We start from the raw sequence: 54,731 nt of genomic DNA, 5'->3' as shown, positions 1-54,731 counted from the left end.
TTGACGCCAATAAATATGGCAGCGAGAAGAAAGAATGCCTCGCGCCGAGTGACGGTCATTCCGAGAAGAGAGATTGTTTCAGTTCGTTGAAGACCGGCCCAGCCAGATAACAATGCCAAACCGACGGTTGAGCCGACAAGTCCCGACAGAATATCAAGGTGGTCTTTTAGGCTGGATATCAGCGAAATCTGATCCATGACGATTTTCTCCGACAGGCCGCAGGGAGATTACGTTACGGAATCATGCTTTTAAAGGGCGATTAGGTCTTCAGCGACATGATCGTCACGGATGTCGAGAGCCCAGACGCCATGGCGCGGCGGATCAGGATGAAAGTCATGCCTCCAGACGCTGCATGAAGGCGTCGAGATGCTTGCGCCACAGGAGTGGCTTGAAGAGAAGGCTGTGACCCATCGGCGCGGCGTTGAAGGTGCCCTTCCCGCCCGCCGCCACAAACCCATCGAAATTCCGGCGGCAGTGGGCGATGCGGTAATATTGATCGTAGCTGCCATGCAGCCAGATCGTTGGCGCTTTGTTGGCGGCGCCCCGTTTGAAGATCAGCGGATTGACGGTCTCATGCGAGGGGCAGGCTCTTCCGAGCCAGCCGCCATTGAAATTGACGGCGCCGACTAAGCTTTCCGGTCGCATGCCCGCATAGGCGATCGACAAGATGCCGCCACGCGAGGCGCCGCCGATGGCGATGCGCCCGAAATCGACATCTTTGCGGGTCTTGAGATGGGCCATGACGGCATCGATATCGGCGACGGCTCTCTCGAAACCCGCCAGCGCGATATCGGGCTGGCAAGAATAGCCGCTGCCATCGGCGGCCAGGCCTTCGCCATAGACACCTTCCGACCCGCCACGGCCGCGGCGTTGCGGGAACACGACCATCCAGCCGCGCTGCGTGAAATAATCCTGCATGTGGGACGGACACCATCGCCGCGAATACACGGCCTTGTTGACGCCCCTGCCGGTCGAGCCGTGATTGAAGATGATGGTGGGGACGGGATCATCGGTCGGCGGGCGCGCCACAAAGAGCTTCAATCTCACGTTCGGTTCAGGCGAGGGAATGAAAATGGACGATGCGGGCATGCGCGCAGTATAGGCATTTCATTCCTAAAGATAAGCAGGAGATGCCGCTATGCCAGCTTCACCCACAGGCTTTTCCCGACCGCTGTCGCGGCCTTGACCAGAGTGTCCAGCTGCACGCGGTCATTGTCGGGATCGAGCAGCCTTCCAAGCTGAGTGGCGCTCGTTTTCATGCGTCGCGCCATTTCGGATTTGGATATCTTCTGCGCGGTCATCTCATGAGCGATCTGGAGCGCGATGGTCCGCTTGATGGCGGTCGCGGTGACCTCTTCGTAAATGCCTTCATCCTGCAGGAAGCTCTCGAAGCTTTCACCAGTATGCGGGTTCCTAATCTTTTTCATAGTGCCGCACTTCCTTCAGGCGAGCTGATGCCAATTTGAGTTCTCTGTCCGGCGTCTTCTGCGTTTTCTTCGCGAAGCCATGCAGAAGCACCGTTTGATTGCCGGTCAAGACGAAAAATATGCGGGCGATCCGTCCCGATGAGATGTTGGATCGAATTTCATAGAGACCTTTCACATTCTTCATCGGGGAGCATTTGGGCATCCCGACCGGCCAGCAGAATTCCAATGTCGCTATGTCCTCGCCAATGCTCTTCCGGTCCTCTGGCGCCAGCTCCATGAGCCATTCGCGCACCGGCCGCTTTCCGGTGCTTGAAGCATAAAAGGCCGCCTGCAGGATTTTCGTGGGCCGGCTCAATTCTATTACCTTTTAAGGTATACCTTATGAGGTAATAACGCAAGTCTGATCGAGGCGACAAGTATGTTCTCTTAATGTTCTTGAACTTTGTAGCAGGCCGGTTTACGTTGTGAAAGTGCAATAGAGGGGCCTTCATGACGGCGCATGCAACAACGGTCGCCTTTCAGGGCATCGAGGCGGTGCCGGTCGATGTCCAGGCCCAGTTTCTGTCGGGCCAGGTGCAGTTCAATATCGTTGGGCTCGCCGACAAGGCAGTGGTGGAAAGCCGCGAAAGGGTGCGGGCGGCGTTGTTCGCTGTCGGCCTGGCGCTGCCGGGCAAGCGGCTGGCGGTCAATCTCTCGCCCGCCGATCTCCCCAAGGAGGGCAGCCATTACGACCTGCCCATCGCTTTGGCGGTGCTGTCGGCTCTGGGCGTGCTGCCCCAGGATTTCCTCAACCGCTATATGGTGATCGGCGAGATGGGCCTCGATGGGGCCCTGGGCGCCGTCACCGGTGCGCTGCCCGCCGCGATCGCCGCCAATGCCCGGGGTCTCGGCCTCATCTGCCCCCGAGCCTGCGGCCCGGAAGCCGCCTGGGCGGGTGACGAGGTCGATATCATCAGCCCACAGACGATCATCCAGATCCTCAATCATGTGAAGGGCACGCAGGTCCTGTCCAGGCCGGCGCCCGGCATCGCCGAGGATCATGGCCGCTTGCCCGATCTGAAAGACATCAAAGGCCAGGAGGCCGGCAAACGCGCCCTCGAAGTGGCGGCGGCTGGATCCCACCATTTGCTGATGGTCGGGCCGCCGGGCGCCGGCAAATCCATGCTGGCGCAGCGCCTGCCGTCGATCCTGCCGCCGATGGATGCACGCGAGATGCTGGAAGCGAGCATGATCGCTTCCCTCGCCGGTGAATTGGCGGAAGGCAAGGTGACGCGCAAGCGGCCTTTCCGGTCGCCACATCATTCGGCCAGCATGCCGGCGCTGGTCGGCGGCGGCTTGCGCGCCAAGCCGGGTGAGATTTCCTTGAGCCATCATGGCGTGCTGTTCCTCGATGAATTGCCGGAATTCCAGCCGCGCGTGCTTGAAGCACTGCGCCAGCCGCTGGAGACGGGTGAGACGCAAGTGGCGCGGGCTAATTATCACGTGACTTATCCCGCGCGTTTCCAGCTCGTCGCGGCGATGAACCCGTGCAAATGCGGCATGGCCGGCGAGCCCGGTCATGTCTGCGCCAAGGGCCAGCGCTGTGCCGGTGACTATCAGGCGCGTTTGTCGGGCCCGCTGATCGATCGCCTCGATATTCAGATCGAGCTCGGCGCCGTGCGCGCCGCCGATCTGGCCAGGTCCGCGCCTTCGGAAGGGAGCGCCGAAGTGGCGGCGCGGGTGGCGCAGGCGCGCGACCGCCAGCGTGCACGCTTCGCGAGATTGGGGGTGCGCCATCTGACGACGAATGCCCAGGCCGATGGCCAGGTTCTCGATCAGATCGCCACGCCCGACGATCCGGGCCTGCGCATCCTGCAGGAGGCTTCCGATCAGATGATGCTGTCGGCGCGCGGCTATCACCGCGTGCTGCGCGTCGCCCGTACGCTCGCCGATCTCGACGGTCAGGACCGGGTCGGCCGCATCCACATCGTCGAGGCGCTGAGCTACCGCCAGAAGCTCGCCGCCTTCCGCCAGGCGGCGTGATCCGCTGGAACAGGCGTGCATCATGATCCCCGCCGGCTATATGGCAAAGTTTGTGGCCGATCGCCCTGATTGGCTTGGCGCTGCTCGCGTGAAAGACGTCTATTCCGTCAGCGCCTGCGTATCGAGCTGGTTTGTCGACGACTGTCACACCGAGTGGAAACACAACGGGTTCTGGCTCTTCGATTCCATCGACGTCATTCGGGAGATTGCGGCAAAGAAATCGGTCGACCTCAAGGATACGCGCTTCTTCTATTATGAGATTTATGAGCGGCAATTCGATGATGAAGGCCGTGAAGGACCATTGCAGGCACCTCATCACACCGCTGCCGCCAATGTCACTGTACCGGGGATCAAGACACTCGAGGGATTTGATGCCGTCACATTCTATGCGGGTGCGGGGCCGGAATGCTCTCCACTTTCATGCAACAGCATGGCCCTGAAGCTCAGCGTCAATCAGCATTGCCTCCTCCCATCGCTGGAGGAGGCGATTGCTCATCTGAAGAGGGGAGCCTTCAAGGACTGCGAGCCAGGCCCTTATCGAATATTCTCTGTCTTCTCCGTGTAGGCAGAACTTCCCGCTTATCACGCTGCGTGAAGTGCACACCAAGCGTCGGGAACGGGGCAATTCTCCAGCAACGGAAAATCCGCTATCATCTGATTCTGGCACGGCCCATGCCTCCCCCCTCCAACGGGAAAGCACATTTCATGCGGGGCTAATTTGATTTCGGACCGACTGTTCGGGCACCCAGCATGCGGAGGGATTGCGAAAGAGGCTCGCATAGGAGGTTTGAGATGAAACTGTCCGCTCCCGTCTATCATTTGAAACGCAGCGCCAAGCGTCTGTCGCGCGAGAAGGGCATTCCCCTTCATGATGCGCTCGACCGCATCGCCGCCGGCGAAGGCTTCGCCCGCTGGAGCCTGCTCGCCGCGAAAAGCACCGCGACCCTGTCGCCGCGTGATCTCTTCACCCAGCTGAAGCCCGGCGATCTGGTGCTGATCGGCGCGCGTCCAGGTCACGGCAAGACCTTGCTCAGCCTTGAGCTGACCGTCGAAGCTATGAACGCCGGCGGGCGTGGCGCCTTTTTCAGCCTGGAGGCGGCGCAAGGGGATATCGAGAAAAGCTTCCGGACCATCGGCGTCGACTGGACGGATTTCCGTCCGCTCTTCGATTTCGACAGTTCCGATGCCATCAGCGCCGATTACATCATGTCGAAGCTGGCATCGGCGCAGCGCGGCACGTTCGTCGTCGTGGACTACCTCCAGCTGCTCGACCAGAAGCGCGAGAAGCCGGCGCTGATGATCCAGGTCCAGGCGCTCAGATCCTTCGCGCAAGCCCGCGGCCTGATCATCGCCTTTCTCTCGCAGATCGATCGCTCGTTTGATCCGGCGAAAAAGCCGCTTCCCGATCTCGACGATGTGCGATTGCCCAATCCGCTGGATCTGAGGCTCTTCGACAAGACCTGCTTCATTCATGATGGTGATGTCCGGCTGCGCTAAGCGCGCTAACGATCTGAGCGAGCGCATGCAAGTCTCGTCCGGCAGTGCTAATCTCGCTCCATGAGCAGGATGCGCGACAGCCACGATTCATTCGACGAGCTTCCCGGCACGCCGATCAGCGATGTCGCGGCGGTGAGGGCACTGCTGATCAAGGCGGCGCGGGAGCGGCGCGACGTGAGCTATGCGGAATTGCTGATGGAGCTCGGTCATCGCTTCACGCGGCCCAAGATGCGGGCGTTGTGCCGAACGCTCACCGCGATCGACGAGGCCGGCCACACCGCCCGCGAACCGGAGCTCGCGGCCCTGGTGGTTCGAGAATCCGACCGGCTGCCCGGTCAGGGTTGGTGGATCGATAAGCTCCATCGCCTGGGTTACGAGGGGCCGTGGACCGGCAAGGAGGCGCAGACTTTCGTGCGGCGCCGGCAGAAGCTCGCTTTTGACTATTGGGGCAAGCGTTCAGCCGGCTGATGCAGGCCGACTCCCAGAACGACCAGGAGAATGCCCAGGAGATCGGCGGGCCCGGGTATCTGCCGGAGCACGACGGCGCCGGTCACTGCGGCGATGGCGGGGAGCAGGCTCAGCATGAGCGCGAAGCTCGCCCGCGGCAGCCGCGCCATCGCCAGCTGGTCGCAGATATAGGGAATGACGGAGGAAGAGAGGCCGACACCGATGCCGGCCAGGATCAGAAGCGGATGCGCCAGCACGGTGGCGACATCGCCGATGCCGAAGGGTGACGCCAGGATGAAGGCGACCGTCATGGCGGCGGCGAGCCGCATTACGCCGGAGGCGCCGCCTTCTTCGGCGAGCGCGTGGCCGACAATGATGTAGAGGGCGAAGAGGACCGCATTGGCGAAGGCGAAGATGAGGCCCAAGGGATCGCCCGCGGCGGTGAAGCCGATGAGCAGGAAGACACCCGCGACCGCGAAGGCAAGAGCGGTCAGGTTGCGCAAGTTCCGCAGCCCGAAAAGCGCCACCGCGATGGTGGCGGCGAATTCGATCCCGGCGACCGTGGCGAGCGGCAAACGGGCGATCGCCAGATAGAAGCAGATATTCATGGCGGCCAGAATGAGGCCGAGCAGCAGGATGAGGCGGCGGGACCGGGACGTCGCTTCGCCGAGTGTCCGCAGCGGGCTGCGCCAGAGGGCGAACAAAGCGGCGGCGGCGGCGATCCGGAGCCAGGCGACGCCCTCAGGCGACAGATGGGCGAACAGCAGCACGGCGAAGGACGGCCCCAGATAATGGAAGACGGCGCTGATCAGGAAATAGACATGTGGCGGCAGCCGCTCTGCGAACCCGTTCATACCTTCAGAATGAAGGAAATTTCGCCCGAAGCGACTTAAGAATAGTAGTATAAACGGACAATATCCAGGCATTCGGAGGTCAATGTGAAAAATAATCGTAGAATCTCAGGCGTTGCTCTCGACGCCGCCGACCATCAGATTCTGACCGCGCTCGCCGGCAATGCCCGCATTTCCATGGCCGATCTCGGCCGCCTCATCGGCATGTCGGCGCAAAGTGCCGCCGACCGGGCGCGCCGCCTCGAGGATCTGGGTGTCATTTCAGGCTATACGGTGAAGCTCGATCATGTGGCGCTCGGCCTCGCCCTCGGCGCCTATATAAGGGTGCGCCCGGCGATGGGGGAATTGCCGCGGGTCGCGGCCCTTCTCGCCGACATTCCCGAAATCGTCGAATGTGACCGCGTCACCGGGGATGATTGTTTCATCGCTAAGGTCTTCGTCGCCCGCATCGAGGATCTCGAGCGTGTCATCGACCGATTATTGCCCTATGCGCAGACCAACACCTCGATCATCCAGTCCTCGCCGGTCTGGCGACGGACGCCGAGATTGGGCTGAGTTTACTCTTTATTGACGCTCATCTTACGCGGTAGGCTTTTGCTAATCCGGCTGTGCGAGTTTGCCGGACAACAGGCGTCAAAAAAACGAAGTGGCAGGCCCTTATGGAGTCTTCCCGCAAACAGGATGGTCTGGCCGACCGCACCGCAGCGCTCACCCAAGCGCTCGGTGTGTTGGCCAGACCCGGTATTCGCTTCAGCCCGCTGCAATTCGCGGGCGGCACGCTGCTGCTCGCGGCGGGCCTCGCTCTGTGCGTGCATTTCATCTTCGGCGGCGACGGTCTGAACCGGGCCTGGGCGCCGATCGGCGTCTTCCTCACCTGCGTCGTGGCGCTCGCCGTCTATTTCGGCCGGCGCGCTTCCGACATGCGCCGCGAAAGCATCGAGACGGTGCTTACCACCTTGCAGCAGGCGCGCGAGGAGGCCGAGGCCGCGAGCCAGGCCAAGAGCCGCTTCCTCGCCGCGACCAGCCATGAGATCCGCACCCCGATGAACGGCATCATCGGCATGAACGGACTTCTGCTCGACACCGATCTCAATCCCGAGCAGCGCAATTATGCCGGCGCGGTCGATGCCTCGGCGCGTTCGCTGCTCTCGATCATCGACGAGATCCTCGACATCTCGAAGATCGAATCGGGCCGCGTCGCGCTCGCCCCCGATTGGATCGATCCGTTGATCCTGGCCGAAAGTGTCACCGAACTTCTGGCGCCCCGCGCGCATGCCAAGGGTATCGAGATCACCTGCTCGGGCGCCGTCTCGCTGCCGCCGCGCATCCTCGTCGACGAATTGCGCCTGCGTCAGATTTTCCTCAATCTCGCCGGCAACGCGATCAAATTCACCGATCATGGCGGCGTGGCGATCACGCTTTCATCGACATCCTGTGACGGCGATCCCGAGAAGATCACCTTCATCGCCGAGATCGCCGATACCGGCATCGGCATGACGGCCGAGGAGCAGGCGCGCATCTTCGAGGAATTCGCGCAAGCGGGCGAGGATACGCAGCGCCGTTATGGCGGCACCGGCCTTGGTCTGTCGATCTCGCGCAATCTCGCCCAGAGCATGGGCGGCGGCGTCACGGTGGATAGCGAGCGCGGCAAGGGATCGCGCTTCCGCGTCAGCCTGCCTTGCGTCAGCGTGCGCAACGAGAAGCCCAACGAGCCTTTGAAGGGCCGTATCTATGAGCTCGCCGTGCCGGCGGGACCGACCTTGGCGAGCCTCGAGGCGACGCTCAAAGGGCTCGGCGCCGAGACGCGCCCCGTCGCCGGCGATACGGCGTTGCGCCAGGCCCTGCGCAAGCCGCATTCCGCCAATGGCCTCATTTGCGATTCGAGTTTCGCCGCGACACTCGCGGTCTGGCGCGCCGCGCATGACGGCAAGCGCCCGCCTGGAAAACCCATCTTCACGCTGCTTCAAGCCGAGGAGCGCCGGGCATTGCGCGATTTTCTCGGCAGTCCCTTCGCCGGCTATCTGCTGAAGCCGTTGCGACGCACCACCTTGCTGCGTCAGCTGCTGCAGAGCGACGATCACACCATCGCCAGCGCCGTCAGCGATCTGCGCCGCGTGGCGTCGGTCAAGAAGAAGACGGCGCATCTCAATGTGCTGCTCGCCGAGGACAATCCGGTCAATGCGCTCCTGACCCGCACCTTGCTGGAGAAATCCGATCACGCCGTCCATCACGTGACCAACGGCAAGGCGGTGCTCGATTATATCGAGAACGGCGGCCGTCCCGATCTCATCATCATGGATGTCCAGATGCCGGAGCTCGACGGTCTCGAAACCGCGCGTCGGCTCAGGGCCGGCCAATTCATGCCGGATGTTCCCATTCTCGCTTTGACCGCCAATGCCAGTTCCGCCGATCAGGCCGCCTGCCTGGCCGCCGGTATGAACGGTCATATGGCGAAGCCCTTCGATCGCCAGGATCTCGACGAGGCGATTACCGCGCTGACCGCCCGGCGTCCGGCGGCTTGACGAATGGGAAGGTGGAGTGCCGTCACCGGTCTGTGAACTTTCTTTGTTCTTCGGTCTGTGGCACTGTGCGGCGGCCGGCAGCAGGCCGGTTTGCGGAGGCAGGGCTTGATGGCCGTACATTCTCTAGCACCACGCCCCCGCGGCGGGGCGCCCGGGCGCGATGGGATTGATCCGGGCTTCGTGCTCGGCACCAAGGCTGACTTGACCGTCAGGCTGGCCGACGGTGCGGCCGACATCGATGCCGCTCAGCATCTGCGCTACCGCGTCTTCTACGAAGAACTCGAGGCCAAGCCCGATGCGAAAGCGTTGGCGAGCCGGCGCGACGCCGATCGTTACGACGCGATCTGCGATCATCTGCTCGTCGTGCGCAAGGGCGCGGCGGTGGGACCCGATGAGATCAGGGTCGAGGATGGCGAGCTCGTCGGTACCTACCGGCTTCTGCGCCAGTCGGTCGCCGAGCATTCGGGCGGCTTCTATACCCAAGACGAATTCGATATCGCGCCGCTGATCAAGCGCCATAGCGGGCTCAAATTCCTCGAGCTCGGCCGGTCCTGTGTATTGAAGCCCTATCGCACCAAGCCGGTGGTCGAGCTGCTCTGGCAGGGCATCTGGAATTATGTCCGCCTCTATGATCTCGACGTGATGCTGGGCTGCGCCAGTCTCGAAGGCACCGATCCCGCGCATCACGCGATGGCGCTGAGCTTCATGGCGCAGAACAGTGCGCCGCCGCCCGAATGGCAAGTGAGCGCGCTGCCCGGCCGCAAGGTGGAGATGAATGTCCTGCCGCCCGCCAAGGTCGACGCCAAACGCGCCTTGCGCATCTTGCCGCCGCTCATCAAGGGCTATCTGCGGCTCGGCTGCTATATCGGCGATGGCGCGGTGGTCGATCACCAGTTCAATACGATCGACGTGCTGATCATCCTGCCGATCTCGGCGATCAATCCGCGCTACTTCTCCTATTTCGGACAGCCCGGCGAGAATCCCCTCACGCAATCGTGACCGCATCGGCCCGAAAAGTGCGAAGCGGTTTTCGGGCTAAGCCGATGCGGAAAAAGAGACCGGACGACGGTGAGACCGCCGCCCGGGAGCATTGTGATCAACGATTGATGTCGTAAGCTGCGATCGCCGCCAGATTGACGATGTCGGTCGCCGTCGCAGACATCGAGGCGATCTGCACCGGCTTGTCGAGGCCGGTGAGAAGCGGTCCCACCACCGTGACGCCGCCCAGCTGTTGCAGCATCTTGGTCGAGATCGAAGCCGAATGCGCCGCCGGCATGACCAGCACATTGGCGGGTCCGGTGAGGCGGCAGAACGGATAAAGCGCCATCGCCTCGCGTGACAGCGCGACGTCGGCGCCCATCTCACCGTCATATTCGAAATCGACATTGCGCTTGTCGAGGATGGTCACCGCCTTGCGTACATATTCGGAGCGCTCGCCCTTCGGATAACCGAAGGTCGAATAGGACAGGAACGCCACCTTGGGCTCGTAGCCGAAGCGGCGCGCCACGCCCGCGGCCTCCTGCGCGATATCGGCGAGTTCCTCGGCCGACGGCAGCTCGTGGATCGAGGTGTCGGCGATGAACACGGTGCGCCCGCGCACCAGCGCCATGGAGACGCCGATCGGCTTGTGGCCCGGCCGGTTGTCGATGGCGCGCCTCACATTGTCGAGGGCGACGGAGAAGTTGCGCGTGAGGCCGGTCACCACCGCATCGGCGTCGTTGAGCGCCAGCATGCAGGCGGCGAAGACGTTGCGGTCGTTGTTGACGAGGCGCTGGCAGTCGCGGAACAGGAAGCCGTTGCGCTGCAGCCTTTCATAGAGGTAGTTGGCATAATCGACATTGCGCGCCGAGAGCTTGGCATTGGTGATCTCGACATTGTCGGCCAGCTCGACGGCGCTGATCTTCAACGCCTCCTCGATCTGCGCCTCGCGTCCGACGAGGATCGCCTTGCCGAGGCCGTTATTGGCGAAGCTGTTGGCGGCGCGGATCATCCGGTCTTCCTCGCCTTCGGCGAAGACGACGCGCTTCGGGTTGGACTTGACGCTTTCGTAGATGTTCTGCAGCGTGCCGGCGATCGGGTTGAGGCGGGCGGAGAGCTCGCCCGCATAGGCATCGAGATCGGCGATGGCTTTACGGGCCACACCCGATTCCATCGCGGCCCGGGCAACCGCCACCGGAATGCGCGAAATGAGACGCGGGTCGAAAGGCACCGGGATGAGATAGCCGGGGCCGAATTGCATCCGCGAACCGTGATAGGCGGCGGCGACTTCGTCCGGCACTTCTTCACGCGCCAATGCCGCCAGCGCCTCGGCGGCGGCGATCTTCATCTGATCGTTGATGGTGCGGGCGCGCACATCGAGGGCGCCGCGGAAGATATAGGGGAAGCCCAAGACATTGTTGACCTGGTTGGGATAGTCGGAACGCCCTGTCGCCATGATGGCGTCATCCCTCACCTTGGAAACTTCTTCCGGGGTGATTTCGGGATCGGGATTGGCCATGGCGAAGATGATCGGGTTCTTCGCCATGCTCTTGACCATCGCGGGCGTCAGCGCGCCGGCGGCGGAGAGGCCGAAGAACACATCCGCCCCTTCCATCGCCTCGGCGAGGGTGCGCGCCTTGGTCTCGATCGCATGCGCCGATTTCCACTGGTTCATGCCTTCGGTGCGGCCCTTGTAGACCACGCCCTTCGAGTCCGCGAGAATGACGTTCTGCGGCGGCACGCCCATGGATTTGATGAGCTCGATGCAGGCGATGGCGGCGGCGCCGGCGCCATTGCAGACGAGCTTGAATTTCTTGATGTCGCGCTTGGTGATGGCGAGCGCATTGATGAGGGCCGCGGCCGAGATGATGGCCGTGCCATGCTGGTCGTCATGGAATACCGGGATGTCCATGAGTTCGCGCAGCCGCTGCTCGATGATGAAGCACTCCGGCGCCTTGATGTCCTCGAGATTGATGCCGCCGAAAGTGGGGCCGAGATAACGCACCGCGCCGATGAATTCGTCGACATCCTTGGTGTCGACCTCGAGATCGATCGAATCGACATCGGCGAAGCGCTTGAACAGCACCGCCTTGCCTTCCATGACCGGCTTCGCGGCCAAGGCGCCCAGATCACCCAGGCCCAGAATGGCGGTGCCGTTGGTGATGACGGCGACGAAATTGCCTTTCGCCGTGTAGTCATAGGCGGTGTCGGGGTCTTCGGCGATCTTACGGACGGGTACAGCGACGCCGGGGCTGTAAGCCAGCGACAGATCACGCTGCGTCGCCATCGGCTTGGTCGGATTGATTTCCAGTTTTCCCGGTTTGCCGCGCTGGTGGAAGAGCAGCGCCTCCTGTTCGGTAAAGCTCGGCCGGGCCGCCCGTTTATCAGTACTCATAATTTCCCCATGGAGCCCTACCCATAGCGGTCGGAATAACCCTGGGGATCAAAGGCTCAGCTAGACTGTTCTTAATCTTCAGCGCGTGATCGGACGGAAAGCCGGTATCCGCTTTTCCTGATCCCGCACTGGTGCCGGAAAGCGTCTCCCCAGCATCCGGGCAGACAGTAAAGGCAGCTTTGCCCGATCTCAAGGTCATTGATTCCGCCGCGATCTGTCGTATCAAGACGCGATGAACGACATGAACGCGCCCAGGGATGCTGTCGCTGCCACCCCGATGATGGCCCAGTATCTCGAGATCAAGGCCGCCAATCCCGGCTGCCTGCTTTTCTATCGCATGGGTGATTTCTACGAATTGTTCTTTACCGACGCGGAAGCCGCTTCGCAGACCCTAGGGATTGCGCTGACCAAGCGCGGCCGCCATCAGGGCGAGGAAATCCCGATGTGCGGCGTGCCGGTGCATTCGGCCGACCAGTATCTGGAGCGCCTGATCCGCGCCGGCCACCGCGTTGCCATCTGCGAACAGATGGAAGACCCGGCCGAAGCCAAGAAGCGCGGCTCGAAATCGGTCGTCCGCCGCGACGTCATCCGCCTGATCACCCCCGGCACCTTGACCGAGGATTCGCTCCTCAAAAGCGCCAAGAATAACTTCATCGCCGCCTTGGCGCGCATCAAGGCCGATGAGAGCCTGGCGCTCGCTTATGCCGATATTTCATCGGGCGAATTCGTCGTTTTGCCGGTTTCGGCCGATCGCCTCGCCGCCGATCTCGCCGGTCTCGAGCCGGGCGAGATCATTCATCCCGACACGGTCGGCGAAGCCGGCCTCGACGCTCAGCTCGAGGCGACGGGCGCCGCCCTTACTCCGCTGCCGGCCAGCCGTTTCGACAGCACCGAAGCCGAGCGGCGCCTCAAGACGCATTTCGGCGTTTCGGCCCTTGACGGCTTCGGCGCCTTTACGCGCGCGGAAGTCTCGGCTCTCGGCACGCTTCTCGATTATGTGCTCCTCACCCAGGTCGGCCGCGCGCCGGCTCTGCGCCCGCCAAGGCGCGAGGAGCCCGCGGGCCAGATGATCATTGATCAAGCCACCCGCAGCAATCTGGAGCTGACGAAGAGCCAGAGCGGCGAGACGGGCACGAGCCTGCTGGCGATATTGGACCGTACCGTCACCGCGGCGGGGGCGCGGCTTCTGGCGCGCCGGCTGGCGTCGCCGCTGACCGATCCCGACATGATCGCGCGGCGGCTCGATTCGGTCGGTTATTTCGTCGAGGCGCGTGACCTGCGCGAGCAACTGCGCAAGAGCTTGCGCCAGTTTCCCGATATCGAGCGCGCTATGTCGCGTCTCTTCCTTGGCCGTGGCGGTCCGCGCGATCTGGCGGCGATCTGTGACGGCCTCATGGCCGGGGCGGAACTGAACGAGGCTTTGGGCCACCCGCAAGGCCTCGCCTCGCTCTCGGCCGAGCTCGCTGAGGCGCAGGCCGTCCTCGCCGATCCGCCGGCTTTACTCCTTGCCGATCTCGCCGCCGTTTTGGGCGACGAGCTGCCGCTCAATGCGCGTGACGGCGGCTTTGTCCGCCAGGGCTTCTCCAAGGAGCTCGACGATCACCGCCAGCTGCGCGACGACACCAAGAAGGTCATCGCGCAATTGCAGGCCGACTATGCCGCGGAGACCGGCGTCAAGTCGCTGAAGATCCGGCATAACAATGTGCTGGGCTACTTCATCGAGGTCACCGCGCAGAATGCAGCCCAGCTGCAAGCCGCACCTCACAATGCGAAATTCTTCCACCGCCAGACGATCGCCAGCGCGGTGCGTTTCGTTACCCAGGAATTGTCCTCGCTCGAGGAGCGCATAGCGTCCGCCGCCAATCGCGCTCTGGCGCTGGAGCTCGAGATTTTCGAGCGGCTCAACGAGGCGACCAAGGATGAGGCGCGCCGGCTCGCCGCCATCGCCGAGGCCGTGGCACGCGTCGATGTCGCGGCAGGTCTCGCCGAATTGAGCGCCAGGCGTAATTATGTTCGGCCCGTCGTCGACCGTTCCTTGCGCGTCGAGATCGAGCAGGGCCGTCACCCGGTGGTCGAGGCGATGCTGGCCCAGAAGGACGCCGCGGCTTTCGTCGCCAATGATTGCCGCCTCGCCGGCGACGACAAACGCATCTGGCTGCTCACCGGTCCGAACATGGCCGGTAAGTCGACCTTCCTGCGCCAGAATGCGCTGATCGTGATCATGGCGCAGATGGGCTCCTTCGTGCCGGCCAAAGCGGCGCATCTCGGCATCGTCGATCGTCTGTTCAGCCGCGTTGGTGCGGCGGATGACCTGGCGCGCGGCCGCTCGACCTTCATGGTCGAGATGGTCGAGACGGCAGCGATCCTCAACCAGGCGACCGAACGCTCCTTCGTCATCCTCGACGAGATCGGGCGCGGTACCGCGACCTTCGACGGCCTTTCCATCGCCTGGGCGGCGGTCGAGCATCTGCATGAGATCAATCGGGCGCGCGCCTTGTTCGCCACGCATTATCACGAGCTCACCGCTCTGGCGGGCCGGCTCGGCGGCGTCGCCAATGCCACCGTCAAGGTGCGCGAATGGCAGGGCGACGTCGTCTTCCTGCATGAGGTGACGCCCGGCGTCGCCGACCGTTCCTATGGCATTCAAGTGGCGAAGCTCGCCGGGCTTCCTCCGGCGGTCATCGCGCGCGCATCGGAAGTGTTGACGCTCCTCGAAAAAAAAGACGAGCCCGGCGCCCATGCCGACTCGCTCTTCGCCGATCTGCCGCTGTTCTCCGCCGCGCGCCCGAAGGGAACGGCGGCGGCGCCCGCCGGGCCGAGCGATGTCGAGAAGCGGCTTGCCGACATCTCGCCCGACGAGTTGGCGCCGCGCCAGGCGCTCGATCTGCTTTATGAGCTGCGTGCTCTGCTCGCGGCCAAACGGCCGGGGTCATGACCTCAATCAAAAAGTCAGTCCCTCTCATCGATGGTCCGGCTCTGCGGGCGAGGCTTGCGGAGCTTCAGCCCGGCAAGGATCTCAGGCCGCGTATCGTCGCCATCCTGAAGGAGACATTGGCCACAGCGCGCGCCGAGGCCGAGCGCCAGCTGATGGAAGACGGCCGCGGCACGCTCTGCGCCATGCATCTGGCGCAAGCGCAGGACGAAATCATCCATGCGCTTCATGATTTCGCGGTGCGCAAGCTCTATCGCGCCTCGACCCCGTCGGGGGCGGAGAAGCTCGCCATCGTCGCGGTCGGCGGCTATGGCCGCGGCACGCTGGCGCCCGGCTCCGACATCGATCTGCTTTTTCTGCTGCCCTATAAGCAGACCGGCTGGAGCGAGAGCGTCATCGAGTTCATTCTTTATGCGTTGTGGGACACGCGCCTCAAGGTCGGCCACGCCACCCGCAGCGTCGATGACTGCATCAGGCTGGCGCAGTCGGATTCGACCATACTCACCTCCATTCTCGAGGCGCGCTACATTTGCGGTGAGGAGTCGCTGTTCGACACGCTGAACCAGCGCTTCCGCAAGGAGATCGCGGCGAAAGGCGCCAAGGCCTTCGTCGCCAGCAAGCTCACCGAGCGTGACGAGCGTCATTTCAAGGCGGGCGAGAGCCGCTATCTGGTCGAGCCCGATGTGAAGAACGGCAAAGGCGGGCTGCGCGATCTCCATACTCTGTTCTGGATCGCGAAATTCCTGTCGGGCGCCAATTCGACCAAGGAGCTCGCCGAGAAGGGCGTCTTCACCCGCGAGGAGCTGGCGCTGTTCGAGAAGAGCGAGGACTTCCTCTGGGCCGTGCGCTGCCATCTGCATTTCGTGGCCAAGCGCGCCGAGGACCGCCTGAGCTTCGACCGCCAGCCCGATCTCGCCGAGCGTTTGGGCTACAAGGCACATGGCGGGTTGAAGCATGTCGAGCGCTTCATGAAGCACTATTTTCTCGTCGCCAAGGATGTCGGCGACCTGACCCGCATCTTTTCGGCCTCGCTCGAAGCGCGCCAGATGAAAGCGACGCCGGTCTTCGGCCGCGTGCTTGGCCGCTTCAGCGCGAGGCGTTCGGGCGCCATTGCCGGGGCACCCGATTTCCGCATCGAGGCCAACCGCCTGACCGTCGTCGACGAAGAGGTGCTGATCTCGGCGCCGGTCAATATGATCCGGCTTTTCGCGCTCGCCGCCGAGAAGGATCTCGAGATCCATCCCGACGCCTTGAAAGCGGTCAGGCGCAATCTGGCGCGCATCAACAAGGAGGTCTGCGCCGACCCGGAAGCCAATGCGCTGTTTCTCAAGCTCCTGACGGAGTCTCGCGATCCCGAGACGGCTTTGCGGCGCATGAACGAGGCGGGCGTGCTCGGCCGCTTCATTCCCGAATTCGGCAAGATCGTCGCGATGATGCAGTTCAACATGTATCATCACTATACGGTCGACGAGCATCTGATCCGTTCGGTCGGCATCCTGGCGGCGATCGAGCGCGGCCGCTTCTCCAACGACCATCCGCTGTCGACCGAGATTTTCCCCACCGTGTCGAGCAGGCGGGTGCTTTATGTCGCGGTGCTGCTGCATGACATCGCCAAGGGCCGCAAGGAAAGCCATTCGATCGCCGGCGAGCGCGTGGCCAAGACCTTGTGCCCGCGTCTGGGGCTCACGGCGCCCGAAACCGAGACCGTCGCCTGGCTCATCCGCTATCATTTGCTGATGAGCGAGACGGCGCAGATGCGCGATCTCAACGACTTCAAGACCATTCTCGATTTCGCCAATGTGGTGCAATCGCCGGAGCGCCTGAAGCTTCTGCTCATCCTCACCGTCGCCGATATCCGCGCCGTCGGGCCATCGGCCTGGAACGGCTGGAAAGGCCAGCTTCTGCGCACGCTTTATTTCGAGACCGAGCCGGTTCTGTCGGGTGGCCATACCAGCATCTCGCGGAAAGAGCGTGTCGCCGAGGCGCAGGCGAAATTCTTCGCCCACTATCCGGACTGGACGCCTGAGCAGAAGACGGCTTATGCGGCGCGCCACTACGACAATTACTGGCTCAATGTCGACACCGACAAGCAAGTGGCGCATGAGCGGCTGATGGCGCGCGCCAAGGCCGAGGGCGAGCCGGTCGCCACCGAAGTCCGGACCGATGAATTCACCGCCATCACCGAGCTCACCATTCATGCGCCTGATCATCCGCGTTTCCTGGCGCTGATCACCGGCGCCTGCGCCGCCGCCAATGCCAATATCGCCGGCGCCCAGATCTTCACCACCGCCGACAGCCTGGCGCTCGACACGATCCTGATCCAGCGGCAATTCGCCAATAGCGAGGATGAGGGCCGGCGCGCCGAGCGCGTCGCCACTCTGGTGCGCCAGGTCCTGAAAGGCGAGGTCCGGATCAAGGACCTCATCGCCAAGGTCCAGCATCCGGAAACGCGGCTCCAGGCCTTCAAGGTGGCGCCCCGGGTCATCATCGACAACGACTCGTCGAACCGCTTCACCGTCATCGAGGTCAACGGCCTCGACCGTGTCGGTTTCCTCTACGACCTGACGGAAGCTCTCTACCGCCTCAATCTCAATATCGGCTCGGCCCATATCACCACCTATGGCGAGCGCGTCATCGACGTCTTCTATGTGACCGATCTCACCGGCGCCAAGATCGTGAGCGCCACCCGCCATGCCCAGATCGAACGCCAGCTTTTGGCCGTACTTGCCGACCAGAAGGGGTGACCTTGTGGGAATCCGCTTAGCCAAATAGAACCATTTCATGTCCCTCTTCAAATCGGCAGCGACCGTAGGCGGGCTCACTCTGGTGAGCCGCGCGGCGGGTTTCATCCGCGATATGCTGACCGCTTCCGTGCTCGGCACCGGGCCGGTGGCGCAGGCTTTCGTCGTCGCCTTCCGCTTCCCCAATCTGTTCCGCTCGCTTTTCGCCGAGGGCGCTTTCAATTCGGCTTTCGTGCCGATGTTCGCCAAGAAGCTCGAAGGCGGCGGTGAGGCCGAGGCGCGCGGCTTCGCCGAGGACATCTTCGCGGTGATGTTCGTCTGGCTTTTGTTCTTCACGGCGGTGGCCCAGATCGCCATGCCGCTGCTGATGTATGTGATCGCCCCCGGCTTCACCGGCGATCAGGACAAGTTCGACCTGTCGGTGGATCTCACCCGCATCGCCTTTCCTTATCTGCTCTTCATGTCGCTGACCGCGCTGCAGTCGGGCGTGCTCAACAGCCTGCGCCGTTTCGTGGCGGCGGCCTGCGCGCCGATCCTGCTCAATCTGGTGATGATCGCGACCTTATTGTTCGTGCACTACATGGGCTGGGGCGACAGTGCCATGACGGGATACGCGCTGGTCTGGGGCGTATGCGCCGCCGGCGTCGCGCAATTCATCCTGCTCTGTGTCGCCTGCAGCCGCGCCAATATGCGCATGCGCCTCAAATGGCCGAAGCTCACGCCCGATGCGAAACGGCTGATCCGGCTCGGCATACCGGGTGTCATCGCCGGCGGCATCACGCAGGTGAATATCCTGATCGCCACGATGATCGCGACGACCATCGACCGCGCCGTTACCTATCTCTATTACGCCGACCGCGTCTATCAATTGCCGCTGGGGGTCGTCGGCGTCGCCATCGGCGTCGTGCTTCTGCCGGAAATGTCGCGCAAATTGCGCGCCGGCGACGAGGCCGGCGCGGTTCTGAGCCAGAACCGCTCACTCGAATTCGCATTGTTCCTGACGCTGCCGGCGACCATCGCGCTGATCGCCATTCCCTTCGCCATCGTCAATGTCTGCTTCGAGCATGGCGTCTTCACCAGGAGCGACTCGGTTGCCACGGCTTACGCGCTCGCCGCTTTCGCCATGGGGTTGCCGGCCTTCGTCATCAACAAGGTGTTCTCGCCGGGCTTCTTCGCGCGTGAAGACACCAAGCGGCCGATGATGTTCGCCATCACCTCGGTGGTGATCAATGTGGTGTCGAGCTTCGTTCTGTCGCGTTACATCGGCCATGTCGGCATCGCGGTGTCGACGGCGCTCGCCGCCTGGGTCAATGCGACCTTGCTGGGCGTCACGCTGGCGCGCCATGGCCATTTCACCGCCGATGAGCGCCTGCGCCGCCGTCTGCCGCGCATCATCGCCGCGAGCCTCGCAATGGGTGCCGTCCTTCTGGGCGCGTTCTATTTCACCGCACCTATCTTCACCGATGGCCATCCGCTCTGGCTGCGGGCTCTCGTGCTCATGGGTCTCGTCGGTTTGGGCGTCGTCGTTTATTTCATCTGCGCCCATGTTTTCGGCGCGATGAAGTTCGACGAGCTCCGCAAGATGACGCGCCGTGGTCCGGCGCCCAATTCTAACGGTTGAGCCCCAGCGCCCGTTGCATCAGCACCGTGTCGACCCACTGATCGTGCTTGAAGCCGACCTCGCGCAGGACGCCGACGAGGCGGAAGCCGAGGCTTTCATGGAGCGCGATCGAGGCGTTGTTGCCGCTATTGCCGATAATGGCGATCATCTGGCGCCACGATCCTTTCTCGCAAAGGACGATGAGCTCCGTCAGAAGGGCGCGGCCGATGCCCTGGCCGGCGCATTGGCGATCGACATAGACCGAGTTCTCGATGGTGAAGCGATAGGCTGAGCGGGTGCGATAAGGCCCGGCATAGCTGTAGCCCAGGACCCGGCCTTCTCTTTCGGCGACGATATAGGGGAAGGACTGGTTCTTGAGCGTGCGGAATCGGCTGCGCATCTCCTCGATGCCGGGCGGCGTCTCCTCGAAGGAGGCAAGGCCATGGGCGACGTGATCGGCATAGATGCGCTGGATGGACTCCAAGTCGGCTTCGGTCGCGGGGCGCAAGGCGGGCGGGGAGGTGAGCGGCTTCATGGTGAAAGGGTCTATACCGATATCGATCAGATGGTGAGGCTCGATCTCGCGGAGCAGGGCCTTTTGCCGCCAGCGCGAGCGGGCCGAACCCGTGAGATAGCGCCAGGCTTCGGCACGAAATTCCCTGATCTCCCGCGCGACGTCCATGGGCCGGACGATTGCGCTCGCTTACATCGAAAGTAAAATTTATACTATTTATACGAAGCATAAGGAAATATTTGAATGCAGAGGCCGAGTCTCAGCCAGCTGCAGACCCTGGCCGAGGTGGCTGGATCGGGGAGCTTCCTTGCCGCCGCCCGCAAGCTCGGCCTCACCCAGCCGGCAGTCAGCCTGCGTATCCGCGAGCTCGAGCAGACGGTCGGGCTGAGGCTCATCGAGCGGGTCGGCAAGAAGGCCACGCTCACCAGGGCGGGGACGACGCTTCTGGGCTTCGTGCGCGAGATCGAGGCGACCCTCGATGAGGCGTTGCGTGTGCTGGCGGACCAGGCCGGCAGCGTGTCGGGCCAGGTGCGTCTCGGCACCGGCGCCACCGCCTGCATCCACCTGCTGCCGCCGGTCCTGCGCCGCCTGAAGGAGCGCTATCCTGAGATCGAAATCACCGTCCGCACCGGCAATTCGGCCGAGATCCTCGCGGCGCTGGGCGACAATATACTCGATGCCGCCGTCGTCACCTTGCCGGCGCAGGGCCGCAGCTTCGCGGTGACGCCGCTCGTCACCGACGAGTTGGTGGCGATCTTCGCGGCCGCCGACGCGCCGTCCGAAGACGTAACGCCGCAATTCTTCGCCGGCCGGAAGGCGCTTCTGCTCTACGAGACGGCCGGCAATTCGCGGGGGCTCATCGATCAATGGTTCCGCCAGGGCGGCGAATTGGCGAAACCCGGCATGGAGCTCGGCAATATCGAGGCGATCAAGAAAATGGTAGGAGCCGGGCTTGGCCCCAGCATCGTTCCCGCCATGGCGGTGGCTGATGACCATGAAGGGCTCGCGGTCAGAAGCCTCGTTCCCCGGCTCGAACGCCGCCTCGGCCTGGTCCTGCGCCGCGACAAGGTGCCGGACCGGGCGCTCAAGGCGGTCATTGCAGCGCTGGAAGGCCTGTCGGGGAGCCCGCTCGACGGCCCTTCACTTGACCGGATTTTGCGGGCATAAGCAGCCCCGCTTTCAAGGGAATCCACGAATGACCGCTCCGACACTTCGCGTCTTTTCCGGCATGCAGCCGACCCATAATCTGCATCTCGGTAATTATCTTGGCGCCATGGTCAACTGGATCAAGATGCAGGACACGCATGAATGCATCTATTGCGTGGTCGACCTGCATGCCATCACTCTGTGGCAGGAGCCCAAGGATCTGCGCCGGCATATCCGCGACGTGACCGCGTCCTATCTCGCTTGCGGCCTCGATCCCAAGCGCTCGATCATCTTCAACCAGAGCCAGGTCGCCCATCATGCCGAGCTCGCCTGGATCTTGAATTGCGTGGCCCGCTTGGGCTGGCTCAACCGCATGACCCAGTTCAAGGAGAAGGCCGGCAAGGACAAGGAAGCGGCCTCGATCGGCCTCTATGACTACCCGGTGCTGATGGCCGCCGACATCCTGCTCTATCGCGCCACCCATGTGCCGGTGGGCGACGATCAGAAGCAGCATCTCGAGCTCGCCCGCGATATCGCGCAGAAATTCAATGTCGATTACGCCGGCGAGATCGAAGCGGCCGGCTACAAGGACGGCTTCTTCCCGCTGCCCGAGCCTTTCATCACCGGCCCCGCGACCCGCGTGATGAGCCTGCGCGACGGCACCAAGAAGATGTCGAAGTCGGATCCTTCCGATCTGGCCCGCATCAATCTCGTCGACGATGCCGACACCATCGCCAAGAAGTTCCGGAAAGCCAAGACCGATCCCGACGCCTTGCCGAGCGAGGTCGAAGGACTGAAGGGCCGGCCCGAGGCCGACAATCTGGTCGGCATCTATGCGGCGCTGGCCGGCAAGACGGCGGCCGATGTGCTGAAGGAATTCGGCGGATCGCAATTCTCGGCCTTCAAGCCGGCGCTGATCGACCTGGCGGTCGCGAAATTGAGCCCGATCGCTGCCGAAAAACGTAGGCTTGAGGAAGATCCCACCTATATTGATGGGGTCCTGGCCGATGGCGCGGCGCGGGCGCGGGCGATCGCGTCCCCGATCTTTCGGCAGGTGAAGGAGATTGTCGGCTTCGTGTCGGCCTGAGGGGTTTACCCCCAAGGGATTTGACACAGCTTAAAATCATTCTAAATTAGCCCGGTGAGCGGCTTTCAAGCCCTCGAAAGGATTTGCCCATGTTCATCCAGACCGAAGCCACCCCCAATCCGGCCACTTTGAAATTCATTCCCGGCAAGCCTGTGCTTCCGGGCGGCACGCGGGATTACCGCTCGGCCGGCGAAGCAGTGGAATCGCCTTTGGCCGAACGCCTGTTCTCGGTCCAGGGCGTATCCGGCGTGTTCCTCGGCCAGGATTTCGTCACCGTCACCAAGAAGGACGGCGAGTGGCAGCATCTGAAGCCGGCGATCCTCGGCCTCATCATGGAGCATTACCTGGCCGACGCGCCGATGCTCGCCAAGCCGGCCGCCGGTGACTTGCCGTCGGATGAAGATTTCGATGAAGCCGACAAGGAGATCGTCACCACCATCAAGGAGCTGCTCGACACGCGCGTGCGTCCGGCAGTGGCCCAGGATGGCGGCGACATCACCTTCCAGGGCTATCATGACGGCGTCGTGTTCCTGAACATGAAGGGATCGTGCTCGGGTTGCCCGAGTTCGACCGCCACGCTGAAACACGGCATCGAAAACCTGCTGCGCCACTTCATTCCGGAAGTGACCGAGGTCCGCCCGGTCTGATCCGGCGCACGGGCGTTTCGCGAAACCCGCTTTCTTCTGTTGCGGATCATGCGATAAGTCGCCCGCATGCTGTTGGTCTTCGATACATCCCTGGCCGCCTGCTCGGCCGCGGCCTATGACATGGCCGCGGGCCGTGTGCTGGCGTCGCGCTTCGTGATGATGGAGCGCGGCCATGCCGATGCTTTGGCGCCGATGATCAAGCAAGTCATGGACGAGGCGGGGATCGCCTTCCGCGATCTCACTCGCATCGGCGTGACGCTCGGACCCGGCACTTTCACCGGTGTGCGCACCGGCATCGCCATGGCGCGGGGCCTCGCTCTGGCGCTCGATGTGAGGATCGCGAGCCTCGACACGCTCACCGCCATCGCCGCCAATGCAGGCTCCGACAAGACGCCGTTGGTGATCGCCGCCGATGCGCGCCGCGACGAGATCTATTTTCTGCGCGCAACCGGCGAGGCCCCGATGGTGCTGCCGGTCGCCGAAGCGGCGCGCCGGCTGCCGGAAGGCCGGAGCTTCGTACTCGGCACCGGCGCCGAGGCGCTGATCGCGGCAGCGCCGGAAGGGCGGCTGATCCGGCTGAGCCAAGGTGAGATGCCGGACGCGAAGAATTTCGCGAGGCTCTGTGCAACACGCCCTCTGTCCGAGCTTGCCCCCGAGCCGCTTTATCTGCGTCCGCCCGACGCCAAGCCGCAACATCAGGTGGCCGCCGACACGGCTGCCGTGACCTTGCGTCCCGCATCGGTCAATGAGGCCCCGGTCCTCGCGGCGATGCATGCCGAATGTTTCGACAATGCCTGGAGCGCCACCGAATTCGCCAAGCTGATGGCAATGCCGGGCGCGCTCAGCTTTGTCGCCATTGACGGCGGCGAGCCCGTGGCGTTTCTTCTGGCGCGCCAGGCGGCCGGTGAGGCGGAAATCCTCTCCATCGGCACAAGGCCATTCGCCCGCCGTCGCGGGATCGCCAAAAAACTCATGTCTCATCTGGCCGCTGAGTTACGCCAGGCGGGTCTGGCGCAGCTCTTCATCGAGGTGGCGGCGGGCAATGACGCGGCGCGCGCGCTCTATGCCGAGCAGAAATTCGCTGTGACGGGACGGCGCAAGGCTTATTATGAGAAGCCCGGTGGCAAGCGCGAGGATGCGATCGTGATGATGAAGGCGCTTGACGCATGACGACCCTCCGCGCCGCGGTGAAGCTTGCGGGCTTTGTCGCCATGACGCTTCCGGGCTTGCCGGTTCAGCGCGCGCTGATTGCGCTGTCGGCGCGAGGAGCCCGGCGCTTCCCGCATGTCTATCATCGCGCCGTCACCCGCTGGCTCGGCGTCAAGATCAACATCATCGGCGAACCGGTGCGCGACAAAGCCTGCCTCATTGCCGCCAATCACGTCTCGTGGATCGACATCACGGTCTTGAGCGCGGTGACGCCGCTCTCCTTCATCGCCAAGAAGGAAGTCAATAACTGGCCGGGCTTTGGCACGCTGGCGCGCCTGCAGCGCACCGTCTTCATCGATCGCGACCGCCGTCACACGACCGGCGCCTCGCGCGACGAGATGCAGGAAAGGCTCGCCGCCAAGGAGACGCTCGTCCTTTTCGCCGAAGGCACATCGAGCGACGGCTATCGCGTGCTGCCGTTCAAGAGCGCCTATTTCGCCGCCGCCGAACGGCCCGATGTGGTGGTGCAGCCGGTGACGCTCGCTTATCGCGGCCATTGGGGCGCCCCCATGCTGCGCCGCCGCCGGCCCTATTTCGCCTGGTATGGCGACATGGAGATGGGCCCGCATCTCTGGCAGGCGCTGGCGCTCGGCCCCATCGAGGTCGACGTCATCTGCCACAAGCCTCTCACCATCGCCGAGGCCGGCAACCGCAAGCTTCTGGCGAAGCAGGCGGAGGATATGGTGCGCAAGGGCCTCATCGAGTCCTTGTCGGGCGTCCGCGCCTGATCGTCACGCGGCCCCTTTGCAATGGCGCAGGATGGCTTCCGCCAGAAGCCGCGCGGCGCGATTGGCGCGCTCGCGGCTGAACACGATCTGGAATGTGTCGTCATAGGTCATCCGGTCGGGCGCCAGCGCGCGCAACGCACCGGCACGGACCGAAGCCTCGGCATAGTGGCCCGGCAGGAAGCCGATATAGGCGCCCGACAGAAGCATCAGCAGCGTTCCCTCCATATGGGCGGTGACGGCATGCCAGTGGAAGTCGACGCCGCAGATCGGCGCCTCCTGCATATAGGAACGCCCGGCAAAAGGCTGGCCGGCGAGCAATTCGGGCGTCAGCTCCGCGTCGGCGACGGAAAAGAGTGAATTGCCGCGCCCGCAATAAAGATTCTGCCGCTCGGCGAAGACGTCGATCGCCTGCATGGTCTGGGCGCGCGGCTGCGCCGGCACCAGCACGATCTGATAGCGGCCGCTGAGCAGGCCCTGCATCAAGGCCTGCGGCGTGGCGATGTCGATATCGAGCAGCACCTTGGGCGCCGCTTTGGCGAAATCCCCGATCGCCTGATCGAGGCCGAGCGTCCGATTGCTCTCCATCGCATCGACCGTGCCGAAAGCCAGCCGACCGACAAGCTCGCCCTGGATGTCGCTGACGGCGGTTAGGAAATGTTCGATCGAGCCGAAAAGATCGCGCACCGCCTCATGCAATTGCTTGCCCTCGGCGGTGAGGAAGAAGCCGCTGCGGCCACGCTCGCACAGCCTCAGTCCCAGCCGCTCCTCGAGATTTCGCATATGGAGCGAGATCGTCGCCTGGGTCATGCCGAGGCTGTCCTGGGCGGCCGAGAAGCCATTATGGCGCACGATCTCGGCAAAGACCCGCAGCAGCCGGAGATCCGTGTCGCTGAGGGTGCGGCGGCTTCTGGGCAGGGCGGCGGACATTCATAGATAATCTGATATGTAAACGTAGAAAGATATATCTTTTTCAACGCAACGACCTTTGCTGTCCTTCTCTGACCCAAAAGACAGGGCTTAAGCCTCAAATCAGGGAAGGAAATCGCAATGCTGGACCCCGCCAGTGCCTGGTCGCATGAGCTCGACCGCCGGATCGCCCTTTACGAAGACCTGGAAGCCGCGGGAAAGCTCCCCGGCCGTCTGACCGCCCTGGATTATTGGGCGATGACTCTCCTGAGCGTCGCTCTGGTCGCCGGCTTCTGGCTCTGGGGGCGCTGACATGGCGAGCGTCGAGACGGACGAGTTCCAGCTGGCCGCCGAGCGCGGCGATGCGCCCTTGCTGCCCTCTGAAAGACTCTGGGGCTTCTGGGAATTCACCTATGCGAATTCGGCCCTGGCGATCGCCACCTGGGCCTTTCTGATCGGCGGCGCCGTCGGGCTGTTTGTCGGCCCGAAAGAGGGCATCGCCGCCATCGTGATCGGCAACATCATCGGCGTCGTCCTGACCGCGCTCGCCACCTGTGTGGCGACCGGGCGTTACGGCATCGAGCAATTCGTCTTCCTGCGCAGCATGTTCGGCGCCAATGGCAGCCGCGTCGTCTATTTCCTCGCCGTGGTCTTCCTCACCATGGGCTGGCTCGCGGTGCTGGGACTTATGTTCGGCCGCTCGATCGAGGGCCTCAAAGGGCTGGCGGCCGGCGCCGCGGCGACGCCGCAAAGCGGCTCAGGCCTTTCGGTGCTCGTCGCCGCGGTCGGCGCCATCCTGCTCACCTGGTTCATCGTCGCCAAGGGGCCGACCTCGATCAAGTTCTTCAACATGGTCGTGGCGCCGGCGCTGCTCGCGCTGATGGTCGTGATGATGGTGCTGATCCTGTCGAAGCACTCCTTCGCCGATCTGATGGCGATGAAGGCGCTTGATCCGCCTTTCGAGGACAACACGGTCAACTTCATCATCGCGATCGAGGTCAATATCGCCGCCGGCATGTCCTGGTGGCCTTATGTCGGCAATCTCGCGCGCCTCACCAAGACCGAGCGCACGGCGATGTGGCCCAATCTCATCGGCATCTTCGGCGCCGCCGCCTTGGGCGAAACCGTCGGCCTTCTCGCCGCGGTGGCGCTCGGCAACAGTGATCCCACCATCTGGATGGCACAGATCGGCGGCATCACCATCGGCATCATCGCGCTGGCCTTCGTCGCCTTCGCCAACATCACCAGCATGACCAACATCCTCTACACATCGGTCATCGGCCTGCGTCAGGTCGGCACTGGGTCTTTACGCGCCATGCGCTGGGAAGTGCTGGCGCTGCTCTTCTGCCTGGTGCCGCTGTTCCTCGTCCTGTTCATGCCCGGAATCTATGACGGCTTCTTCAAGTTCCTGGTCTGGACATCGGCCTTGAACAGCGCCTTGACCGGCATCGGCATCGCCGACTTCTTCCTCCTGCGCAAGCAGAGGCTCAATCTGAGAGCGCTCTTCGCCAGCCCGCATGATCCGGCCTATCGCTTCTGGCAGGGCTTCAATCCGGCCGGGCTGATCGCACTCGCCGTCGGCTTCATCGTTTATGTCTGGGTGTTCAACCCGCAGACGCTGAGCCATGCCCCGGTCTTCGTCTATCTCACCGCCTCGATCCCGTCCTGCGTGGCGGCGGGCCTCGTGCATGTGCTCCTGACCTGGGCCTGGGTGCGCCGGCGCGGCTGGGGCGACTATCCGCAATCATAGAAAGTGAAGCGAGGCCATGTCCGACATCTATGATTACATCATCATCGGCGCCGGTTCGGCGGGCTGCGTCCTCGCAAACCGGCTGACCGAAGACGCGGCGACGAGCGTGCTGGTGCTCGAATTCGGCGGCAATGACCGCAGCATCTTCATCCAGATGCCGAGCGCCTTTTCGATCCCGATGAATGGCAGCAAATACAACTGGCGTTATTACACCGAGCCCGAGCCCGGCCTTAACGGGCGGCGCATCCATTGTCCGCGCGGCAAGGTGCTGGGCGGCTCGTCGTCGATCAACGGCCTCGTTTATATGCGCGGGCATGCTCACGACTATGACGAATGGGAGAAGCTCGGCGCCCGCAACTGGGGTTATAGAAACTGCCTGCCTTATTTCCGCAAGGCCGAGACCTTCGCCGGCGGCGGTGACGATTATCGCGGTCAAGACGGGCCGCTCCATGTCAACAGCGGCAACGACATGGCCAACCCGCTCTGCAAGGCCTTCGTGGCGGCGGGGCAGGAGGCCGGCTATTCGATGACCACCGATCCGAACGGTTATATGCAGGAGGGCTTCGGCCCGATGCATATGACGGTCAAGAACGGCGTGCGCTGGTCGACGGCCAATGCCTATTTGCGTCCCGCGATGGCGCGGCCAAATCTGCGTGTCGTCACCCATGCCCTGACGCACAGAGTGATCATCGGCGAGGGCCGTGCCGAGAGCGTCGAATACTCCGTCAACGGATCACTTCGTCAGGCCCGCTGCCGGCGCGAGGTCATCGTGGCGGCGGGAGCGATCGGCTCGCCGCATCTCCTGCAGCGCTCGGGCATCGGCCCGGCCCAGGTGCTCAATGCCGCCGGCATCGAGATCGTGCACGAACTGCCGGGCGTCGGCGAGAATCTGCAGGATCATTCCGAGATCTACATCCAATATGCCTGCAAGCAGCCGATCACGCTCAACGGCCATATGGGGCCCTTGGGCCGGTTGCGCATCGGGCTCGAATGGCTGTTGTTCAAGCGCGGCCTCGGCGTCACCAATCATTTCGAGGCGGGTGGCTTCATCCGCTCGGACGTGTCCGTCGCCTGGCCCGACATCCAGTATCACTTCCTGCCCGCCGCCATGCGCTATGACGGCAAGCAGCCGCTCGACGGCCATGGCTTCATGGTGCTGACCGGCCCCAATAAGCCGAAGAGCCGCGGCCATGTGCGGGTGCGCTCGGCCGATCCGAATGAGCACCCGGCCATTCTCTTCAATTATCTCGATCGCGAGGAGGACCGCGAGGGCTTCCGGCGTTGTGTGCGGCTCACCCGCGAGATCATCGCGCAGCCCGCTTTCGATCCCTATCGGGGTGACGAGGTGGCGCCCGGTCCCGATGTCCAGAGCGATGATGAGATCGATGACTTCGTGCGCCGGACGATGGAGACCACCTATCATCCTTGTGGCAGCTGCCGCATGGGCGAAGACGGAATGGCGGTGGTCGACAGCGAGCTCAGGGTGCGTGGGCTTTCCGGTCTCCGGGTCATCGACTCCTCGGTTTTCCCAAGCGAGCCCAATGCCAATCTGAACGCGCCGACCATCATGCTGGCCGAGCGCGCCGCCGATCTTCTGCGCGGCCGCCCGCTGCTCCCGGCCTCCAATGCGCCGGTCGGGTTGGCGGAGGGCTGGCAGAGCCGCCAGCGCCCGGGCCTGCCCCTGCGTCCGCTGTCGCCGGCCTGATCCGGCCGGGCCGGTTCACAGACGGGGGGAAATGGTCTAGATCACGCGCGGCTTCCGGAGATGGAAAAGAGGCGCGTGAAGAAGGTCCACATCAAATCCTATGGCTGTCAGATGAATGTCTATGACAGCCAGCGCATGGGCGATCTCCTGGGTCCGCTCGGCTACGAAGCCGTGGCGGGGCCGGAAGAGGCCGATTTGATCATCCTCAACACCTGCCATATCCGCGAAAAAGCGGCCGACAAGGTCTATTCGGAACTCGGCAAATTGCGCCTGCTCAAGCAGGAACGGGCGAAGCAGGGCGGCGAAACGGTCATCGCGGTGGCGGGCTGCGTCGCCCAGGCCGAGGGCGAGGAGATCGTGCGCCGCGAAAAGTCGGTCGATCTGGTCTTCGGTCCGCAGACCTATCACCGTCTGCCCGATCTCCTCAAGGCGCGTGTGGCGACGGGCAAAGCCGTCGTCGAGACCGAGTTTCCGGCCGAGGACAAGTTTGCGCATCTGGCGCGAACGCTGCCCAAACGCGGCGTCACCGCCTTCCTCACCGTGCAGGAGGGCTGCGACAAGTTCTGCAGCTTCTGCGTGGTGCCTTATACGCGCGGCAGCGAATTCTCCCGCCCCGTGACGCAGATCGAGGCCGAGGCACGTGCCCTTGTCGATGCGGGCGTGCGCGAGATCACCTTACTCGGCCAGAATGTGAATGCCTATCATGGCGCCGGACCGGACGGTGAGATCTCCTCGCTCGCCGGGCTCATCACACATCTGTCACGCATCGATGGCATTGAACGTTTGCGTTTCACAACTTCGCATCCGCGTGACATGTCGGACGATCTCATCGAGGCCCATGCCGAGAATCCCAAATTGATGCCCTATCTGCATCTGCCCATCCAGGCCGGCAGCGACCGGGTGCTGAAGGAGATGAACAGGGGCCATCGCGCCGAGGAGTATCTGAAGCTCATCGCCCGCATCCGCAAAGCCAGGCCCGATATCGCCGTGTCGGGCGACTTCATCGTCGGCTTCCCGGGCGAGACCGAGGCCGATTTCGAGGCAACCCTGGCGGTTACCCGGGAGGTCCGTTACGCCGGTGCCTTCTCCTTCAAATATTCGCCGCGGCCAGGGACACCGGCCGCCGACCGGGCCGATCAGGTTCCTGAGGAGGTCAAGTCCGATCGCCTGGCCAGGCTCCAGGCGCTGCTCGGAACCCAGCAGAAGGACTTCAACCAGGCCTGTCTCGGCCGCCAGATGCCGGTTCTCCTGGAAAAGCCGGGCCGTCATCCGGGCCAGCTGATCGGTCGTTCACCCTATCTGCAGGGCGTCTATCTTGACGCTAAGGGACATGCTATTGGGGACATGGTGAACGTGACCATCGACGCAGTTGGATCGAACGCCCTTTCGGCCCATATTCATCCCTGAATGTCAGTGATTCTCCAGTCCAGAACCCCAGCCGAAGGAGCAGCTTCTCATTGAGTGCGCGCGCCAATGCCCGTGACGCGGCCGGCCAGAAATCCGGCCCCATGACAGAAGATCGTGACATCACCACGCTGGTTTTCGACGACAATCGCCTGTTGGCGCCCCTTTTCGGCGAGCATGACCAGCATCTGGCCCTCATCGAGCACCGCCTGGGCGTCGACATCACGCCGCGCGGCAACCGCATCTCGGTGAAGGGACCGCAAAATGCCCGCGACAATGCCCAGATGGTCCTGACCTCGCTTTATGAGCGGGTGCGGCGTGGGCTCGAGGTCGCGCGCGGCGATGTCGAAGGTGCCATCCGGATGAATCTCACGACCAACGGCGATGTGGCGGCGGACGAATCGGCGGTGCGGACCAAGCGCAAGCTGGTGACGCCCAGGACGCCGATGCAGAAGGCCTATGTCACGGCCATCCGCGCCCATGAGCTCGTCTTCGGCACCGGCCCCGCCGGCACCGGCAAGACCTATCTGGCGGTGGCCTGCGCCGCCGCAGCCTTGATGAACGGTGAAGTGGACCGCATCGTGCTGTCGCGCCCCGCGGTCGAGGCGGGTGAGCGTCTGGGCTTCCTGCCCGGCGACATGAAGGAGAAGGTCGACCCCTATCTGCGCCCGCTCTATGACGCGCTTTATGATGTGATGCCGGCGCCGCTGGTGCAGAAGGGCCTTGCCGAGAATTTGATCGAGATCGCGCCGCTCGCTTTCATGCGCGGCCGCACGCTCGCTTCCGCCTTCATCATTCTCGACGAGGCGCAGAACACCACGCCGCAGCAGATGAAGATGTTCCTCACCCGGCTTGGCGAGGGCAGCCGCATGGTGGTGACGGGCGATCCCTCGCAGATCGACCTGCCGTCCGGCGTCCATTCCGGTCTCGACGACGCGCTCGCCATTCTCCAATCGGTGGAAGGCATTTCGCATGTCGCCTTCACCGCCGCTGATATCGTGCGCCACGCGCTGGTCGGCCGCATCGTCACCGCCTATGACAAGCACGGCCAGAAGGCGCAGGGCTCCCGCGGCACAAAATGATCGCCGCCATCGATATTGCCGACGACGCGTGGGCGCGTGTCGCGGATCTTGGATCCCTCACCGAACGCGCCATCCAGGCCACTCTGGCCCATATCGGCAGGGACAAAAATGTCGAAATAAGCGTGCTCTTTGCGGGCGACGCAGAGGCGGCTACAATGAACGCACAATGGCGCGGGAAGGGCTATGCGCCCAATATCCTGTCATTTCCCGCGCCGGCCGTGCATGATCTCCCTGAGGGAGAGGCGAGGCCGCTCGGCGATCTGATCTTGGCCGCCGGAACCGTGGCCCGCGAAGCGGAGGAACAAGGAAAGACATTGACGTCACATTTAACCCATCTCATCGTCCACGGAACCCTGCATCTCCTGGGGTTCGACCATATTGAGGATCAGGACGCCAGCCGCATGGAGGCGACGGAGATCGCCATCCTGAAAGGTCTCGGCGTGCCGGACCCGTACAACTCATGAGCGACATAGGCCCCTCTCCCAAGCCCGACAGCCTGTTTTCCAGGCTGAAGGGCCTCTTCTCGCCCGACCGCGACGCCACGCTGAGGCAGAGCCTCGAAGGCGTCATCGCCAGCCACGACGCGCAGAATCCGGCCGACATGATGCGCGCCGAGGCGAAGTCGATGATGCTCAACCTCATCAAATTCGCCGATCTGCGCGTCGATGACGTGATGGTGCCGCGCGCCGACATCGTGGCGATAGAGAGCAGCGCCACCATCAAGGACCTGCTCGAGCGTTTCATCGACGCCAATCATTCGCGCATGCCGGTCTATCGCGAAACGCTCGACGATCTTTCCGGCATGATCCACATCAAGGATCTGGTGCGCTGGCTGGCCCAGAAGGGCGCCAAGACGCGCCGCCGCAAGGGCGCCAAGGACGGCAAGGACACGGTGCTCGCCGGCCTGTCGCTGTCGGCGACCGATCTCGCCATCGAGGTGAACGCAATCGGCATCGTGCGCGAGGTGTTGTTCGTGCCGCCCTCGATGCCGACCGCCGATCTTCTCATCAAGATGCAGTCGACGCATATCCATATCGCCATCGTGGTCGATGAATATGGCGGCACCGACGGGCTGGTCTCGATCGAGGACCTGGTCGAAGAGATCGTCGGCGATATCTCCGACGAACATGACTCGGATGAGGAACTGGTCGTCAGCAATGGCGACGGCACCTTCACCGCCAGCGCCCGCGCCGATCTCCAGGAACTCGAGCAGCTTTTAGGCGTCGACTTCCTCCCCGAGGAGCGCGACGAGGAGACCGACACGTTGGGCGGCCTCATCTTCTCGATGTTCGGCCGCGTGCCGGTGCGCGGCGAGTTGCTGCGTCACAACAGCGGTGTCGAATTCGAAGTCCTCGACGCCGATCCGCGTCGCGTCAAGCGGGTGAAGATCCGTCCCGCGCGGCCGGAGCCCGAGCCGCAGGCGGCCGTGGAGCCGGTCCCGACAGAGAAGGACACGACGGGATAGCCGTCAGAGCCAGATCTGCAGTCCGTTCGCCAGTAGCTGCAGGCCGAAGAAGGCGAAGATCGCGCCGGCGCCGCCGGTGATGGCGCGTTCCGAGCGCGCATAGGCGGCGAGCGCACCGGGCCTCGTGAAGAGCCACAGGCAGGCGAGATAGTAGCTGAGCGACATGGCGATCATGAGCGCGACGCTGATGAATCCCAGCCACAGCGGCCCGTGGATGACCGAGGTGGTGGCGAACAGGCTCGCCACGAAAGCCAGCGTCTTGGGGTTCGACATGTTGGTGAGGAAGCCGGCGCGATAGGCGCTTTGCGGCGTGAAGTCCTGGGCCGGGCGCAAGGTTCTGAGCGCCCCGGGCCCGCCAGTCCAGGCTGAGCGCACGAGTGCCAAACCGCGCCAGATGAGATAGAGCCCGCCCACCACCTGGACGGCGCGGAAGGCGCCGGGAAACCGCTCGATGAACCAGGCGAGGCCGAACAGCCCGGCAAAGGCCCAGATCAGCATGGCGCTCTGGATGCCGGCGACGGCCGCCACCGCCACCTTGCGTGGCGCGCTCACCGCGAGCCAGGTGAAGAGCAGCATATTGGGGCCGGGCGTCAGCACCGCCACCAGCCAGAAGGCGGCGAATGGTAGAAGGCTTTCGAGGCCGGGGGTCACATTACAGCATGGAAGGAAGAACGCGATCAGGCGGCTTGTGTCCGTCGACCCAGGTCTTGATGTTGATGATGACCTTCTCGCCCATGTCGACACGGCCCTCGATCGTCGCCGAGCCCATATGCGGCAGGAGCACGGCGCGTTTGGCCCGGAGCAGGCGCGGATTGACCGCCGGCTCGTGTTCGAACACGTCGAGGCCGGCGCCGCCCAGTTCCTCGGCTTCCAGCATGCGGGCCAGAGCGTTTTCGTCGATCACCTCGCCGCGCGCCGTGTTCACGATGATCGCGTCCTTGCGCAAGAGCTTGAGGCGGCGCGCCGAGAGCAGGTGATAGGTGGCGGGCGTGTGCGGGCAATTGACCGACACGATGTCCATGCGCGCCAGCATCTGGTCGAGGCTTTCCCAGTAGGTCGCGTCGAGCTCCTCGGCGATCTTGGGATGGACCGGCTTGCGGTTGTGATAGTGAATCTGGAGGCCGAAGGCCTTGGCGCGCCGGGCGACCGCCTGGCCGATGCGCCCCATGCCGATGATGCCGAGCCGCTTGCCCCAGATGCGATGACCGAGCATCCAGGTCGGTGACCAGCCCTGCCAGCTGTTGTCGGGCCCGATGACGGCAGCCCCTTCGGTGATGCGCCGGGCCACCGCCATGATGAGCGCCATGGTCATGTCAGCGGTGTCTTCGGTGAGGACGCCCGGCGTGTTGGTGACGGTGATGCCGCGCGCGACCGCGGTCTCGACATCGATATTGTCGACGCCGGTGCCGAAATTGGCGATGAGCTTCAACTGGTCGCCGGCCTGGCCGATCACCGCCTTGTCGATTCGGTCGGTGACGGTCGGCACCAGCACTTCGGCCTGCTTGACCGCTTCGATCAACTCGTTGCGGCTGAACGGATGGTCGTCGGAGTTGAGCTTGGCGTTGAACAGCTCCATCATCCGGGTCTCCACCACATCGGGCAGTTTGCGGGTGACGATGACCAGGGGTTTGCGCTTGGACATAAAATGTAACTCCGCGAGGCCGGCCATTGAGATAATCTTAACCTTGCATAGCCAAGGCTAGGCGGAAGGTTTATAGTACCGTTATCCGGCTCGTGTAGACGACATTTGCTGTCTAGCAGAGGGCATGGCAAAGACAAGCCCGGAGCCGGAAACGGCCGTGCATCGACCGAGGGGAATGCATATGGTCAAGACTGCCGCGCCGCGGCGCAGAATCGGACCTGCGATTCTGGGGATAGCATGTATTGCTATCGCCGCTGCAACGGCGTGGTCGCTGGCGGCCGGTCAGCCTGACGGGCCCGGCTCGGCCAAGGCGGCTGCCGACATCACCGGATCAACGACGCCGATCGACAAGGCCAAAGGTCCCTCGGGCCTGCCGCTGCCCCGATTCGTTTCCCTGAAGGCCGACAAGATCAATGTCCGGCGCGGACCCTCGAGCGAGCACCAGGTCGCCTGGGTCTATCAGCGCAAGGGCCTGCCGGTCGAAATCACCGCCGAGTTCGAGAACTGGCGGCGCATCCGCGACAGCGACGGCGATGAGGGCTGGGTCTATCAGAGCATGCTGTCCGGCAAGCGCATGGCGCTGGTGGCGCCCTGGCGCAAGCAGGAAGCCGTACCGATGTATGCGAGCCCGACCAATGCCGCCGGACTGGTTGCCATGGTCAAGGCCGGCGTGGTGGCGACGATCGAGGATTGCACCGGCGATTGGTGCAGCCTCAGTGCCTCCGGCTATCAGGGCTGGATCTCCCAGGCCATGCTCTGGGGCGCCTATCCGGGCGAGCAGATCGAGAAATAAGCGTCTAGCTGCGATTGGACTGATGCCCGACGCCTGTCGGTCGGATAATTGCGTATATTGCGTAGAATACATATTTTACGTATAATGCAAATCTCTTGTTTCCAGGGGATCCGCACATGGCGTCACCCAAGCGAGTTACAGCAACGGCAGGGGAACTCGCCCGGCAGTTCTCTCATTTCAGCGATATCGCATTGGCGCAGCCCGTCGTCGTGACCAAGAATGGTCGCGCCCGCAATGTGCTGATCTCGATCGAGGAATATGAGCGACTGAAACGGCGGGATCAGGAGAGCTTTCTGGCTGCCGACACGCCGGAAGCGTTTCTCGCCGATATCGAAGCCACGGCGACCAAGGGCAAATAGCAATGGGACTTCCCCGCCCCGAGCGCGGGAGTGTCATTCGCTATTCATATCTTTGGGCCGACGAGCGGGCGCGAGGAAGGCATCAACGACCGTCCGGCATTGGTGCTTGCACTGGCAGTCGTTGCCGACGACGCGCAATTGCGCGTGCTTGTTCTGGCGATCACCCATGTGAAGCCACGTTTGGTGTCAGAAGCGGTGGAGCTCCCTTCCGCAACGAAGCTCGCACTCGGGCTGGACGATGTGCCCTCGTGGATTGTCACGACCGAGGCGAACTCATTCATCTGGCCAGGCCGGGATATCCGGCCGGTGCCTGGTCGCAAACCGTCCTCGCCGTTTTACGGGCGTATCCCAGCGACATCATTAGCGAGAGTAGCCCGATCCTATCTGGACAATCGGGAACGCCAGAGAGCGCGGATCGTACCCGGCAGCTTCTAGTTCTGGCGGGTCTTGAGCCGGACGATGATGTCGATCCGGCCGACTTCCATGCCGGGCGGCGGCTCGGGCAGGCCCTTGATGGTCAGATTGTCGGAGGCGATGTCGAACAGCCGGCCCTCGCGCTCGACATAATAGTGATAATGATTGGACGTATTCGTATCGAAATAAGTGCGGTCGCCTTCGATGGCGACTTCGCGCAGGAGACCGGCGCCGGTGAACTGGTTGAGCGTGTTGTAGACGGTGGCGAGCGATACCGGCACCGCGGCGGCGACCGCCTCGGCATGCAGCTGCTCGGCCGTGATATGGCGATCGCCTGATCCGAACAGGATCTCGGCCAGCGCCAGACGCTGACGCGTTGGGCGAAGCCCCGCCCCGCGCAATCTCGTCGCAACAGTCTCGGAATTCATCAAATACCCTTTTAATCCAGCGTAATAAGTATAGCGAATATCACCCTGTGCCTGCAATGGTGCCGAAAAGGGGTATTTTGGTGACCGAACCGTTCGCCTTTCATGCCGGGGATCGGTATGTTAGGAAGCTGTTCGCGGTGTTGGACTGAGAGCGGGGAGCGGAATAGCGGAACAGATGGCCGAACGGAAATCGCGTTTTCTTTATGATGAGTTGATCGCCTGTGCCCGGGGAGACCTGTTCGGGCCGGGCAATGCCCAATTGCCGCTGCCGCCGATGCTGATGTTCGACCGCATCACCCATATTTCCGAAGACGGCGGTGAATTCGGAAAAGGCCAGATTGTCGCAGAGCTGGATGTAAAGCCCGATCTCTGGTTCTTCCCGCCGCATTTTCCGGGCGATCCGGTCATGCCGGGCTGCCTCGGCCTCGATGCCCTCTGGCAGATGCTGGGCTTCTTCCTGGGCTGGCTGGGCGCCCCCGGCAAGGGCCGCGCGCTGGGCGTCGGCGAAGTGAAATTCACCGGCATGGTCGTACCTACGGTCAAGAAGGTCGAATATGTCGTGAACCTCAAGCGCGTCATTCTGCGCAAGCTCAATCTCGGCATCGCCGATGGTCTTCTCAAGGCTGATGGGGAGACTATCTATACAGCGGCTGATCTTCGCGTCGGCTTGTTCTTGCCCGCAAAGGCCTGAGGGAGGCTAAAACCGTCATGCGCCGTGTCGTCGTTACCGGTCTTGGTATTGTTTCGAGCATTGGCAACAATGCCCAGGAAGTCCTGGCATCGTTGCGGGAGGCCAAATCCGGTGTGGTAAAGGCCGAGGATTACGCCAGGCTCGGTTTCCGCTGCCAGGTCCATGGCGCCCCCACTCTTGATCTCGACAGCGCGGTCGACCGCCGCGTCCGCCGCTTCATGGGTGATGGCGCCGCCTGGAACTGGGTGGCGATGCGTCAGGCGATCGGCGATTCCGGTCTCGAGGAAAGCGACGTCAAGAACGAGCGCACCGGCATCATCATGGGTTCGGGCGGCCCTTCCACCCGCACTATCGTCGCCGCCGCCGACACGGCGCGCGAGAAAGGCCCCAAGCGCGTCGGCCCCTTCGCGGTGCCGGCCTCCATGTCGAGCACCAATTCGGCGACGCTGGCGACCCCCTTCGGCATCAAGGGTGTGAATTATTCGATCTCGTCGGCCTGCGCCACCTCGGCCCATTGCATCGGCAATGCCGCCGAGCTCATCCAATGGGGCAAGCAGGATGTGATGTTCGCCGGCGGCGGCGAAGAGCTCGATTGGACCTTGTCGGTCCTCTTCGACGCCATGGGCGCCATGTCGACCAAGTTCAATGCGACGCCGGGCACGGCGTCTCGCGCCTATGACAAGAATCGCGACGGCTTCGTCATCGCCGGCGGCGCCGGCACGGTGGTGCTCGAAGAACTCGAGCATGCCAAGGCGAGAGGCGCCAAGATCTATGGCGAGATCGTCGGTTATGGCGCCACCTCGGACGGCTATGACATGGTCCAGCCTTCCGGCGAAGGTGCGGCGCGCTGCATGCGCCAGGCGCTCGCCACCGTGAAGGAGAAGGTCGACTACATCAATCCGCATGCGACCTCGACCCCGATCGGCGACAAGAAAGAGATCGAGGCCATTCGCGAAGTCTTCGGCAAAAACATTCCGCCGATTTCCGGCACCAAGTCGCTGACCGGCCATTCGCTGGGCGCGACCGGCGTGCAGGAGGCGATCTACTGCCTCCTGATGATGAAGAACGGCTTCATTTGCGAGAGCGCCAATATCGAGGAGCTCGATCCCGAATTCGCCGACATTCCCATCGTCCGCCAGCGCCGTGACAATGTGGATGTGAATGTGGCGATCTCGAACAGCTTCGGTTTCGGCGGCACCAACGCTACTTTGGCCCTGCAGCGCTACAACGGATAGCGTGTGGGAGCAGGCGGCAATTCTTTGAATTTGATTTCAGCGCACCGGGCGGTTTCGGCCTGGAGCGATCGGAAAGTGTAGGGGAGTGATGACGAACGGGTTGATGAAGGGCCGGCGCGGCCTCGTCATGGGGGTGGCGAACGATCATTCGATTGCCTGGGGCATCGCCAAGTCCCTGCATGATCAGGGTGCCGAGCTCGCCTTCACCTATCAGGGCGAGGCGTTCGGGCGTCGCGTGAAGCCGCTCGCCGAGACCGTCGGCTCGAAGCTGGTGCTGCCCTGCGACGTTGAGAATGTCGCGACCGTCGATGAGACCTTCGCCGCCATCGCCAAGCAATGGGGCACCATCGATTTCGTCGTTCACGCCATCGCCTTCTCCGACAAGGCCGAGCTCAAGGGCAAATATGCCGATACGAGCCGCGACAACTTCGTCCGCACGATGATCATTTCGTGCTTCTCCTTCACCGAGATCGCCCGCAAGGCGGCGGCGCTGATGCCGAATGGCGGCTCGCTGGTGACGCTCACTTATGGCGGCTCGGTCAGGGTGATGCCGAATTACAATGTGATGGGTGTGGCCAAGGCGGCGCTCGAATCCTCGGTGCGTTATCTCGCCGCCGATTATGGCCCGCAAGGGGTGCGGGTGAACGCCATCTCGGCCGGGCCGATGCGCACGCTGGCCGGCGCCGGCATCGGCGATGCGCGCGCCATGTTCAACTTCCAGAAGCGTCATTCGCCGCTGCGCCGCACCGTGACACTCGACGAAGTGGGCGGTGCCGCATTGTACCTGCTGTCGCCGCTCTCGGGCGGTGTCACCGGCGAAATCCATTATGTGGATTCGGGCTACAACATCATCTCGACGCCGCGCCCGGAAGACTTGAAGCGCGCTTTCGAAGAAGGCGACGACTGAAAACTCTGGACAACAGCCGCCGACTGTATCGAAACTGCACAGGGCGGGAGATGAGTCGTCTCCGGCTTTGAATGGATCGGAGGCAACTCAATGGCTGAGAGCAAACTCGAATATTACGAAGACAAGGCCGGCGAATGGCGCTGGCGCCGCAAGGCGGGCAATGGCGAAATCATCGGCGCGTCATCGGAAGGCTACAAGTCGAAGGCCGACTGCGAGGCCAATGCGACGCGCGACACGTCCAAGGACAAGTGGGAATTCTACCAGGATGACGCCGGTGGCCATCGCTGGCGCTGCATCGCCTCCAACGGCAAGCAGGTCGGCAAGGCCAGCGAGGCCTTCTCATCGAAGAAGAACTGCGAGCACAATGCCGGCCTGAATAGCTGGAAGGGCTAAAGCATCGGCCCGAAAAGTTGCAGGGGCGGGGTCTAAAGGACTCTGCCCTATTTCTTGCGCCGGGTGAGCTTGAGGCCGGACCAGTCCTGATCGAGCGCGCAGACCTTGATATCGACGAGGCCCGCGGCCAGCGCGACCTTGCGGATATCGTTCTCGCTGAGGCCGGTGGAGAGGCGCGAAGACAGTTTCGGCCACGACACCCAAAGCATGCTGGCCGGCGGCAGGTGCACGGCCAGCTTTGTGATCAGGGCAAGGCCTTTGGTATCACCGATGAAGAGATGGATGGCGTCGCTCGCTTTGGCCGTCTGGCCGAAGCTCAAGCCCTCGGGCGCGTCCGCCATCAGGCTCGCATAATGAGCGGGGGCATGGATGAGGGCGATTTTCATGCCGGGCTTGAAGCCGAGCTTCTTCCACAGAGGCGTTCCCGAATAGCCGGCCATGCTCATGGCTTGGTCACCCGCCGCAAGGTGAGATTGAGGCGGCCGCCTTGCTTGAGAAGCGTCGAGGTCCCGCTGAGCACCCGGTCGATGCCGTGATAGCGCAGCCGCGAGGCGCCGCCCAACACCAGCACATCGCCAGAGGAAAGCTTCAGGGTTTCCGTCTTGCCGCTCCGCTCGGTTCCGCCGATGCGGAAGATGGCGGTGTCGCCGAGCGAGATCGAGACGACCGGGGCGGCGAAATCCTTCTCGTCCTCATCGCGATGCAGGCCCAGTTTGGCGCCTTCGCGATAATGGTTTACCAGACAGGCTTCCGGATCATGCGGATAGTCCGCCACCTTGCGCCAGAGCGCCAGCACCTGGTCCGGGATCTCCGGCCAGGGCTCGCCGGTTTCGGGATGCTGCGCCTGATAGCGGTAGCCGTCCCGGTCCGACACCCAGCCGAGCTGTCCCAGATTGCTCATCCGGACGGTGAAGGGCCGGCCGCTCCTTGGCATCACCGGCGTGTAGAAGGGAGCTTGGGCGACGGCTGCCTCGATCGCGGTGATCAGGGCCTCCTGCGCCGCCCGGTCGAAATAGGACGGCAGATATTTAAGGCCGCTGCTCATACGAGGCGGGTCTCTCTGTCGAATGTACCGTCGAAAAGACCGTCTTTGCGGATCATGAATTCCAGAGCATTCCACAAGTCGACATTGCTCAGCGTCCCGGTCTCGCGGGCGAGGCGGCCGTAATTGAAGAAGGCGGTTTCGCGGGCGAGCGCGCCGAAATCATGCTGAGTCATGGAGCGCGGGAACTCGGCAAACCGCAGGACGCCGAAGGCGCCAAGGCCGAGGAGAAGGGCGACCAGTCCGGCAGTGGTCGTCACGCCGAGATAGAAGGCGGTGAGACAAGATGCGATCCCGACCAGGAACAGAAAGCTCTGATCTGCAGCATAGGGGACGGGAGGCAGCCTGAGGCCGGTTTGATCGCCAAGCGCCTTTATCCGGGAGGCCAGGGCCCTCGCGGGAAAGACATCTGAAATCGCCGTCCGTGGCCCCACCTCGATGCCGGTGGCGGCGGCGACCGCTTTCTTGAGCCGGTAGAAGGTAACGGCACTGAGGCAGCGCTGGCGGCGGTGCGAGGTGGTTCCCATCTTGGCCTGAAGAACCTCAAACAGGTCTCCCACGGTGCTGACCTTGTCGGCATCGCTCTGGACGAAGCGGACCTCGAAGGCCTTTTCCAGGGTCATGAGAAGATCCTCGACATCCTCGGGATCCGGCAGGTAAGGGGACGCCATGGGTGTACTCCTGTGGCCCTAGCTTTCCCATGCTGGGACCGGGACGGCAATCTGGCGCGCCGGCGCCTTTCCGGCCACCCGGAAACCTTTCGGAACTTGGGCTTCAGCTCTCACCAAAACTTGATAGGGCCGGCTTCCAACCTTATATAGCCCCCGAACGCCGGATTCACCTCCAACCCACGGGGGAGGTCCGGTTCAACGTAATAGGGGACCCGCACCCCACTTTCGAGTCCGGGGCGGAAGTGCCGGATAGGGCTTCCACCAGGGTCTGCCGCTAGGAGGTTTTGTAAATGGGAAAAGTCATAGGGATCGACCTCGGTACCACCAATTCCTGCGTTTCCGTGATCGAAGGCAAGCTGCCCAAGGTCATCGAGAATGCGGAAGGGGCGCGCACCACCCCGTCGATCGTCGCTTTTAATGCCGACGGTGAACAGCTCGTCGGTCAGCCGGCCAAGCGCCAGGCGGTCACCAATCCGGAGAATACCTTCTTCGCCATCAAGCGCCTGATCGGCCGGCGCTGGAACGACCCGATGGTCGAGAAGGACAAGAAGCTCGTCCCCTATCACATCGTGAAGGCGGACAATGGCGATGCGTGGGTCGAGGCCCGCGGCCAGAACTATGCCCCCTCGCAGATCTCGGCCTACATCCTTCAGAAGATGAAGGAGACGGCGGAGCGTTATCTGGGTGAAACCGTCACCCAGGCGGTCATCACCGTTCCCGCTTATTTCAACGACAGCCAGCGCCAGGCCACCAAGGATGCCGGCAAGATCGCCGGCCTCGAAGTGCTGCGCATCATCAACGAGCCGACGGCGGCTGCTCTCGCTTACGGTCTCGACAAGAAAGAGGCCGGCACCATCGCGGTCTATGACTTGGGCGGCGGCACCTTCGACATTTCCGTTCTGGAGATCGGCGACGGCGTCTTCGAAGTGAAGTCGACCAATGGCGACACCTTCCTGGGTGGCGAAGACTTCGACATGCGCATCGTCGATTATCTCGCGGACGAGTTCAAGAAGGAGCAGGGCATTGACCTGCGCAAGGACAAGCTCGCTTTGCAGCGCCTGAAGGAAGCCGCTGAAAAGGCGAAGATCGAACTCTCGTCTTCGACCCAGACCGAAATCAACCTGCCCTTCATCACCGCCGACCAGGCCGGTCCGAAGCATCTCACCCTCAAGCTGACGCGCGCCAAGCTCGAAGCCCTCGTGGATGATCTCATCCAGAAGACGGTCGAGCCCTGCCGCCAGGCCTTGAAGGATGCCGGCGTCACCGCGGGCCAGATCGACGAGGTTGTCCTCGTCGGCGGCATGACCCGCATGCCGAAGGTCATCGAGGTGGTGAAGCAGTTCTTCGGCAAGGAGCCGCATAAGGGCGTCAATCCGGACGAAGTCGTGGCCATGGGTGCCGCGATCCAGGCCGGCGTCCTCAAGGGCGAAGTGAAGGACGTTCTGCTTCTCGACGTGACCCCGCTGTCGCTGGGCATCGAGACCTTGGGCGGCGTGTTCACCCGCCTCATCGAGCGCAACACCACGATCCCGACCAAGAAGAGCCAGGTCTTCTCGACGGCTGACGACAATCAGACCGCCGTGACGATCCGCGTCTTCCAGGGCGAGCGTGAGATGGCGGCCGACAACAAGATGCTCGGCCAGTTCGATCTCATGGGCCTGCCGCCGGCGCCGCGCGGCATGCCGCAGATCGAGGTCACCTTCGACATCGACGCCAACGGCATCGTCAACGTGTCGGCCAAGGACAAGGCGACGAACAAGGAGCAGCAGATCCGCATCCAGGCCTCCGGCGGTCTTTCCGATGCGGAAGTCGAGAAGATGGTCAAGGACGCCGAGGCCAATGCTGCCGAGGACAAGAAGCGCAAGGACCTGGTCGAAGCCAAGAATCACGGCGAGAGCCTGATCCATTCGACCCAGAAGTCGATGACCGAGCTCGGCGACAAGGTCTCCGAAGCCGACAAGTCGACGGTCGAGGCCGCCATTGCCGATCTCAAGACGGCGATGGAAGGCACCGATGTCGAGGACATCAAGGAGAAGACCAACGCTCTGGCGCAGTCCGCCATGAAGCTTGGCGAGGCGCTTTATAAGGCGCAGAGCCAGCCTGGTGCGGATGCCGGCCCCGATGCCGGCGGCCAGGGTGGTCAAGGCGGTGCCGACGATGTCGTCGATGCCGACTTCACCGAGGTCAAGGACGACGACAACAAGAAGTCGGCCTAAGAAACGTGTCCTGTTTCCAGCCCGAAAATCTTCTCCCCGCGCAACCCGCGGGGAGAAGCATCTTTTTCGGGCGTGCGGAAACAGGTTAAGAAGAGCTGGGCGGACGGGTCAGAATGGCCAAGCGCGACTATTATGAAGTTCTGGGAGTGCAGAAGGGCGCCGACGAGAAGGAGCTGAAAGGCGCCTATCGTAAGCTCGCCAAGCAATTGCATCCCGACGCCAATCCGGGCGACAAGACGGCCGAGCACAAATTCAAGGAAATCACCGAGGCCTATGAGGTCCTGAAGGACCCGCAGAAGAAGGCGGCCTATGACCGCTTCGGCCATGCTGCTTTCGAGGGCGGCATGGGCGGACGTCCCGGCGGTCCGGGCTTCGGTCCCGAATTCACCTCCTCGATGTCGGACATCTTCGAGGACCTGTTCGGCGAGTTCATGGGCGGTGGCCGTGGCCGCGGCCGGGGCGGCGGCCGGACATCGGCGGCGCGCGGTTCGGACCTGCGCTACAACATGGAAATCAGCCTCACCGAAGCCTATTCCGGCAAGACGGCGCAGATCCGGGTGCCGACCGCCACCGCTTGCGATGTCTGCAAAGGCTCGGGCGCCAAGCCGGGCTCCAGCCCCAAGACCTGCGGCACCTGCGGCGGCCAGGGTGCGGTCCGGGCGGCCCAGGGCTTCTTCACCGTCGAGCGCACCTGCCCCACATGCCATGGCAACGGCCAGGTCATTTCCGATCCGTGCAGCAATTGCGGCGGCCAGGGCCGGCTCACCCGCGAGCGCACGCTGTCGGTCAACATTCCGGCGGGCGTCGAGGACGGCACCCGCATCCGGCTTGCCGGCGAAGGCGAAGCGGGCCTGCGCGGCGGCTCGGCCGGCGATCTTTATATCTTCCTGTCGGTGCGCCCGCATGAGTTCTTCCAGCGCGACGGCGCCGATCTCTTCTGCAAGGTGCCGGTCTCGATGATCGTCGCCTCGCTCGGCGGCGACATCGAAGTGCCGACCATCGACGGCAAGAAGGCGCGCGTATCGATCCCCGAAGGCGCTCAGACCGGCAAGCAGTTCCGCCTCAAGAGCAAGGGCATGCCGGTGCTGCGCTCGAACCAGATGGGCGACATGTATATTCAGGTGACGGTCGAAACGCCGGTCAACCTGTCGCGCAAGCAGCGTGACCTGCTCAAGGATTTCGAGAAGGAATCCCGCAACAACTCGCCCGAATCGGAAGGCTTCTTCGCCAAGGCCCGCGCCTTCTGGGAAGGTTTTGGCTCGTAGTCGAGCGTCCGCGAGTTCTCGTCCCGCTCACACCGCGCCTTCGTCCTCGATATGCAGGACCCGGCCGCAATGTTTGCAATGGACGGCATCGGCGTCATGGCGTTTGAGGCCGCAATCCGGGCATTTGTGCTCGACCTTGTGCGGCCGGATCAGGATCTGGATCAGGCGCAGAAACAAGGACACGCCGAAGATCATGATCAGCACCGACAGCATGCGGCCCCAATGGCCTTGCAGCGTGATGTCGCCGAAGCCCGTGGTGGTCAGCGTCGAGACGGTGAAATAGAGCGCATCGGCATAGTTGGTGATGTGCTCGTTGAGGCCGCGCTGGCTTTCATAGACGATCCCCGTGGTCACGAAGATGAAGAGCCCGAGATTGAGCGCGGCCATCACCGACTGCTCGTTCTCGCGGAAGAGCCGCGAGTCACGGCGCATGCGCATGAGAACGAGGGGGGAGCGCATGATGCGCAGCACCCGCACCACGCGCAGGAAGGCGAGGCCTTCGCCGGCGACTGGCGCCAGGAGCGAGACGATGACCACGATGTCGGCGAGATTGCCGGGGTGCATGAGATCGCCGAGGCGGTCGCGGCTGATCCAGAAGCGCGCCAGGAAGTCGGTGAGGATGATGATGCCGATAATGACGTCGATCACGCCGATCAGCGGCGTGCGCGGCAGGAAGGACGACACCACGAGAAAGACGATTGTCGCGATATCGAAGGTGATGAGGCCGTAGCGGAAGCGGTGCGCCCGGCTCGAGGCCCCTTCATAGAGTTCCCGAACGAAGTTTTTCAGCGCCATTGACCAGTCCGAACCTTTAACTTAGAGCCTGTCCCCGAACTTGAAGGGGAGAAGGCAGCATGCCCAAGGCCTATTGGATTGCGCAAGTCGTCGTGTCCAATCCCGAGCAGTATAAGCTTTACGCCGAAAGCGCGCCCCTGGCGTTCAAGAAATATGGCGCCAATATCCTGGCGCGCGGCGGCCGCTCAGGCCAGATGGAAGGCGAGGGGCGTCCGCGCAATGTGGTGATCGAATTCCCGTCCTATGAGGACGCGGTCGCCTGCTACAATTCCCCCGAATATCAGTCCGCCAAGGCCAAGCGTCAGGGCGCCGGGTCGGCCAATATCGTCATCGTCGAGGGTGTGTGATGGCCGGTTCCGCTAAGGGCTATTGGATGGTGCGCGTCACGGTGAAGGATCCTGAGCGCTACAAGGACTATGTCGCCGCCAACAAGATGCCGCTCGAGACCTATGGCGCCAAATTCCTGGTGCGCGGTGGTCCTTATGAAGTGGTCAAGGGATCGTCGCGTGACCGCCATGTGATCCTCGAATTTCCGTCTCTCGAAGCCGCCAAGGCCTGCTTCCGTTCGCCCGAATATCAGGCGGCGCTGAAGATCTTCGAGACCTGTGCCGAGAGCGACGTCGTCATTGTCGAGGGAGTGTCATGAAGATCGCCATCGCCGGAGCGGCCGGCCGCATGGGCCGCGTTCTCACCCGCATCGTGCATGAGACGGAAGGTCTCGAAGTCGCGGGCGGCATCGAGCCGAAAGGCTCGAGTGCCGTCGGCGCCGATATGGGCGAGCTTGCCGGCTTGGGACCGCTCGGCGTCAAAATCACCGACGAGCCCTTGGCGCTGTTCACCAGGATCGAAGGCTTGATCGACTTCACTGTCCCGAAGGCGACGCTGGCGCTGGCCGAGCTCTCGGCGCAAGCCCGTATCGTCCATGTCATCGGCACCACCGGCATCGACAAGGAGGGTGACGAGAAGATCAAGGCGGCCGCCCGCCATGCCCGCATCGTGAAATCGGGCAATATGAGCTTAGGCGTCAATCTGCTCGCCGCCCTGGTGCGCAAGGTGGCGGCGACCTTGGGCCCCGATTTCGACATCGAGGTCCTCGAAATGCATCACAAGCACAAGATCGACGCGCCCTCGGGCACCGCTTTGCTGCTGGGCCAGGCGGCGGCCGAAGGCCGCAAGCTCGATCTCACGAAATCCTCGGTGCGCGCGCGCGACGGTCACACCGGCGCCCGTCCTGAAGGCCATATCGGCTTCGCCACCTTGCGCGGCGGCAGCGTCGTCGGCGAGCACACGGTGATGTTCGCCGGGCCGGACGAGCGCATCGAGCTCACTCATAGGGCGGCGAGCCGCGACCTCTTTGCGCGCGGCGCCGTGCGTGCCACCCTTTGGGCGCAAGACAAGAAACCCGGTCTCTATTCGATGGCCGACGTATTGGGACTGGAGTAATCGATGGATCGCATATTGGTGCTTGTCCGCCACGGACAGAGTGAGTGGAATCTGAAGAATCTGTTCACCGGCTGGAAAGACCCGGGCCTGACCGAGAAGGGCATCGCCGAAGCCAAGGCGGCGGGCGAGCGCTTGAAGCGCAAAGGTCTCAAATTCGATATCGCCTATACGAGCGTGCTGACGCGCGCCCAGCACACGCTCGATTTGATGCTGGCCGAGCTCGGCCAGACCGGTCTCAAGACCGTCAAGGACCAGGCGCTGAATGAGCGCGACTATGGCGACTTGACCGGCCTCAACAAGGACGATGCACGCAAGAAATGGGGCGAGGAGCAGGTCCTCGTCTGGCGCCGTTCCTATGACGTGCCGCCGCCCGGCGGCGAGAGCCTCAAGGACACGCTGGCGCGCGCCCTGCCTTATTACATGACACACATCCAGCCGGATGTGTTGTCGGGCAAAAGCGTTCTGGTGGCGGCGCATGGCAATTCATTGCGTTCTCTGATCATGGCCATCGAAGGCCTGACGCCGGCGGAAATCCTGAAGCGCGAACTCGAGACCGGCGTACCGGTCTTCTATCGCCTCAAGGCCGATTCACGCCCCGAGAAGATCGAGATACTCAACGGGTGATCAGCTGATCACGCCGCTTTGGCGCTGATCCCGGCCTCCCAGCCGAGGATGGCGCGTTTGCGGGTAAGTCCCCAGTGATAGCCGCACAGGCTGCCGGATTTGCTGAGCACCCGGTGGCAGGGCACCACGAAGGAGACCGGATTGCGGCCGACCGCGGCGCCGACCGCGCGCGCCGCTTTGGGGTTGCCGATATGGGCGGCGACGTCGGAATAGGTCGAGCGTTTGCCGAGCGGGATGCGCAACAGCGTCTCCCAGACGCGGATCTCGAAATCGCTGCCGATGAAGACGACGCGCAAGGGCTCGTCGCGGCGCCAGTTCTCCGGCTTGAAGATGCGGTCGGCATAAGGCTTGGTGGCGAGCCAGTCCTCGATATAGGCGGCGCCCGGCCAGCGCGACTGCATGTCGATGAGCGCGTCCTTCTCCGCCCCGTCATCGGCGAAAGCGAGGCCGGCGAGGCCCTGGTCGGTGATCATCACCAGCGCGCGCCCGAAGGGGCAGTCATGGAAGCCGAAGCGCAAGGTGAGGCCCTTGCCGCCCGCTTTGTAGAAGCCGGGGGTCATGCCTTCATGGGTGACGAAGAGGTCGTGCAGCCGCCCCGGTCCAGACAAGCCCACTTCATAGGCCGTGTCGAGGATCGATGCGGATTCGCGCAGGAGGCCGCGCGCATGGTCGAGCGTCACCGCCTGCAGGAAGGCTTTGGGCGAGAGGCCGGCCCAGCGGGTGAACAGCCGCTGCAGATGGGTCGGACTCAGTTGCGCCTGCTCGGCGATCTCTTCGAGCGAGGGCTGCTCGCGCCAGGTCTCGTGAATGAAGGCGAGCGTCTTCTTCACGATCTCATAGTCGCGGGCGGGGGTGGACAGGGTTTCGATCTCGGTTGTCATGATCGGAATCTAGGAAGCTCCGGGCGCCGAAACCACCCGATTCTTGCGCAATCTAAGCCATTGTAATCACGGTACTTTCAAATACGCGGTCGAGCCAGCGCGCCGCGCAGCGTATCGGCGAAGGCCTTGCGGTCATGGGCGGCGAGGAACTGGCCGATCTCGGTGCGCCGACCTTTGAAGCGCAAATAAAGGCTGCCGATCAATTCGCGGTCATGGTCCTCTTCCAGCTCGACCTTGACCCAGCCGCGGGTGAAATGCAGCTCCTCGTGTTGCCGGTCATGGTCGAAACGCTTGAGGATCAGCTCATGGTCCGTCACCTCGATCTGCTCTTCCTTCAGCGCATCGGCGTAATTCTTGCGGAAGGCCCACCAGACGAGCGCGACATCGAGGCCGAGAAACGGGGCGATCGGCCAGGCGCCGAGCAGATAGAAGGCGGTGCCGGCCGCGAAATTGAGGCCGATCAACACGCTCATCAGAATCAGAAAGCCTTTCTGGCTCAGCGAGCGATAGGGCTTGAGCGTGGCGCGGAAGGTCTGCTGCATGGCTTGATCTTAGGCTCCAACTGGGCTCAGGTCACCTGAAACAGATGAGAGAATCATGGCGCCGCGCAGGCTCAAACCGGATCAGATCACGGAGATGTTCCGCCGTTTCCAGGCGGCGGATCCCGCACCCGAGGGCGAGCTCGATTATGTCAATCCTTACACGCTCCTCGTCGCCGTGGTGCTTTCGGCGCAAGCGACCGATGTCGGCGTCAACCGCGCCACCGGTCCCCTGTTCAAATTCGTCGACACGCCGGAAAAGATGGTCGAGCTCGGCGAGGCGGAGCTCATCTCCTATATCCGCACCATTGGTCTCTATCGGATGAAGGCCAGGAATGTGATCGCGCTGTCGCAGATCCTCATCGACAGATATGGCAGCGAAGTGCCGCGTGATCGGGCCGCGCTCGAGGAACTGCCGGGGGTCGGGCGCAAGACGGCGAATGTCGTGCTCAATATCGCTTTCGGCGAGCCCACCATCGCCGTCGACACGCATCTCTTCCGGCTCGGCAACCGCACCGGGCTGGCGCCCGGCAAGACGCCGCTCGAGGTCGAGCTCAAGCTCGAAAAGGTGGTGCCGCCCGAATATAAGCGCCACGCCCATCACTGGCTCATTCTGCACGGCCGTTATGTGTGCAAGGCGCGCAAGCCCGAATGCCCGCGCTGTCTCATCAACGATCTCTGCCTGTTCAAGGAGAAGACCGTTTCAGTCCCTTGAAGATGTGCACGAAGTAGCTCGTCGAGAACAAGGGCACGGTGAGGTTGACGAAGGGCACAAGGGCAAGTGCTGCGGGAACGAAGCCGGCGATGAAGATATGCGGCGTGTTCTGCCGGCGCAGTTCCTTGGCCTCGTCCACCGCCATGTGGCGCATCGCCGCCATCTCGAAATATTCGCGGCTGATCAGATAGGCGTTGACGATGAGCAGCACGATCGCGCCGACGCCGAAGAGCAGCATCGGCAGCACCGCCAGATTGACGAGGAGCACCAGGAGGCCGAATTGCACGCCAAGCAGGATCGCCTTGGTGGTCGGCAATTCACTGCCCGGTGGATCTGACGGATAGTGCTTGCGCTCGACGAGGCCGGCGATGTGATCCAGATAGAGGCCGGCGAAGAGGGCAGTGACCGGCGGGATCATGAAAAAGGCGAGCACCGCGACGCCGAGGCCGCCCACCACTTCGATGATGCTGTTGCCCCAGCCCCAGGGGGTGAGCTTCAGCATGTCGAGCAGGAACACCGTTCCGGCGACGATGGCGATGAGCAGCACGATGGCCAGCCCGACCGCCTTGAAGAGAACGCTGCGGAAATCGGGGGAGAGGACATCGCCAAGGGCGGTGAAGGCGGCTTTGATCATGGCGGCATAGATAATCGACCGGCGCCCCGGTTTGAAGGGCCGGTAAGCATGCTGTAATCCCTAAAGTTGCGGAGAATGGCTTTATCGCTTAGCTTCAAGGCCATAAATGTGGCGCGGTGCGGAAGTGAGGCGAAATTGAGAAAGCTGGCAAGCGGTCTGCTCTTCGCGGTGGCTCTTTCCATTATTCCTTCCTATGCCCAGCAGCAGGCAGCGCCACCGCCGGCCGTGGTCGTCGAGCCGGCCCGGATGGAGGTGATCGCCCAGCGGGTGGATTTCGTCGGCCGCATCGAGGCGATCGAGAAGGTCGAACTGCGCGCCCGGGTGACGGGTTTCATCAAGAAGGTCGATTTCAAGGACGGCGACGACGTCAAGGAAGGCCAGACGTTGTTCGAGATCGAGCCCGATTCGTTCCAGGCGACGATCGACCAGAGTCAGGCCCAACTCGCTTCCGCTCAGGCGGATGCCCAGAATGCCAATCTCAATCTCCAGCGCGGCCTCGACCTCGTGAAGACCAATGCGCTCGCCAAAGCCCAGGTCGACCAGCGCCAGGCCGATGCCGACAAAGCCCGCGCCGCGGTCATGCAGATGCAAGCGGCCCTGCGCGAGGCCGAGATCCAGCTCTCCTACACGACGATCAAGGCGCCGATCCCCGGCCGCATCGGCAGAACGACCTTCACGGAAGGCAATCTCGTCGATCCATCCTCGGGTGTCCTGGCGACGATCGTGCGCGACGACGAGGTGCGGGCGCTCTTCAACGTCACTCAGCGCGAGATTCTCGAATACAAGAAAAGCGGTGGCGGTGAGGTGAACGTCAAACTGCGGCTCGCCGACGGCAGCTTCTACGACAAGCCGGGCAAGCTCGATTTCATCGACGTGGTGGTCGATCAGAAGACTGACAGTCAATTGGTGCGCGCGGTGTTTCCCAATCCCGACCGCATCCTCACCGATGGACAGACGATTCGCGTCGTCCTCGAGCGTGCGCAGGAGGCGCCGTCGGTCACCGTGCCGCAGGCGGCGCTGGCCGCCGACCAGGCGGGTTCCTATGTCTTCGTCGTCGACACCGCCAACAAGGTCGAGCAGCGCCGGGTCAAGACCGGCCAGCAGCGCGACGGCCGGATCGCCGTTACCGAAGGTTTGAAGGACGGCGATCTCGTCATCGTCGAGGGCCTGCAGCGCGTGCGGGCGGGCATGGTCGTCGCGCCGCAGCGTGCCGAAGCCTCTAACTAGGAGCGGGCGATGATCTCCTCCGTCTTCATCCACAGGCCACGCCTGGCCTTCGTCATTTCGATCGTCATCTCCATCGCCGGCCTCATCGCTTATTACGCACTGCCGGTCGCCCAGTTCCCTGACATCGTGCCGCCGCAGGTGCAGGTTTCCGGCGTCTATCCGGGCGCCGATGCCGCCGCCGTCGAGGCCTCTGTCGCGCAGATCATCGAGCCCGCCGTCAATGGCGTCGACAAGATGATCTATATGAAGTCGACCTCGGGCGCCGACGGCACCTATGGCCTGAGCGTCAGCTTCTCGGTCGGTTCCGATCCCGATCTCAACGCCGTCAACGTCTCGAACCGCGTCAATCAGGTCCTTTCGCAACTGCCGGCGGAGGTGCAGCGCAACGGCATCGTGGTGAAGAAGAAGTCATCGGCGATGTTGCAGGTGATGAGCTTTTATTCGCCCAAGGGCTCGCGCGACGGACTCTTCCTGTCGAACTACGTGACCATCAACATTCTCGACCGCCTGGCCCGCGTGCCGGGCGTCGGCGAGGTCATGCTATTCGGCGCCAAGGACTATTCGATGCGCATCTGGCTCGACATGGATCGTCTGGCCAGCCTGGGCCTGACGTCCGCGGATGTGGTGACGGCGATCCAGCAGCAGAATGTCCAGGCCGCCGTAGGCCGCATCGGCGCCGCACCGCTGGTGAAGGACACGGCGCTGCAGATCAATCTCAACGCCAAGGGCCGGCTCAGCGATCCGGCCGAATTCGAGAACATCGTCATCCGCGCCACCGAGAGCGGCGGCCTCGTGCGCGTCAAGGACGTCGCCCGCGTCGAGCTCGGCGCCAAGACGCTCGATTCCGATGCGAGCTTCAATGGCGGCCCGACCGCCGGCGTCGCCATCTATCAGGCGCCGGGCGCCAACGCGCTGGCGACCGCCGCGAATGTCCGCAAGGCGCTCGAGACCTTGAAGGCGGATTTCCCGGACGACGTCGACTATGCCGTCGCCTACGACTCCACCGTCTTCGTCGAGAAGATGATGGAAAGCGTCATGCACACGCTGGGCGAGGCCTTCGTGCTGGTGGCGCTGGTCGTCCTGGTCTTCCTCGGCAATTTCCGCGCCACGCTCATTCCGATCATCGCCGTGCCGGTCGCTCTCATCGGCACCATGGCGGTGCTCTTGGCCTTCGGCTTCTCGCTCAACACCATCTCGCTCCTGGCGCTGGTGCTGGCCATCGGCATCGTCGTCGATGACGCGATCGTCGTCGTCGAGAATGTCGAGCATGTGCTGCAGGAGCATCCCGAGCTCACCCCCGCCGAGGCGACCGAGAAAGCGATGGGCCAGATCACCGGCCCGATCATCGCCATCACTTTGGTGCTGCTGTCGGTCTTCGTGCCGACGGCGTTCATTCCGGGCATCACCGGCCAGCTTTATATGCAATTCGCCGTCGCCGTTTCGGTGTCGATGGTGATCTCGGCCATCAACGCGCTCACTTTGTCGCCGGCACTGTGCTCACTGCTGCTCAAGCATCGCGGTCCCCCGCGCGGCATCTTCAAGTTCTTCAACCGCGGCGTCGAAGGCGCCAAGGGCGGTTATGTAGCGCTGGTCAGGCCCTTGGCGCGCCGCGCCCTCCTGGCGCTTCTGCTGGTCGGCCTCTTCGCCGGCGGCGCCGGCTGGCTCGCCAAGACGATCCCGACCGGCTTCCTGCCCGATGAGGACCAGGGCGCCTTCATGGGTGAGATCCAGCTGCCGGATTCGGCCTCGACCGAGCGCACCGCCGCCGTCGTCAAGCGCGTCGAGGAACTGATCGCCAAGAAACCTTGGGCGGAAGCCTATTTCACGGTGTCGGGCTACAGCATCCTCGACGGCCTGGCGCTCCCCAACAAGGCCTTCTTCGTCGTGCTGCTGAAGCCGTTCGAGGAACGCAAGGCGCCCGACATGTCGGCTTTCGCGGCCATCGCGGAATTGCGTCGCGACCTGCAATCGATTGCCGCCGCCAGCATCTTCCCGTTCAACCCGCCGCCGATCCAGGGCCTCGGCACCGGCTCCGGCTTCGAGTTCCAGCTGCAGAGCAATACCGGCGCGCCACCCGCCGACATCGCCGCCGTGGCTCGTGGCTTGAGCATCGCCGCCAATCAGGATCCGCGCCTCGCCGGCGTCTTCACCACCTTCAGCGCGGCGACGCCGCAATTGACCGTCAAGGTCGATCGCGAGCGCGCCCAGACCTTGGGCGTGGCCGTCGTCGACATCTACAACGCGCTGCAAGTCGCCCTCGGCGGCACCTATGTGAACGACTTCAACCTGTTCGGGCGCACCTGGCAGGTCAAGGTGCAGGCCGATGCGGCGAGCCGCATGACGCCCGACGATATCTATCTGGTGCGGGTGCGCAGCTCCTCTGGCGAGCTCGTGTCGCTGCGGGCACTTGCCGATGTCGAGCTCTCCTTCGCGCCCGCCGGCATGACCCGCTACAACAATCTGCGCTCCGTCACCATCAATGGCGCGCCGGCGCCCGGCCGCTCCTCGGGCGAGGCCATCGCCGCGATGGAGGTGGTGGCCAAGGCGACACTGCCGGTTGGTTATGGGTATGAATGGACGGGCACCGCGCTTCAGGAAAAAGAAGCCGGCGGCAAGACGGCCGGCATCCTGATGCTCGCCGTGCTCTTCGCCTATCTCTTTCTCGTGGCGCTTTATGAAAGCTGGACCGTCCCGCTGGCGGTGATCGTCTCGGTGGCGGCTGGCCTCCTCGGTGCCATGCTGGCGCTGAAGTTTGCCGGCCT

56 protein-coding genes (2 of these 56 only partly in view) are annotated in these 54,731 nt (G+C 63.2%); 38 read left to right on the top strand and 18 right to left on the bottom strand.

What is annotated here, in order from left to right:
- The 4 genes from JHL16_RS31750 to JHL16_RS31735 form a co-directional block, all read right to left on the bottom strand.
- On the bottom strand, positions 1-197 hold the 5' end (the start) of the coding sequence (locus tag JHL16_RS31750; RefSeq protein WP_200188853.1) for a hypothetical protein. 514 nt of this gene lie to the left of the window's left edge; only the first 197 of its 711 coding nucleotides appear in the window; its start codon is at positions 195-197; the stop codon falls past the left edge of the window.
- A gap of 136 nt (positions 198-333) precedes the next feature.
- Positions 334-1,047: an alpha/beta hydrolase family protein gene (locus JHL16_RS31745; RefSeq protein ID WP_348647307.1), complete on the bottom strand. Its 714-nt coding sequence runs from the start codon at positions 1,045-1,047 to the stop codon at positions 334-336.
- An 89-nt stretch (positions 1,048-1,136) separates the two neighbouring features.
- Entirely contained in the window at positions 1,137-1,427 is a 291-nt protein-coding gene (locus tag JHL16_RS31740) for a helix-turn-helix domain-containing protein (RefSeq protein WP_200188851.1), read from the bottom strand.
- Positions 1,414-1,782: a type II toxin-antitoxin system RelE/ParE family toxin gene (locus tag JHL16_RS31735; protein ID WP_200188850.1), complete on the bottom strand. Its 369-nt coding sequence runs from the start codon at positions 1,780-1,782 to the stop codon at positions 1,414-1,416. Before JHL16_RS31735 ends, JHL16_RS31740 begins: the two co-directional genes overlap by 14 nt.
- Positions 1,783-1,916: 134 nt before the next feature.
- On the opposite strand from JHL16_RS31735, the gene JHL16_RS31730 reads away from it, so the two are divergent.
- From JHL16_RS31730 to JHL16_RS31715, 4 genes are all read left to right on the top strand, one after another.
- Positions 1,917-3,449: a YifB family Mg chelatase-like AAA ATPase gene (locus tag JHL16_RS31730; protein WP_200188849.1), complete on the top strand. Its 1,533-nt coding sequence runs from the start codon at positions 1,917-1,919 to the stop codon at positions 3,447-3,449.
- A gap of 22 nt (positions 3,450-3,471) precedes the next feature.
- On the top strand, positions 3,472-4,014 hold the full coding sequence (locus JHL16_RS31725; protein WP_200188848.1) for a hypothetical protein: 543 nt from the start codon (positions 3,472-3,474) through the stop codon (positions 4,012-4,014).
- A 227-nt stretch (positions 4,015-4,241) separates the two neighbouring features.
- On the top strand, positions 4,242-4,946 hold the full coding sequence (locus JHL16_RS31720; protein ID WP_200188847.1) for a DNA helicase: 705 nt from the start codon (positions 4,242-4,244) through the stop codon (positions 4,944-4,946).
- 60 nt (positions 4,947-5,006) lie between these two features.
- Complete coding sequence (locus JHL16_RS31715; protein ID WP_200188846.1) at positions 5,007-5,414, top strand: hypothetical protein; 408 nt, start codon at positions 5,007-5,009, stop codon at positions 5,412-5,414.
- Here the strand turns inward: JHL16_RS31715 and JHL16_RS31710 are convergent.
- Positions 5,387-6,247 (bottom strand): EamA family transporter, encoded by an 861-nt coding sequence (locus JHL16_RS31710; RefSeq protein WP_200188845.1) that lies wholly within the window; start codon positions 6,245-6,247, stop codon positions 5,387-5,389. The two genes, JHL16_RS31715 and JHL16_RS31710, sit on opposite strands and share 28 nt — an antisense overlap.
- An 84-nt stretch (positions 6,248-6,331) precedes the next feature.
- Here JHL16_RS31710 and JHL16_RS31705 point away from each other — a divergent pair, with 84 nt between their 5' ends.
- The 3 genes from JHL16_RS31705 to olsB all read left to right on the top strand — a co-directional run bounded on the left by JHL16_RS31705 (position 6,332) and on the right by olsB (position 9,765).
- Complete coding sequence (locus tag JHL16_RS31705) at positions 6,332-6,799, top strand: Lrp/AsnC family transcriptional regulator (RefSeq protein WP_348647306.1); 468 nt, start codon at positions 6,332-6,334, stop codon at positions 6,797-6,799.
- Between the two features lie 104 nt (positions 6,800-6,903).
- Complete coding sequence (locus JHL16_RS31700; RefSeq protein ID WP_200188844.1) at positions 6,904-8,766, top strand: response regulator; 1,863 nt, start codon at positions 6,904-6,906, stop codon at positions 8,764-8,766.
- A 108-nt stretch (positions 8,767-8,874) separates the two neighbouring features.
- Positions 8,875-9,765 carry a l-ornithine N(alpha)-acyltransferase gene (olsB, locus tag JHL16_RS31695; RefSeq protein ID WP_200188843.1) on the top strand — a complete coding sequence of 297 codons (891 nt, stop codon included), beginning with the start codon at positions 8,875-8,877 and terminating at the stop codon, positions 9,763-9,765.
- Positions 9,766-9,862: 97 nt separating this feature from the next.
- Here the strand turns inward: olsB and JHL16_RS31690 are convergent, their stop codons facing one another.
- Entirely contained in the window at positions 9,863-12,139 is a 2,277-nt protein-coding gene (locus JHL16_RS31690; protein ID WP_200188842.1) for an NADP-dependent malic enzyme, read from the bottom strand.
- 241 nt (positions 12,140-12,380) lie between these two features.
- On the opposite strand from JHL16_RS31690, the gene mutS reads away from it, so the two are divergent.
- Genes mutS through murJ form a run of 3 tightly spaced genes read left to right on the top strand, consistent with a single transcriptional unit; the run spans position 12,381 to position 19,433 of the window.
- Entirely contained in the window at positions 12,381-15,074 is a 2,694-nt protein-coding gene (mutS, locus tag JHL16_RS31685; RefSeq protein ID WP_420884578.1) for a DNA mismatch repair protein MutS, read from the top strand.
- Positions 15,071-17,815, top strand: a complete 2,745-nt coding sequence (locus JHL16_RS31680) for a [protein-PII] uridylyltransferase (RefSeq protein ID WP_200188840.1) — start codon at positions 15,071-15,073, stop codon at positions 17,813-17,815. Before mutS ends, JHL16_RS31680 begins: the two co-directional genes overlap by 4 nt.
- 37 nt (positions 17,816-17,852) lie before the next feature.
- Positions 17,853-19,433 carry a murein biosynthesis integral membrane protein MurJ gene (gene murJ, locus JHL16_RS31675; protein WP_200188839.1) on the top strand — a complete coding sequence of 527 codons (1,581 nt, stop codon included), beginning with the start codon at positions 17,853-17,855 and terminating at the stop codon, positions 19,431-19,433.
- Here the strand turns inward: murJ and JHL16_RS31670 are convergent.
- Entirely contained in the window at positions 19,423-20,094 is a 672-nt protein-coding gene (locus JHL16_RS31670; RefSeq protein ID WP_200188838.1) for a GNAT family N-acetyltransferase, read from the bottom strand. The genes murJ and JHL16_RS31670 overlap by 11 nt on opposite strands.
- 75 nt (positions 20,095-20,169) lie before the next feature.
- Between JHL16_RS31670 and JHL16_RS31665 the strand changes: the two genes are divergently transcribed.
- From JHL16_RS31665 to JHL16_RS31645, 5 genes are all read left to right on the top strand, one after another.
- On the top strand, positions 20,170-21,093 hold the full coding sequence (locus tag JHL16_RS31665) for a LysR family transcriptional regulator (RefSeq protein ID WP_200188837.1): 924 nt from the start codon (positions 20,170-20,172) through the stop codon (positions 21,091-21,093).
- Positions 21,094-21,121: 28 nt separating this feature from the next.
- Entirely contained in the window at positions 21,122-22,159 is a 1,038-nt protein-coding gene (gene trpS, locus JHL16_RS31660) for a tryptophan--tRNA ligase (RefSeq protein ID WP_200188836.1), read from the top strand.
- 89 nt (positions 22,160-22,248) lie between these two features.
- Entirely contained in the window at positions 22,249-22,806 is a 558-nt protein-coding gene (locus tag JHL16_RS31655; RefSeq protein ID WP_137854553.1) for a NifU family protein, read from the top strand.
- A 66-nt stretch (positions 22,807-22,872) separates the two neighbouring features.
- Complete coding sequence (gene tsaB / locus JHL16_RS31650; protein WP_200188835.1) at positions 22,873-23,976, top strand: tRNA (adenosine(37)-N6)-threonylcarbamoyltransferase complex dimerization subunit type 1 TsaB; 1,104 nt, start codon at positions 22,873-22,875, stop codon at positions 23,974-23,976.
- On the top strand, positions 23,973-24,743 hold the full coding sequence (locus JHL16_RS31645; protein ID WP_200188834.1) for a lysophospholipid acyltransferase family protein: 771 nt from the start codon (positions 23,973-23,975) through the stop codon (positions 24,741-24,743). The genes tsaB and JHL16_RS31645 overlap by 4 nt, the downstream gene beginning before the upstream one ends.
- Positions 24,744-24,746: 3 nt before the next feature.
- On the opposite strand, the gene JHL16_RS31640 is transcribed toward JHL16_RS31645, so the two are convergent.
- Complete coding sequence (locus tag JHL16_RS31640; protein WP_200188833.1) at positions 24,747-25,670, bottom strand: LysR family transcriptional regulator; 924 nt, start codon at positions 25,668-25,670, stop codon at positions 24,747-24,749.
- Between the two features lie 120 nt (positions 25,671-25,790).
- Here JHL16_RS31640 and JHL16_RS31635 point away from each other — a divergent pair, with 120 nt between their 5' ends.
- From JHL16_RS31635 to JHL16_RS31605, 7 genes are all read left to right on the top strand, one after another.
- Entirely contained in the window at positions 25,791-25,961 is a 171-nt protein-coding gene (locus JHL16_RS31635; RefSeq protein WP_200188832.1) for a hypothetical protein, read from the top strand.
- Position 25,962: 1 nt separating this feature from the next.
- Positions 25,963-27,399: a purine-cytosine permease family protein gene (locus tag JHL16_RS31630; RefSeq protein WP_200188831.1), complete on the top strand. Its 1,437-nt coding sequence runs from the start codon at positions 25,963-25,965 to the stop codon at positions 27,397-27,399.
- A gap of 16 nt (positions 27,400-27,415) precedes the next feature.
- Positions 27,416-29,104 carry a choline dehydrogenase gene (gene betA, locus JHL16_RS31625; RefSeq protein ID WP_200188830.1) on the top strand — a complete coding sequence of 563 codons (1,689 nt, stop codon included), beginning with the start codon at positions 27,416-27,418 and terminating at the stop codon, positions 29,102-29,104.
- A 60-nt stretch (positions 29,105-29,164) separates the two neighbouring features.
- Positions 29,165-30,511, top strand: a complete 1,347-nt coding sequence (gene miaB, locus JHL16_RS31620; protein ID WP_200188829.1) for a tRNA (N6-isopentenyl adenosine(37)-C2)-methylthiotransferase MiaB — start codon at positions 29,165-29,167, stop codon at positions 30,509-30,511.
- 101 nt (positions 30,512-30,612) lie between these two features.
- Complete coding sequence (locus JHL16_RS31615; protein ID WP_137854546.1) at positions 30,613-31,590, top strand: PhoH family protein; 978 nt, start codon at positions 30,613-30,615, stop codon at positions 31,588-31,590.
- Entirely contained in the window at positions 31,587-32,054 is a 468-nt protein-coding gene (gene ybeY, locus JHL16_RS31610; RefSeq protein ID WP_200188828.1) for an rRNA maturation RNase YbeY, read from the top strand. The genes JHL16_RS31615 and ybeY overlap by 4 nt, the downstream gene beginning before the upstream one ends.
- Entirely contained in the window at positions 32,051-33,055 is a 1,005-nt protein-coding gene (locus JHL16_RS31605) for a hemolysin family protein (protein WP_137854544.1), read from the top strand. Before ybeY ends, JHL16_RS31605 begins: the two co-directional genes overlap by 4 nt.
- Positions 33,056-33,058: 3 nt before the next feature.
- On the opposite strand, the gene JHL16_RS31600 is transcribed toward JHL16_RS31605, so the two are convergent.
- Both JHL16_RS31600 and JHL16_RS31595 read right to left on the bottom strand, forming a co-directional pair.
- The gene (locus JHL16_RS31600; RefSeq protein WP_200188827.1) at positions 33,059-33,706 is read right to left on the bottom strand and encodes a LysE family transporter; all 648 of its coding nucleotides are present in this window, start codon (positions 33,704-33,706) and stop codon (positions 33,059-33,061) included.
- A gap of 1 nt (position 33,707) precedes the next feature.
- A complete protein-coding gene (locus tag JHL16_RS31595; RefSeq protein ID WP_137854542.1) occupies positions 33,708-34,697 on the bottom strand; it encodes a 2-hydroxyacid dehydrogenase in 990 nt (329 codons plus the stop codon).
- A 181-nt stretch (positions 34,698-34,878) separates the two neighbouring features.
- On the opposite strand from JHL16_RS31595, the gene JHL16_RS31590 reads away from it, so the two are divergent.
- The 3 genes from JHL16_RS31590 (at position 34,879) to JHL16_RS31580 (ending at position 36,284) form a co-directional block, all read left to right on the top strand.
- Positions 34,879-35,490 carry an SH3 domain-containing protein gene (locus JHL16_RS31590; RefSeq protein WP_137854541.1) on the top strand — a complete coding sequence of 204 codons (612 nt, stop codon included), beginning with the start codon at positions 34,879-34,881 and terminating at the stop codon, positions 35,488-35,490.
- A gap of 116 nt (positions 35,491-35,606) precedes the next feature.
- Entirely contained in the window at positions 35,607-35,849 is a 243-nt protein-coding gene (locus JHL16_RS31585; RefSeq protein ID WP_200188826.1) for a type II toxin-antitoxin system prevent-host-death family antitoxin, read from the top strand.
- A 30-nt stretch (positions 35,850-35,879) separates the two neighbouring features.
- Entirely contained in the window at positions 35,880-36,284 is a 405-nt protein-coding gene (locus JHL16_RS31580) for a plasmid maintenance toxin (PemK-like) (RefSeq protein WP_200188825.1), read from the top strand.
- Here the strand turns inward: JHL16_RS31580 and irrA are convergent.
- Positions 36,281-36,691, bottom strand: a complete 411-nt coding sequence (irrA, locus tag JHL16_RS31575; protein WP_137854539.1) for an iron response transcriptional regulator IrrA — start codon at positions 36,689-36,691, stop codon at positions 36,281-36,283. The genes JHL16_RS31580 and irrA overlap by 4 nt on opposite strands.
- A gap of 175 nt (positions 36,692-36,866) precedes the next feature.
- Here irrA and fabA point away from each other — a divergent pair, with 175 nt between their 5' ends.
- From fabA to JHL16_RS31555, 4 genes are all read left to right on the top strand, one after another.
- On the top strand, positions 36,867-37,382 hold the full coding sequence (gene fabA, locus JHL16_RS31570; RefSeq protein ID WP_137854538.1) for a 3-hydroxyacyl-[acyl-carrier-protein] dehydratase FabA: 516 nt from the start codon (positions 36,867-36,869) through the stop codon (positions 37,380-37,382).
- A gap of 17 nt (positions 37,383-37,399) precedes the next feature.
- Positions 37,400-38,617: a beta-ketoacyl-ACP synthase I gene (gene fabB / locus JHL16_RS31565; RefSeq protein WP_137854537.1), complete on the top strand. Its 1,218-nt coding sequence runs from the start codon at positions 37,400-37,402 to the stop codon at positions 38,615-38,617.
- An 88-nt stretch (positions 38,618-38,705) separates the two neighbouring features.
- Positions 38,706-39,524, top strand: a complete 819-nt coding sequence (fabI, locus tag JHL16_RS31560) for an enoyl-ACP reductase FabI (RefSeq protein WP_200188824.1) — start codon at positions 38,706-38,708, stop codon at positions 39,522-39,524.
- A gap of 90 nt (positions 39,525-39,614) precedes the next feature.
- The gene (locus JHL16_RS31555; RefSeq protein ID WP_200188823.1) at positions 39,615-39,917 is read left to right on the top strand and encodes a YegP family protein; all 303 of its coding nucleotides are present in this window, start codon (positions 39,615-39,617) and stop codon (positions 39,915-39,917) included.
- Positions 39,918-39,964: 47 nt separating this feature from the next.
- On the opposite strand, the gene JHL16_RS31550 is transcribed toward JHL16_RS31555, so the two are convergent.
- From JHL16_RS31550 to JHL16_RS31540, 3 genes are read right to left on the bottom strand one after another with little or no spacing between them, the layout of a single operon-like run.
- Positions 39,965-40,363 (bottom strand): DUF3052 domain-containing protein, encoded by a 399-nt coding sequence (locus JHL16_RS31550; RefSeq protein WP_200188822.1) that lies wholly within the window; start codon positions 40,361-40,363, stop codon positions 39,965-39,967.
- On the bottom strand, positions 40,360-40,962 hold the full coding sequence (locus JHL16_RS31545) for an alpha-ketoglutarate-dependent dioxygenase AlkB family protein (RefSeq protein WP_200188821.1): 603 nt from the start codon (positions 40,960-40,962) through the stop codon (positions 40,360-40,362). Before JHL16_RS31545 ends, JHL16_RS31550 begins: the two co-directional genes overlap by 4 nt.
- A complete protein-coding gene (locus JHL16_RS31540; protein WP_200188820.1) occupies positions 40,959-41,630 on the bottom strand; it encodes an acyl carrier protein in 672 nt (223 codons plus the stop codon). Before JHL16_RS31540 ends, JHL16_RS31545 begins: the two co-directional genes overlap by 4 nt.
- 290 nt (positions 41,631-41,920) lie before the next feature.
- Here JHL16_RS31540 and dnaK point away from each other — a divergent pair, with 290 nt between their 5' ends.
- Positions 41,921-43,846 carry a molecular chaperone DnaK gene (gene dnaK, locus JHL16_RS31535; protein ID WP_200188819.1) on the top strand — a complete coding sequence of 642 codons (1,926 nt, stop codon included), beginning with the start codon at positions 41,921-41,923 and terminating at the stop codon, positions 43,844-43,846.
- A 113-nt stretch (positions 43,847-43,959) separates the two neighbouring features.
- Positions 43,960-45,111 carry a molecular chaperone DnaJ gene (gene dnaJ, locus JHL16_RS31530; protein ID WP_200188818.1) on the top strand — a complete coding sequence of 384 codons (1,152 nt, stop codon included), beginning with the start codon at positions 43,960-43,962 and terminating at the stop codon, positions 45,109-45,111.
- Between the two features lie 27 nt (positions 45,112-45,138).
- On the opposite strand, the gene JHL16_RS31525 is transcribed toward dnaJ, so the two are convergent.
- Positions 45,139-45,906 (bottom strand): potassium channel family protein, encoded by a 768-nt coding sequence (locus JHL16_RS31525; protein ID WP_200188817.1) that lies wholly within the window; start codon positions 45,904-45,906, stop codon positions 45,139-45,141.
- A gap of 59 nt (positions 45,907-45,965) precedes the next feature.
- On the opposite strand from JHL16_RS31525, the gene JHL16_RS31520 reads away from it, so the two are divergent.
- The 4 genes from JHL16_RS31520 to JHL16_RS31505 are packed head-to-tail and all read left to right on the top strand — an operon-like array spanning position 45,966 to position 47,973.
- Positions 45,966-46,253 (top strand): DUF1330 domain-containing protein, encoded by a 288-nt coding sequence (locus tag JHL16_RS31520; protein WP_200188816.1) that lies wholly within the window; start codon positions 45,966-45,968, stop codon positions 46,251-46,253.
- On the top strand, positions 46,253-46,552 hold the full coding sequence (locus JHL16_RS31515) for a DUF1330 domain-containing protein (protein ID WP_200188815.1): 300 nt from the start codon (positions 46,253-46,255) through the stop codon (positions 46,550-46,552). The genes JHL16_RS31520 and JHL16_RS31515 overlap by 1 nt, the downstream gene beginning before the upstream one ends.
- Positions 46,549-47,349, top strand: a complete 801-nt coding sequence (gene dapB, locus JHL16_RS31510; protein ID WP_200188814.1) for a 4-hydroxy-tetrahydrodipicolinate reductase — start codon at positions 46,549-46,551, stop codon at positions 47,347-47,349. Before JHL16_RS31515 ends, dapB begins: the two co-directional genes overlap by 4 nt.
- Positions 47,350-47,352: 3 nt before the next feature.
- The gene (locus JHL16_RS31505) at positions 47,353-47,973 is read left to right on the top strand and encodes a 2,3-bisphosphoglycerate-dependent phosphoglycerate mutase (protein ID WP_200188813.1); all 621 of its coding nucleotides are present in this window, start codon (positions 47,353-47,355) and stop codon (positions 47,971-47,973) included.
- Between the two features lie 8 nt (positions 47,974-47,981).
- Here JHL16_RS31505 and JHL16_RS31500 read toward each other — a convergent pair whose 3' ends face one another.
- Positions 47,982-48,854, bottom strand: a complete 873-nt coding sequence (locus JHL16_RS31500) for a bifunctional helix-turn-helix domain-containing protein/methylated-DNA--[protein]-cysteine S-methyltransferase (protein WP_200188812.1) — start codon at positions 48,852-48,854, stop codon at positions 47,982-47,984.
- 77 nt (positions 48,855-48,931) lie between these two features.
- On the bottom strand, positions 48,932-49,396 hold the full coding sequence (locus JHL16_RS31495; RefSeq protein ID WP_200188811.1) for a DUF2244 domain-containing protein: 465 nt from the start codon (positions 49,394-49,396) through the stop codon (positions 48,932-48,934).
- A gap of 55 nt (positions 49,397-49,451) precedes the next feature.
- Between JHL16_RS31495 and nth the strand changes: the two genes are divergently transcribed.
- Positions 49,452-50,108 carry an endonuclease III gene (gene nth / locus JHL16_RS31490; RefSeq protein ID WP_200188810.1) on the top strand — a complete coding sequence of 219 codons (657 nt, stop codon included), beginning with the start codon at positions 49,452-49,454 and terminating at the stop codon, positions 50,106-50,108.
- Here the strand turns inward: nth and JHL16_RS31485 are convergent.
- Complete coding sequence (locus JHL16_RS31485) at positions 50,080-50,742, bottom strand: sulfate transporter family protein (RefSeq protein ID WP_200188809.1); 663 nt, start codon at positions 50,740-50,742, stop codon at positions 50,080-50,082. The two genes, nth and JHL16_RS31485, sit on opposite strands and share 29 nt — an antisense overlap.
- 135 nt (positions 50,743-50,877) lie before the next feature.
- On the opposite strand from JHL16_RS31485, the gene JHL16_RS31480 reads away from it, so the two are divergent.
- Both JHL16_RS31480 and JHL16_RS31475 read left to right on the top strand, forming a co-directional pair.
- On the top strand, positions 50,878-51,969 hold the full coding sequence (locus JHL16_RS31480; RefSeq protein ID WP_200188808.1) for an efflux RND transporter periplasmic adaptor subunit: 1,092 nt from the start codon (positions 50,878-50,880) through the stop codon (positions 51,967-51,969).
- Between the two features lie 9 nt (positions 51,970-51,978).
- On the top strand, positions 51,979-54,731 hold the 5' portion of the coding sequence (locus tag JHL16_RS31475) for an efflux RND transporter permease subunit (protein WP_200188807.1). Its footprint extends 427 nt past the window's final position; only the first 2,753 of its 3,180 coding nucleotides appear in the window; its start codon is at positions 51,979-51,981; its stop codon lies off the right edge, out of view.

Source organism: Taklimakanibacter albus (genome assembly GCF_016595235.1).
Taxonomy (GTDB): Bacteria; Pseudomonadota; Alphaproteobacteria; order Rhizobiales; family Aestuariivirgaceae; genus Taklimakanibacter; species Taklimakanibacter albus.
The sequence above is the reverse complement of the archived record's forward strand: the minus strand, read 5'-3'. Positions and strand labels throughout refer to the sequence as shown.

What these genes read in the sequence shown, in the direction of transcription:
- JHL16_RS31740 (WP_200188851.1), bottom strand. Translation starts at nt 1,427, where the DNA reads ATGAAAAAGATTAGGAACCCGCATACTGGTGAAAGCTTCGAGAGCTTC.
- JHL16_RS31730 (WP_200188849.1), top strand. Translation starts at nt 1,917, where the DNA reads ATGACGGCGCATGCAACAACGGTCGCCTTTCAGGGCATCGAGGCGGTG.
- JHL16_RS31725 (WP_200188848.1), top strand. Translation starts at nt 3,472, where the DNA reads ATGATCCCCGCCGGCTATATGGCAAAGTTTGTGGCCGATCGCCCTGAT.
- JHL16_RS31720 (WP_200188847.1), top strand. Translation starts at nt 4,242, where the DNA reads ATGAAACTGTCCGCTCCCGTCTATCATTTGAAACGCAGCGCCAAGCGT.
- JHL16_RS31715 (WP_200188846.1), top strand. Translation starts at nt 5,007, where the DNA reads ATGAGCAGGATGCGCGACAGCCACGATTCATTCGACGAGCTTCCCGGC.
- JHL16_RS31710 (WP_200188845.1), bottom strand. Translation starts at nt 6,247, where the DNA reads ATGAACGGGTTCGCAGAGCGGCTGCCGCCACATGTCTATTTCCTGATC.
- JHL16_RS31700 (WP_200188844.1), top strand. Translation starts at nt 6,904, where the DNA reads ATGGAGTCTTCCCGCAAACAGGATGGTCTGGCCGACCGCACCGCAGCG.
- olsB (WP_200188843.1), top strand. Translation starts at nt 8,875, where the DNA reads ATGGCCGTACATTCTCTAGCACCACGCCCCCGCGGCGGGGCGCCCGGG.
- JHL16_RS31690 (WP_200188842.1), bottom strand. Translation starts at nt 12,139, where the DNA reads ATGAGTACTGATAAACGGGCGGCCCGGCCGAGCTTTACCGAACAGGAG.
- mutS (WP_420884578.1), top strand. Translation starts at nt 12,381, where the DNA reads ATGAACGCGCCCAGGGATGCTGTCGCTGCCACCCCGATGATGGCCCAG.
- JHL16_RS31680 (WP_200188840.1), top strand. Translation starts at nt 15,071, where the DNA reads ATGACCTCAATCAAAAAGTCAGTCCCTCTCATCGATGGTCCGGCTCTG.
- murJ (WP_200188839.1), top strand. Translation starts at nt 17,853, where the DNA reads ATGTCCCTCTTCAAATCGGCAGCGACCGTAGGCGGGCTCACTCTGGTG.
- JHL16_RS31670 (WP_200188838.1), bottom strand. Translation starts at nt 20,094, where the DNA reads ATGGACGTCGCGCGGGAGATCAGGGAATTTCGTGCCGAAGCCTGGCGC.
- JHL16_RS31665 (WP_200188837.1), top strand. Translation starts at nt 20,170, where the DNA reads ATGCAGAGGCCGAGTCTCAGCCAGCTGCAGACCCTGGCCGAGGTGGCT.
- trpS (WP_200188836.1), top strand. Translation starts at nt 21,122, where the DNA reads ATGACCGCTCCGACACTTCGCGTCTTTTCCGGCATGCAGCCGACCCAT.
- JHL16_RS31655 (WP_137854553.1), top strand. Translation starts at nt 22,249, where the DNA reads ATGTTCATCCAGACCGAAGCCACCCCCAATCCGGCCACTTTGAAATTC.
- tsaB (WP_200188835.1), top strand. Translation starts at nt 22,873, where the DNA reads ATGCTGTTGGTCTTCGATACATCCCTGGCCGCCTGCTCGGCCGCGGCC.
- JHL16_RS31645 (WP_200188834.1), top strand. Translation starts at nt 23,973, where the DNA reads ATGACGACCCTCCGCGCCGCGGTGAAGCTTGCGGGCTTTGTCGCCATG.
- JHL16_RS31640 (WP_200188833.1), bottom strand. Translation starts at nt 25,670, where the DNA reads ATGTCCGCCGCCCTGCCCAGAAGCCGCCGCACCCTCAGCGACACGGAT.
- JHL16_RS31635 (WP_200188832.1), top strand. Translation starts at nt 25,791, where the DNA reads ATGCTGGACCCCGCCAGTGCCTGGTCGCATGAGCTCGACCGCCGGATC.
- JHL16_RS31630 (WP_200188831.1), top strand. Translation starts at nt 25,963, where the DNA reads ATGGCGAGCGTCGAGACGGACGAGTTCCAGCTGGCCGCCGAGCGCGGC.
- betA (WP_200188830.1), top strand. Translation starts at nt 27,416, where the DNA reads ATGTCCGACATCTATGATTACATCATCATCGGCGCCGGTTCGGCGGGC.
- miaB (WP_200188829.1), top strand. Translation starts at nt 29,165, where the DNA reads ATGGAAAAGAGGCGCGTGAAGAAGGTCCACATCAAATCCTATGGCTGT.
- JHL16_RS31615 (WP_137854546.1), top strand. Translation starts at nt 30,613, where the DNA reads ATGACAGAAGATCGTGACATCACCACGCTGGTTTTCGACGACAATCGC.
- ybeY (WP_200188828.1), top strand. Translation starts at nt 31,587, where the DNA reads ATGATCGCCGCCATCGATATTGCCGACGACGCGTGGGCGCGTGTCGCG.
- JHL16_RS31605 (WP_137854544.1), top strand. Translation starts at nt 32,051, where the DNA reads ATGAGCGACATAGGCCCCTCTCCCAAGCCCGACAGCCTGTTTTCCAGG.
- JHL16_RS31595 (WP_137854542.1), bottom strand. Translation starts at nt 34,697, where the DNA reads ATGTCCAAGCGCAAACCCCTGGTCATCGTCACCCGCAAACTGCCCGAT.
- JHL16_RS31590 (WP_137854541.1), top strand. Translation starts at nt 34,879, where the DNA reads ATGGTCAAGACTGCCGCGCCGCGGCGCAGAATCGGACCTGCGATTCTG.
- JHL16_RS31585 (WP_200188826.1), top strand. Translation starts at nt 35,607, where the DNA reads ATGGCGTCACCCAAGCGAGTTACAGCAACGGCAGGGGAACTCGCCCGG.
- irrA (WP_137854539.1), bottom strand. Translation starts at nt 36,691, where the DNA reads ATGAATTCCGAGACTGTTGCGACGAGATTGCGCGGGGCGGGGCTTCGC.
- fabA (WP_137854538.1), top strand. Translation starts at nt 36,867, where the DNA reads ATGGCCGAACGGAAATCGCGTTTTCTTTATGATGAGTTGATCGCCTGT.
- fabB (WP_137854537.1), top strand. Translation starts at nt 37,400, where the DNA reads ATGCGCCGTGTCGTCGTTACCGGTCTTGGTATTGTTTCGAGCATTGGC.
- fabI (WP_200188824.1), top strand. Translation starts at nt 38,706, where the DNA reads ATGACGAACGGGTTGATGAAGGGCCGGCGCGGCCTCGTCATGGGGGTG.
- JHL16_RS31555 (WP_200188823.1), top strand. Translation starts at nt 39,615, where the DNA reads ATGGCTGAGAGCAAACTCGAATATTACGAAGACAAGGCCGGCGAATGG.
- JHL16_RS31550 (WP_200188822.1), bottom strand. Translation starts at nt 40,363, where the DNA reads ATGAGCATGGCCGGCTATTCGGGAACGCCTCTGTGGAAGAAGCTCGGC.
- JHL16_RS31545 (WP_200188821.1), bottom strand. Translation starts at nt 40,962, where the DNA reads ATGAGCAGCGGCCTTAAATATCTGCCGTCCTATTTCGACCGGGCGGCG.
- JHL16_RS31540 (WP_200188820.1), bottom strand. Translation starts at nt 41,630, where the DNA reads ATGGCGTCCCCTTACCTGCCGGATCCCGAGGATGTCGAGGATCTTCTC.
- dnaK (WP_200188819.1), top strand. Translation starts at nt 41,921, where the DNA reads ATGGGAAAAGTCATAGGGATCGACCTCGGTACCACCAATTCCTGCGTT.
- dnaJ (WP_200188818.1), top strand. Translation starts at nt 43,960, where the DNA reads ATGGCCAAGCGCGACTATTATGAAGTTCTGGGAGTGCAGAAGGGCGCC.
- JHL16_RS31525 (WP_200188817.1), bottom strand. Translation starts at nt 45,906, where the DNA reads ATGGCGCTGAAAAACTTCGTTCGGGAACTCTATGAAGGGGCCTCGAGC.
- JHL16_RS31520 (WP_200188816.1), top strand. Translation starts at nt 45,966, where the DNA reads ATGCCCAAGGCCTATTGGATTGCGCAAGTCGTCGTGTCCAATCCCGAG.
- JHL16_RS31515 (WP_200188815.1), top strand. Translation starts at nt 46,253, where the DNA reads ATGGCCGGTTCCGCTAAGGGCTATTGGATGGTGCGCGTCACGGTGAAG.
- dapB (WP_200188814.1), top strand. Translation starts at nt 46,549, where the DNA reads ATGAAGATCGCCATCGCCGGAGCGGCCGGCCGCATGGGCCGCGTTCTC.
- JHL16_RS31505 (WP_200188813.1), top strand. Translation starts at nt 47,353, where the DNA reads ATGGATCGCATATTGGTGCTTGTCCGCCACGGACAGAGTGAGTGGAAT.
- JHL16_RS31500 (WP_200188812.1), bottom strand. Translation starts at nt 48,854, where the DNA reads ATGACAACCGAGATCGAAACCCTGTCCACCCCCGCCCGCGACTATGAG.
- JHL16_RS31495 (WP_200188811.1), bottom strand. Translation starts at nt 49,396, where the DNA reads ATGCAGCAGACCTTCCGCGCCACGCTCAAGCCCTATCGCTCGCTGAGC.
- nth (WP_200188810.1), top strand. Translation starts at nt 49,452, where the DNA reads ATGGCGCCGCGCAGGCTCAAACCGGATCAGATCACGGAGATGTTCCGC.
- JHL16_RS31485 (WP_200188809.1), bottom strand. Translation starts at nt 50,742, where the DNA reads ATGATCAAAGCCGCCTTCACCGCCCTTGGCGATGTCCTCTCCCCCGAT.